General features: G+C 35.7%; 60 protein-coding genes, 12 tRNA genes, 1 rRNA gene and 1 riboswitch. Of the genes, 17 read left to right on the top strand and 56 right to left on the bottom strand.

Annotated features, from left to right (window positions below; all coding sequences use genetic code 11):
* The 14 genes from AC22L0_RS27590 to AC22L0_RS27655 form a co-directional block, all read right to left on the bottom strand.
* Positions 1–128, bottom strand: a 16S ribosomal RNA gene (locus AC22L0_RS27590); the annotation flags it as partial.
* A gap of 77 nt (positions 129–205) precedes the next feature.
* Positions 206–276 (bottom strand) — tRNA-Gly (locus AC22L0_RS27595).
* Between the two features lies 1 nt (position 277).
* Positions 278–354 (bottom strand) — tRNA-Pro (locus AC22L0_RS27600).
* 4 nt (positions 355–358) lie between these two features.
* Positions 359–435, bottom strand: a tRNA-Arg gene (locus AC22L0_RS27605).
* A 96-nt stretch (positions 436–531) separates the two neighbouring features.
* Positions 532–614 (bottom strand) — tRNA-Leu (locus tag AC22L0_RS27610).
* 16 nt (positions 615–630) lie between these two features.
* A tRNA-Lys gene (locus tag AC22L0_RS27615) sits at positions 631–703 on the bottom strand.
* Between the two features lie 5 nt (positions 704–708).
* Positions 709–783, bottom strand: a tRNA-Gln gene (locus tag AC22L0_RS27620).
* 87 nt (positions 784–870) lie between these two features.
* Positions 871–946 (bottom strand) — tRNA-Asp (locus AC22L0_RS27625).
* A 3-nt stretch (positions 947–949) separates the two neighbouring features.
* A tRNA-Met gene (locus AC22L0_RS27630) sits at positions 950–1,026 on the bottom strand.
* A 25-nt stretch (positions 1,027–1,051) separates the two neighbouring features.
* Positions 1,052–1,127 (bottom strand) — tRNA-Val (locus tag AC22L0_RS27635).
* A 5-nt stretch (positions 1,128–1,132) separates the two neighbouring features.
* A tRNA-Glu gene (locus AC22L0_RS27640) sits at positions 1,133–1,207 on the bottom strand.
* An 8-nt stretch (positions 1,208–1,215) separates the two neighbouring features.
* Positions 1,216–1,306, bottom strand: a tRNA-Ser gene (locus tag AC22L0_RS27645).
* 3 nt (positions 1,307–1,309) lie between these two features.
* Positions 1,310–1,384, bottom strand: a tRNA-Asn gene (locus AC22L0_RS27650).
* A 113-nt stretch (positions 1,385–1,497) separates the two neighbouring features.
* Positions 1,498–1,956, bottom strand: a complete 459-nt coding sequence (locus tag AC22L0_RS27655) for a SprT family protein (protein WP_000344239.1) — start codon at positions 1,954–1,956, stop codon at positions 1,498–1,500.
* A gap of 195 nt (positions 1,957–2,151) precedes the next feature.
* Here AC22L0_RS27655 and cmpA point away from each other — a divergent pair, with 195 nt between their 5' ends.
* Positions 2,152–2,268, top strand: coding sequence for a cortex morphogenetic protein CmpA (gene cmpA / locus AC22L0_RS27660; RefSeq protein ID WP_001143642.1), 117 nt, complete (start codon positions 2,152–2,154; stop codon positions 2,266–2,268).
* Between the two features lie 57 nt (positions 2,269–2,325).
* On the opposite strand, the gene AC22L0_RS27665 is transcribed toward cmpA, so the two are convergent.
* The 6 genes from AC22L0_RS27665 to acpS form a co-directional block, all read right to left on the bottom strand.
* Positions 2,326–4,494 carry a Tex family protein gene (locus AC22L0_RS27665; protein WP_000426236.1) on the bottom strand — a complete coding sequence of 723 codons (2,169 nt, stop codon included), beginning with the start codon at positions 4,492–4,494 and terminating at the stop codon, positions 2,326–2,328.
* 67 nt (positions 4,495–4,561) lie between these two features.
* Positions 4,562–4,912, bottom strand: a complete 351-nt coding sequence (gene ndoA / locus AC22L0_RS27670) for a type II toxin-antitoxin system endoribonuclease NdoA (protein WP_000635965.1) — start codon at positions 4,910–4,912, stop codon at positions 4,562–4,564.
* Between the two features lie 4 nt (positions 4,913–4,916).
* Complete coding sequence (locus AC22L0_RS27675) at positions 4,917–5,204, bottom strand: antitoxin EndoAI (RefSeq protein WP_000004570.1); 288 nt, start codon at positions 5,202–5,204, stop codon at positions 4,917–4,919.
* Positions 5,205–5,512: 308 nt separating this feature from the next.
* Positions 5,513–6,682 carry an alanine racemase gene (gene alr, locus AC22L0_RS27680; RefSeq protein ID WP_000390617.1) on the bottom strand — a complete coding sequence of 390 codons (1,170 nt, stop codon included), beginning with the start codon at positions 6,680–6,682 and terminating at the stop codon, positions 5,513–5,515.
* Positions 6,683–6,799: 117 nt separating this feature from the next.
* Positions 6,800–7,813, bottom strand: a complete 1,014-nt coding sequence (locus tag AC22L0_RS27685) for a LolA family protein (protein WP_000830123.1) — start codon at positions 7,811–7,813, stop codon at positions 6,800–6,802.
* Positions 7,814–7,906: 93 nt separating this feature from the next.
* Positions 7,907–8,266, bottom strand: coding sequence for a holo-ACP synthase (gene acpS, locus AC22L0_RS27690; RefSeq protein WP_000583417.1), 360 nt, complete (start codon positions 8,264–8,266; stop codon positions 7,907–7,909).
* A 93-nt stretch (positions 8,267–8,359) separates the two neighbouring features.
* Between acpS and AC22L0_RS27695 the strand changes: the two genes are divergently transcribed.
* Positions 8,360–8,932, top strand: a complete 573-nt coding sequence (locus tag AC22L0_RS27695) for a rhomboid family intramembrane serine protease (protein WP_000908523.1) — start codon at positions 8,360–8,362, stop codon at positions 8,930–8,932.
* On the opposite strand, the gene uvsE is transcribed toward AC22L0_RS27695, so the two are convergent.
* The 14 genes from uvsE to AC22L0_RS27765 all read right to left on the bottom strand — a co-directional run bounded on the left by uvsE (position 8,925) and on the right by AC22L0_RS27765 (position 22,031).
* Positions 8,925–9,887 (bottom strand): UV DNA damage repair endonuclease UvsE, encoded by a 963-nt coding sequence (gene uvsE, locus AC22L0_RS27700; RefSeq protein WP_087966415.1) that lies wholly within the window; start codon positions 9,885–9,887, stop codon positions 8,925–8,927. The genes AC22L0_RS27695 and uvsE overlap by 8 nt on opposite strands.
* A gap of 95 nt (positions 9,888–9,982) precedes the next feature.
* Positions 9,983–11,560: a degradosome RNA helicase CshA gene (gene cshA, locus AC22L0_RS27705; RefSeq protein ID WP_000206584.1), complete on the bottom strand. Its 1,578-nt coding sequence runs from the start codon at positions 11,558–11,560 to the stop codon at positions 9,983–9,985.
* A 305-nt stretch (positions 11,561–11,865) separates the two neighbouring features.
* On the bottom strand, positions 11,866–13,242 hold the full coding sequence (gene murF, locus AC22L0_RS27710; protein WP_000595964.1) for a UDP-N-acetylmuramoyl-tripeptide--D-alanyl-D-alanine ligase: 1,377 nt from the start codon (positions 13,240–13,242) through the stop codon (positions 11,866–11,868).
* Positions 13,243–13,304: 62 nt separating this feature from the next.
* On the bottom strand, positions 13,305–14,390 hold the full coding sequence (locus tag AC22L0_RS27715; protein ID WP_000161427.1) for a D-alanine--D-alanine ligase: 1,086 nt from the start codon (positions 14,388–14,390) through the stop codon (positions 13,305–13,307).
* Between the two features lie 228 nt (positions 14,391–14,618).
* The gene (locus tag AC22L0_RS27720) at positions 14,619–15,890 is read right to left on the bottom strand and encodes an MDR family MFS transporter (protein ID WP_087966417.1); all 1,272 of its coding nucleotides are present in this window, start codon (positions 15,888–15,890) and stop codon (positions 14,619–14,621) included.
* Between the two features lie 108 nt (positions 15,891–15,998).
* Positions 15,999–17,414 (bottom strand): branched-chain amino acid transporter BcaP, encoded by a 1,416-nt coding sequence (gene bcaP / locus AC22L0_RS27725; protein WP_000809349.1) that lies wholly within the window; start codon positions 17,412–17,414, stop codon positions 15,999–16,001.
* 231 nt (positions 17,415–17,645) lie between these two features.
* A complete protein-coding gene (locus tag AC22L0_RS27730) occupies positions 17,646–18,818 on the bottom strand; it encodes a homogentisate 1,2-dioxygenase (RefSeq protein WP_013141710.1) in 1,173 nt (390 codons plus the stop codon).
* Entirely contained in the window at positions 18,784–19,740 is a 957-nt protein-coding gene (locus tag AC22L0_RS27735; protein ID WP_000673990.1) for a fumarylacetoacetate hydrolase family protein, read from the bottom strand. The genes AC22L0_RS27730 and AC22L0_RS27735 overlap by 35 nt, the downstream gene beginning before the upstream one ends.
* Positions 19,741–19,806: 66 nt before the next feature.
* Positions 19,807–20,925 (bottom strand): 4-hydroxyphenylpyruvate dioxygenase, encoded by a 1,119-nt coding sequence (hppD, locus tag AC22L0_RS27740; protein ID WP_000810922.1) that lies wholly within the window; start codon positions 20,923–20,925, stop codon positions 19,807–19,809.
* A gap of 393 nt (positions 20,926–21,318) precedes the next feature.
* Positions 21,319–21,429 carry a DUF3948 family protein gene (locus AC22L0_RS27745; protein WP_001083690.1) on the bottom strand — a complete coding sequence of 37 codons (111 nt, stop codon included), beginning with the start codon at positions 21,427–21,429 and terminating at the stop codon, positions 21,319–21,321.
* A gap of 43 nt (positions 21,430–21,472) precedes the next feature.
* The gene (locus tag AC22L0_RS27750) at positions 21,473–21,580 is read right to left on the bottom strand and encodes a DUF3948 family protein (RefSeq protein ID WP_000664237.1); all 108 of its coding nucleotides are present in this window, start codon (positions 21,578–21,580) and stop codon (positions 21,473–21,475) included.
* Positions 21,581–21,621: 41 nt separating this feature from the next.
* Complete coding sequence (locus AC22L0_RS27755) at positions 21,622–21,738, bottom strand: DUF3948 family protein (RefSeq protein WP_000654250.1); 117 nt, start codon at positions 21,736–21,738, stop codon at positions 21,622–21,624.
* Positions 21,739–21,772: 34 nt separating this feature from the next.
* The gene (locus AC22L0_RS27760; protein WP_000654250.1) at positions 21,773–21,889 is read right to left on the bottom strand and encodes a DUF3948 family protein; all 117 of its coding nucleotides are present in this window, start codon (positions 21,887–21,889) and stop codon (positions 21,773–21,775) included.
* 34 nt (positions 21,890–21,923) lie between these two features.
* On the bottom strand, positions 21,924–22,031 hold the full coding sequence (locus AC22L0_RS27765) for a DUF3948 family protein (protein WP_000664237.1): 108 nt from the start codon (positions 22,029–22,031) through the stop codon (positions 21,924–21,926).
* A gap of 441 nt (positions 22,032–22,472) precedes the next feature.
* On the opposite strand from AC22L0_RS27765, the gene AC22L0_RS27770 reads away from it, so the two are divergent.
* Positions 22,473–23,345, top strand: a complete 873-nt coding sequence (locus AC22L0_RS27770) for a Cof-type HAD-IIB family hydrolase (RefSeq protein ID WP_000766421.1) — start codon at positions 22,473–22,475, stop codon at positions 23,343–23,345.
* Positions 23,346–23,379: 34 nt separating this feature from the next.
* Here the strand turns inward: AC22L0_RS27770 and AC22L0_RS27775 are convergent, their stop codons facing one another.
* The 5 genes from AC22L0_RS27775 to AC22L0_RS27795 all read right to left on the bottom strand — a co-directional run bounded on the left by AC22L0_RS27775 (position 23,380) and on the right by AC22L0_RS27795 (position 29,061).
* Positions 23,380–24,345: an ABC transporter ATP-binding protein gene (locus AC22L0_RS27775; protein WP_001294485.1), complete on the bottom strand. Its 966-nt coding sequence runs from the start codon at positions 24,343–24,345 to the stop codon at positions 23,380–23,382.
* Positions 24,342–25,322: an ABC transporter ATP-binding protein gene (locus AC22L0_RS27780; RefSeq protein WP_000030767.1), complete on the bottom strand. Its 981-nt coding sequence runs from the start codon at positions 25,320–25,322 to the stop codon at positions 24,342–24,344. The genes AC22L0_RS27775 and AC22L0_RS27780 overlap by 4 nt, the downstream gene beginning before the upstream one ends.
* Before the next feature lie 10 nt (positions 25,323–25,332).
* Positions 25,333–26,256, bottom strand: a complete 924-nt coding sequence (opp4C, locus tag AC22L0_RS27785; protein WP_487272554.1) for an oligopeptide ABC transporter permease — start codon at positions 26,254–26,256, stop codon at positions 25,333–25,335.
* A gap of 12 nt (positions 26,257–26,268) precedes the next feature.
* Entirely contained in the window at positions 26,269–27,225 is a 957-nt protein-coding gene (locus AC22L0_RS27790) for an ABC transporter permease (protein WP_000860687.1), read from the bottom strand.
* A 108-nt stretch (positions 27,226–27,333) separates the two neighbouring features.
* A complete protein-coding gene (locus tag AC22L0_RS27795; RefSeq protein ID WP_487272555.1) occupies positions 27,334–29,061 on the bottom strand; it encodes an ABC transporter substrate-binding protein in 1,728 nt (575 codons plus the stop codon).
* A 367-nt stretch (positions 29,062–29,428) separates the two neighbouring features.
* On the opposite strand from AC22L0_RS27795, the gene AC22L0_RS27800 reads away from it, so the two are divergent.
* A complete protein-coding gene (locus AC22L0_RS27800; RefSeq protein ID WP_000369258.1) occupies positions 29,429–29,626 on the top strand; it encodes a hypothetical protein in 198 nt (65 codons plus the stop codon).
* An 11-nt stretch (positions 29,627–29,637) separates the two neighbouring features.
* Here AC22L0_RS27800 and AC22L0_RS27805 read toward each other — a convergent pair whose 3' ends face one another.
* The 7 genes from AC22L0_RS27805 to AC22L0_RS27835 form a co-directional block, all read right to left on the bottom strand.
* Positions 29,638–30,783: an ABC transporter permease gene (locus tag AC22L0_RS27805; RefSeq protein WP_087876034.1), complete on the bottom strand. Its 1,146-nt coding sequence runs from the start codon at positions 30,781–30,783 to the stop codon at positions 29,638–29,640.
* A 12-nt stretch (positions 30,784–30,795) separates the two neighbouring features.
* Positions 30,796–31,992 (bottom strand): ABC transporter permease, encoded by a 1,197-nt coding sequence (locus tag AC22L0_RS27810; RefSeq protein WP_087966421.1) that lies wholly within the window; start codon positions 31,990–31,992, stop codon positions 30,796–30,798.
* Positions 31,993–32,007: 15 nt separating this feature from the next.
* On the bottom strand, positions 32,008–32,940 hold the full coding sequence (locus AC22L0_RS27815) for an ABC transporter ATP-binding protein (protein WP_087966423.1): 933 nt from the start codon (positions 32,938–32,940) through the stop codon (positions 32,008–32,010).
* A gap of 138 nt (positions 32,941–33,078) precedes the next feature.
* The gene (locus AC22L0_RS27820) at positions 33,079–33,735 is read right to left on the bottom strand and encodes a response regulator (protein ID WP_000619343.1); all 657 of its coding nucleotides are present in this window, start codon (positions 33,733–33,735) and stop codon (positions 33,079–33,081) included.
* On the bottom strand, positions 33,732–34,925 hold the full coding sequence (locus AC22L0_RS27825) for a sensor histidine kinase (protein ID WP_000902014.1): 1,194 nt from the start codon (positions 34,923–34,925) through the stop codon (positions 33,732–33,734). Before AC22L0_RS27825 ends, AC22L0_RS27820 begins: the two co-directional genes overlap by 4 nt.
* A gap of 149 nt (positions 34,926–35,074) precedes the next feature.
* Positions 35,075–37,006 carry a ribosomal protection-like ABC-F family protein gene (gene abc-f, locus AC22L0_RS27830; RefSeq protein WP_139894716.1) on the bottom strand — a complete coding sequence of 644 codons (1,932 nt, stop codon included), beginning with the start codon at positions 37,004–37,006 and terminating at the stop codon, positions 35,075–35,077.
* 73 nt (positions 37,007–37,079) lie between these two features.
* Positions 37,080–37,214 carry an RAxF-45 family protein gene (locus tag AC22L0_RS27835; RefSeq protein WP_000830643.1) on the bottom strand — a complete coding sequence of 45 codons (135 nt, stop codon included), beginning with the start codon at positions 37,212–37,214 and terminating at the stop codon, positions 37,080–37,082.
* 421 nt (positions 37,215–37,635) lie between these two features.
* Between AC22L0_RS27835 and AC22L0_RS27840 the strand changes: the two genes are divergently transcribed.
* Positions 37,636–37,764 (top strand): hypothetical protein, encoded by a 129-nt coding sequence (locus tag AC22L0_RS27840; RefSeq protein ID WP_001998915.1) that lies wholly within the window; start codon positions 37,636–37,638, stop codon positions 37,762–37,764.
* Positions 37,765–37,900: 136 nt separating this feature from the next.
* Entirely contained in the window at positions 37,901–38,695 is a 795-nt protein-coding gene (locus AC22L0_RS27845) for a DUF4931 domain-containing protein (protein WP_016119007.1), read from the top strand.
* 167 nt (positions 38,696–38,862) lie between these two features.
* On the opposite strand, the gene AC22L0_RS27850 is transcribed toward AC22L0_RS27845, so the two are convergent.
* A complete protein-coding gene (locus AC22L0_RS27850) occupies positions 38,863–39,393 on the bottom strand; it encodes a transglycosylase SLT domain-containing protein (RefSeq protein WP_000713248.1) in 531 nt (176 codons plus the stop codon).
* A gap of 239 nt (positions 39,394–39,632) precedes the next feature.
* Here AC22L0_RS27850 and AC22L0_RS27855 point away from each other — a divergent pair, with 239 nt between their 5' ends.
* A complete protein-coding gene (locus AC22L0_RS27855) occupies positions 39,633–41,282 on the top strand; it encodes a DUF2334 domain-containing protein (protein WP_016111295.1) in 1,650 nt (549 codons plus the stop codon).
* Positions 41,283–41,398: 116 nt separating this feature from the next.
* On the opposite strand, the gene AC22L0_RS27860 is transcribed toward AC22L0_RS27855, so the two are convergent.
* The 5 genes from AC22L0_RS27860 to AC22L0_RS27880 all read right to left on the bottom strand — a co-directional run bounded on the left by AC22L0_RS27860 (position 41,399) and on the right by AC22L0_RS27880 (position 45,819).
* Positions 41,399–42,163, bottom strand: coding sequence for a TatD family hydrolase (locus tag AC22L0_RS27860; protein WP_000871063.1), 765 nt, complete (start codon positions 42,161–42,163; stop codon positions 41,399–41,401).
* Positions 42,164–42,900: 737 nt separating this feature from the next.
* Positions 42,901–43,257 carry a YxeA family protein gene (locus AC22L0_RS27865; protein WP_000728422.1) on the bottom strand — a complete coding sequence of 119 codons (357 nt, stop codon included), beginning with the start codon at positions 43,255–43,257 and terminating at the stop codon, positions 42,901–42,903.
* A 139-nt stretch (positions 43,258–43,396) separates the two neighbouring features.
* Positions 43,397–44,233 carry a YitT family protein gene (locus AC22L0_RS27870; protein ID WP_000248040.1) on the bottom strand — a complete coding sequence of 279 codons (837 nt, stop codon included), beginning with the start codon at positions 44,231–44,233 and terminating at the stop codon, positions 43,397–43,399.
* Positions 44,234–44,351: 118 nt separating this feature from the next.
* Positions 44,352–44,681 carry a PH domain-containing protein gene (locus AC22L0_RS27875; protein WP_001004250.1) on the bottom strand — a complete coding sequence of 110 codons (330 nt, stop codon included), beginning with the start codon at positions 44,679–44,681 and terminating at the stop codon, positions 44,352–44,354.
* Positions 44,682–44,841: 160 nt separating this feature from the next.
* Complete coding sequence (locus tag AC22L0_RS27880) at positions 44,842–45,819, bottom strand: LacI family DNA-binding transcriptional regulator (RefSeq protein ID WP_001273899.1); 978 nt, start codon at positions 45,817–45,819, stop codon at positions 44,842–44,844.
* A gap of 305 nt (positions 45,820–46,124) precedes the next feature.
* On the opposite strand from AC22L0_RS27880, the gene AC22L0_RS27885 reads away from it, so the two are divergent.
* Entirely contained in the window at positions 46,125–46,220 is a 96-nt protein-coding gene (locus tag AC22L0_RS27885) for a DUF3948 family protein (RefSeq protein WP_001060007.1), read from the top strand.
* A 72-nt stretch (positions 46,221–46,292) separates the two neighbouring features.
* Here AC22L0_RS27885 and AC22L0_RS27890 read toward each other — a convergent pair whose 3' ends face one another.
* Positions 46,293–46,898: a lysophospholipid acyltransferase family protein gene (locus AC22L0_RS27890; protein ID WP_000277777.1), complete on the bottom strand. Its 606-nt coding sequence runs from the start codon at positions 46,896–46,898 to the stop codon at positions 46,293–46,295.
* Positions 46,899–47,235: 337 nt separating this feature from the next.
* Here AC22L0_RS27890 and AC22L0_RS27895 point away from each other — a divergent pair, with 337 nt between their 5' ends.
* Complete coding sequence (locus AC22L0_RS27895) at positions 47,236–47,331, top strand: DUF3948 family protein (RefSeq protein ID WP_001060007.1); 96 nt, start codon at positions 47,236–47,238, stop codon at positions 47,329–47,331.
* Positions 47,332–47,392: 61 nt separating this feature from the next.
* Here AC22L0_RS27895 and AC22L0_RS27900 read toward each other — a convergent pair whose 3' ends face one another.
* Together AC22L0_RS27900 and AC22L0_RS27905 are read right to left on the bottom strand one after the other, a co-directional pair.
* On the bottom strand, positions 47,393–47,533 hold the full coding sequence (locus tag AC22L0_RS27900; protein ID WP_087966427.1) for a YrzO family protein: 141 nt from the start codon (positions 47,531–47,533) through the stop codon (positions 47,393–47,395).
* Between the two features lie 21 nt (positions 47,534–47,554).
* On the bottom strand, positions 47,555–48,523 hold the full coding sequence (locus AC22L0_RS27905) for a DMT family transporter (protein ID WP_033667865.1): 969 nt from the start codon (positions 48,521–48,523) through the stop codon (positions 47,555–47,557).
* A 127-nt stretch (positions 48,524–48,650) separates the two neighbouring features.
* Here AC22L0_RS27905 and AC22L0_RS27910 point away from each other — a divergent pair, with 127 nt between their 5' ends.
* Positions 48,651–49,517, top strand: a complete 867-nt coding sequence (locus AC22L0_RS27910) for a LysR family transcriptional regulator (RefSeq protein WP_000423031.1) — start codon at positions 48,651–48,653, stop codon at positions 49,515–49,517.
* 254 nt (positions 49,518–49,771) lie between these two features.
* Entirely contained in the window at positions 49,772–49,873 is a 102-nt protein-coding gene (locus AC22L0_RS27915) for a DUF3948 family protein (protein WP_001060018.1), read from the top strand.
* A gap of 65 nt (positions 49,874–49,938) precedes the next feature.
* Here the strand turns inward: AC22L0_RS27915 and AC22L0_RS27920 are convergent, their stop codons facing one another.
* Positions 49,939–50,859 carry a substrate-binding domain-containing protein gene (locus AC22L0_RS27920; RefSeq protein WP_048567487.1) on the bottom strand — a complete coding sequence of 307 codons (921 nt, stop codon included), beginning with the start codon at positions 50,857–50,859 and terminating at the stop codon, positions 49,939–49,941.
* 160 nt (positions 50,860–51,019) lie between these two features.
* On the opposite strand from AC22L0_RS27920, the gene modA reads away from it, so the two are divergent.
* The 6 genes from modA (at position 51,020) to AC22L0_RS27950 (ending at position 57,612) form a co-directional block, all read left to right on the top strand.
* Entirely contained in the window at positions 51,020–51,826 is an 807-nt protein-coding gene (gene modA, locus AC22L0_RS27925) for a molybdate ABC transporter substrate-binding protein (protein ID WP_048567479.1), read from the top strand.
* 5 nt (positions 51,827–51,831) lie between these two features.
* Entirely contained in the window at positions 51,832–52,506 is a 675-nt protein-coding gene (gene modB / locus AC22L0_RS27930; RefSeq protein ID WP_000020526.1) for a molybdate ABC transporter permease subunit, read from the top strand.
* Between the two features lie 300 nt (positions 52,507–52,806).
* Positions 52,807–53,658: a GRP family sugar transporter gene (locus tag AC22L0_RS27935; protein WP_000353544.1), complete on the top strand. Its 852-nt coding sequence runs from the start codon at positions 52,807–52,809 to the stop codon at positions 53,656–53,658.
* Positions 53,659–53,943: 285 nt separating this feature from the next.
* On the top strand, positions 53,944–54,747 hold the full coding sequence (gene proC / locus AC22L0_RS27940) for a pyrroline-5-carboxylate reductase (RefSeq protein ID WP_000956278.1): 804 nt from the start codon (positions 53,944–53,946) through the stop codon (positions 54,745–54,747).
* A gap of 1 nt (position 54,748) precedes the next feature.
* Positions 54,749–55,582, top strand: coding sequence for an aldo/keto reductase (locus tag AC22L0_RS27945; RefSeq protein ID WP_000604196.1), 834 nt, complete (start codon positions 54,749–54,751; stop codon positions 55,580–55,582).
* 152 nt (positions 55,583–55,734) lie between these two features.
* Positions 55,735–55,839: riboswitch (SAM riboswitch) on the top strand.
* Positions 55,840–55,971: 132 nt separating this feature from the next.
* Positions 55,972–57,612, top strand: coding sequence for a peptide ABC transporter substrate-binding protein (locus AC22L0_RS27950; protein ID WP_000726474.1), 1,641 nt, complete (start codon positions 55,972–55,974; stop codon positions 57,610–57,612).
* The last annotated feature ends 59 nt before the right edge of the window (positions 57,613–57,671 follow it).

A 57,671-nucleotide genomic window follows, 5' to 3' on the forward strand; every position in this document is an offset into this window, starting at 1 on the left:
TACCCACGTGTTACTCACCCGTCCGCCGCTAACTTCATAAGAGCAAGCTCTTAATCCATTCGCTCGACTTGCATGTATTAGGCACGCCGCCAGCGTTCATCCTGAGCCAGGATCAAACTCTCCAAATAAAGTTAGTTTGTCTAGCATCTAAAATAAAAATTGACGTTTCACGTTGTTTGTTTCGTTCAGTTTTCAAAGAACTAAAAGCGGGTGAAGAGAATCGAACTCTCGACCAGAGCTTGGAAGGCTCTTGTTTTACCACTAAACTACACCCGCGTGGTCGGGAAGACAGGATTTGAACCTGCGACCCCCTGGTCCCAAACCAGGTGCTCTACCAAGCTGAGCCACTTCCCGTAATTGGCGCGCCCGAGAGGAGTCGAACCCCTAACCTCTTGATCCGTAGTCAAACGCTCTATCCAATTGAGCTACGGGCGCTTATTCATGATGTTTTTTCGTCGTTGTAATTTGGCGACTCAATTATCTTATCATACTACATTTTCAAATGCAAGTACTTTTTTAAGATTTTTTTGATGCGGCCGAGAGGACTTGAACCTCCACGGGGTTTCCCCCACTAGGCCCTCAACCTAGCGCGTCTGCCGTTCCGCCACGACCGCGCGGAAAAAACAAAAGTGAGCCATGAAGGACTCGAACCTTCGACCCTCTGATTAAAAGTCAGATGCTCTACCAACTGAGCTAATGGCTCGTAAATGGCTGGGCTAGCTGGATTCGAACCAGCGCATGACGGAGTCAAAGTCCGTTGCCTTACCGCTTGGCTATAGCCCATCGAAATAATTATCTTCTTTTCAAAGACAAATGTTATTGTACCATAATGTCCAATAAAAAACAACTGCTATATAGCAGAAGTTAAAATGGCGGTCCCGACCGGGGTCGAACCGGCGATCTCCTGCGTGACAGGCAGGCATGTTAACCACTACACCACGGGACCATTTGGTTGCGGGGACAGGATTTGAACCTGCGACCTTCGGGTTATGAGCCCGACGAGCTACCGTGCTGCTCCACCCCGCGACAATACTATTCATATAAAATTATATGGTGGAGGATGACGGGATCGAACCGCCGACCCCCTGCTTGTAAGGCAGGTGCTCTCCCAGCTGAGCTAATCCTCCAAAAGTGGTGACCCGTACGGGATTCGAACCCGTGTTACCGCCGTGAAAGGGCGGTGTCTTAACCACTTGACCAACGGGCCAATATGTATGGCAGAGAAGAAGGGATTCGAACCCTCGCACCGCGTTAGCGATCTACTCCCTTAGCAGGGGAGCCCCTTGAGCCACTTGGGTACTTCTCTGTATGGCTCCGCAGGTAGGACTCGAACCTACGACCGATCGGTTAACAGCCGATAGCTCTACCACTGAGCTACTGCGGAATAATGAAGACAATTTGTATCTTATAAAAATTCTCTCTGTAAGTCAAGAAGTTTTTAACAACATCTTGTTCAAACGTGACATGTTTATAATATACTGGATTGCGTTTTTACTGTCAAGATGTTTTCGATATCGGTTTGAGTTTCCCTTTACACTTTCCACAGACATATCTTTTTGTATTTATTTGACGCCTTCTTACATATTGAAGTGAACACTCCATACATTCATACTTATAAATCTTTTTTTCCTTCTCTTCATTAATCATTTGTTTACAAAAACGTGGTGCCTCAACTTTCTTTAACAACTCACGGAAATCCCTGTCCCTGTGCTTATACCCTCTTCCTGCAATATGTAAGTGATAATGACAAAGCTCATGTTTAATAATCCCGACTAACTCTTCTTCACCATACACTTCGTAATATCGATAATTCAGTTCGATATTATGACTCTTCAATAAATAACGCCCACCAGTTGTACGTAATCTATTATTAAACACTGCTTTATGTAAGAACGGCATCTCAAAGTATTGTAGTGACACTTCTTCCACTAGTCGCTGAATTTCTTGCTCATCCACTCTCATTCCTCCTAAACAAAAAAATATTTTTACACTTTTCTCCCTTCTTATACATATATTAAATAGTACATATACCCATCCTCATGTAAGAAGCGTGGTTTCTAAAAACAAAACATGAATAGAAATCCACTCACCAACCTCTCATCAATAGCATTTTAGATTTTTGAGAGCAGGATTAAACAAGGAGGGATTCCTATGCCTACGTGGCTAAAAAAACAAATGCAACGTGCATATTTCGAAAAAAACCGGTATCAAATTAAATTATTAAATGAATGCTGGTTTTATTATAGCAAAATACATCAAAGCTCATAATCCATTACACTTTTTATTCCATAAAAAAAGAGCAGTTTCATCTGCTCTCTTCTCTTACTATTCAATCGGCAACATAGATAGTGCAACGCGTCCTTTTTTTGTATCAATATCATCTACCCATACTTTTACAATTTGCCCTACTGATACAACATCTAACGGATGCTTTACAAACTGTTTGCTAAGTTTAGAAATATGTACTAAACCATCTTGCTTTACGCCAACATCAACAAAAGCACCAAAATCAACAACGTTACGAACTGTTCCTTCTAATTCCATACCACGTTTTAAATCTTCTAATTTCAAAATCCCTTTTTTCAGAAGTGGTTTAGGCAACTCATCCCTCATATCTCTTTCTGGACTAATAAGTGCATCTATAATATCAACTAACGTCGGCTCCCCAACTCCTGTTTCTTGAGATAACTTAGAAATCTCTACTTCTTCCAATCTCTTTTGTAATTGCGGTTGTCCTACGTCATCTATCGATAACCCTAGACTCTTCAATAACAATTCAACATTCTTATATTGCTCTGGATGAATACCTGTTCGATCTAATGGATTCGCTCCTTCTAGTATACGTAAGAAACCTATACATTGTTCATACGTCTTTGCACCTAAACGCGGGATTTTCTTTAATTCCGTGCGCTTCGTGAATTTCCCATCTTCTTCTCTCTTTGCCACAATATTTTTCGCAACAGTTTTCGATAAACCTGAAACATATTGTAACAATGCAACCGAAGCCGTATTTACATTAACCCCAACTTGGTTAACAGCTGTTTCTACTACAAATGTTAATGACTCATTCAGTCTCTTTTGAGATACATCATGTTGGTATTGTCCAACCCCAACTGATTTAGGATCAATTTTCACAAGTTCAGCAAGTGGATCTTGCAGACGTCTTCCAATAGAAACGGCACTTCTCTCTTCAACTTGTAAATTTGGGAATTCCTCACGAGCTAAATCAGAAGCTGAATATACACTAGCACCCGCTTCATTTACAATAATATAAAAGACATCTCGGTTCACACTTTGTAATACATCTACTATAAACTCTTCTGTTTCTCTAGATGCTGTCCCATTACCAATTGCAATCATTTCAACTTGATATTTATCTATAATAGAAAGAACTTTCGTTTTTGCATCATCATATTTACGAACAGGTGGATGCGGATAAATAACATCGATATGTAGTACTTTCCCCGTATCATCTACTACAGACAATTTACAACCAGTTCTATATGCCGGATCTACCGCTAGCACGACTTTCCCTTTCATCGGAGGTTGTAATAGTAAGTTACGTAAGTTCTCAGAGAAAATATGTATCGCTTGTTCTTCAGCTGTTTCTGTTAATTCTTTACGAATTTCTCTTTCGATTGAAGATTGAATTAATCGTTTATAACCATCTTCAATCGCTAATTGTACATAATGTGCACTTTTCGAATCGTTATCACGAATTACTTTCTTATTTAAAAAAGTTACTATCTCATCTACTGGCGGAACAACAGCAACTCTCAATATATCTTCTTTCTCGCCACGATTCATTGCTAATACACGATGTGGCACTACTTTTTGCAATGGTTCTTCATAACTGTAATACATTTCATATATATTCTTTTCATCTTTTTCTTCATCTTTCACGGACGAAGACATAACACCTTTTCTAAAAGTAACATTTCGAATCCAACTACGATACGCAGCTTCATCTGAAACCATTTCTGCAATAATGTCTTGTGCACCTTGTAAAGCTTCTTCTGCAGATTGCACTTCTTTCTCTACATTAATAAATTCCACTGCCTTTTTAGCCGGATCTTCTTTCTTATATAACAATAACCATTCAGCTAATGGTTCTAATCCTTTTTCTTTAGCAATTGTCGCTTTCGTTCTTCTTTTCTCTTTATATGGACGATATAGATCTTCTACTTCTTGCAACTTTGTAGCTTTAACAATTTGCTGTCGTAGCTCTTCTGTCAGTTTCCCCTTCTCATCAATAAGACGAAGAACTTCTTCCTTCCTATCTTCAAGTTGCATCATATATTGCCATCTCTCTAAAATCGTACGAATTTGCACCTCATCTAAAGAGCCTGTCCATTCTTTTCGGTAACGAGCAATAAATGGAACTGTGTTACCTTCTTCTGTTAATTGAATAACATGACGAACTTGCTTTTCGGTAAAGCCTAATTCTTTCACTAACATTTTCATTAACGCTTGTCGATTATCTACCATTTCCATATACAACCGTAACCTCCTCTATAATAAAAAAAGTTGCCCTTCAAAGAGAGCAACTTAAACTGCCGATTTAAAAATCTATTAGTCCTAAACTAATTTGTAACGCTTCATCTACACGACTCATCATCACTTCATCCAAATGAGTGATTTTGTCCGTTAAGCGTTGCTTATCGATTGTTCGAATCTGCTCAAGTAAAATAACAGAATCTCTCTCAAAACCATACTTTTTCGCATCAATTTCCACATGAGTGGGTAATTTCGCTTTTTGAATCTGTGCAGTAATAGCCGCTACAATCACCGTTGGACTAAAACGATTTCCGATGTCATTTTGAATGACAAGAACCGGACGAACGCCTCCTTGCTCAGAACCAACAACTGGGGAAAGGTCTGCAAAATACACGTCGCCGCGTTTTACAATCAAAATATTACCCCCCGCTAACTAAGCGTTCTACTGTATGAGCTGCTTCATACTCTGCTAAGAAAGCTTCAGATGCAATACCAAGATTAATTTTTCCCATTTCAATGTACCCACGTCGCATTGATTCATGTTGGTAGCGTTTCTTCGTCTTATGTTGACGCAATAACAATTGTGTTGCCTGGCAAATTAGTTCATGGCGATTCTTATTCTCTTGTTTTCCAATTCCGTCCAATTCCGTTACCATTTGCTTTGGCAACCGAACCACGATTTCAGTAGTTACACTTGATTCGGACACAAAAATACACCTCCACCGTCAACTACACACCCAAATATATATATGACACCTATTGTAATAATACCATTGTATGGAGCCTGTTGCAAAGACTTCCTTATTCCTTGCTTATGTTTTCCAATTCACAAACAAAACATTCATCTTCTTAAATTTTTTATCTCATAACTAACTAAAAACAATAGAACTCCTCTTCAAAACTTACGTGCAACTTATATAAAAAATGATTATAAGTAAAAAGCTTCTCATCAAAAAGAGCTTATTATCCAGCAATGAACAGTCACTCCAATGACAAGAAGCAATCATACTACCTTCTATATATTGTTCAAGTAATTAATTATCTCTACAACCTTACCATTCCGTATAAATATTCTTGGCACACGGAAACTGATCGTTGCAATAATTTCATAATTAATAGTCCCTGAGTATTCCGCAACCTCTGTAGCGCTAATATACTCATCTCCTTGCCTTCCAATAAGCGTAACTTTCGTACCAAGTGGCACTTCACAAGGAAGATGAATCATGAACTGATCCATTGTTACTCGCCCTACAATCGGTACCCTTTTACCATTTATAAGCACTTCAAATCCTTGTAACCTTCTAAGCCACCCATCTGCATAGCCAATCGCTACAGTCGCAATCCATTCTTCAGTTTTCGTTCGATAGGTGACGTTATAACTAATTCCATCACCTTTAATTACCTGTTTAATATGAGCAACTTTCGTATGAAGTGATAGCGCCGGTTCTAATTCAAATGGTAAAAAAGGACGTATTTCTACAGAAGGAGATAATCCATACATTGCAATCCCAATTCGCACTGCATTAAATGTAATCCCTTGAAAACGTAACGTCGCAGCACTATTAGCTGTATGAACAAACTTAGGATCCACTCCGAATTCTTTCAACCAACTTAACTGCTCCAAGAACGTGTTATATTGCTTATCAAAATACGAAGTCTCAACCTCATCTGCCGTTGCAAAATGCGTGTATACTCCTTCTAACTCTAAAAACGGTGCACCCTCTAAACTCTTTAAAAATTCTTTTAGCTCTTTTCTTTCACGTATTCCAATTCTCCCCATACCACTATCAAAGTTAATATGGAATTTCATTACAGATGAACCATCCCAAAGTTTAATTGCTTCTTCCACCCATTCTTTTTGAAAAACAGTTAGCGCTACATCATTTTCAGCAGCTACATTTACATCACGCGGCGGCGAGGGACCTAACACTAAAATCGGTTCAGTAATACCAGCCCTCCGAAGCACTAAAGCTTCATCTAAAAAAGCAACAGCTAACCTTGTTGCACCTGCTTCTAATGCCGTTTTAGCCACCGGTACATAATCGTGCCCATATGCGTTTGCTTTAACTACAGCAAAAATCTCTACATTACTTGGGATGAACTCTTTAATATGTGTAACGTTGTTATAAATGGCATCTAAATCCACTTCCACCCAAGTGTCACGGTAAAATGGTGCTTCTTCCATAAATACACTTCCTTATACACGATATGCGAAGCTTATTCTTTTATATGCTTCTTTTATGAAATCCACCTTCAAACTAAGAAAAGACGTGGTGCACATATATCACCACGTCTAAGAAGTTTACTTCACCTGCTTCGCTGTAACTGAACGAGCAACCATTAACAGCTCCTTCGGCTCTAAACCTTTAGACACGAGCATATATTCTACTCCGTTATGCGACCACGTTACAGAGTCTTTCGTCAATGCACCAATCGTAAACCCAAGATCAACTGGTTCTCCACTTACACTTACCGCTGATGATGCCTCTGCAACTTTTGCCTTTTCTTGTATTAAAGTAAAGGATTTCTTATTTCCAGTGTATGTGAGTATCGCACGCTTGCCACTGTCTGTCTTCAACTCTTTTTCATCTTTCAGAGTCATACCTTGTGGTGTATCAAGTGGATACAAAATAGCAAACGGTTTGTCTTCTTTCGCTGTTGTTTGAACATCTACCTGTGCTCTAGACATATTTTGTTTCGTATCAAATGCACCTTTATCAAATTTCGCATCGAATTTCACTTTAGAGAAATCTACTTTCACAAGAACATTTTGATCATTATCCATTAACTTCACTGAAACTGGAGTCAAGTCGCTCTTATTCAATGTAATCTCTTGTCTCGGCAACATATTTTGATGTTGATAGTTTGTTTTTGTTTTAAAAATATAATACTTATCTGTTTTCTCAAAAGTAAGGTTTTTCTTGTCCTGCAAAATATCTCTTACAAGTGATTCATATAAATAAGCCTGGCTACTATTTTGCGGCCAATCACTTTGAAAACGGAAGCTCTTATTAAGTGCTGGCGTTAATACAAATACACCTTCTTCATTTCTCAAAATAATTTGGCTCTGATCTTTTTTTGCATTTTTTAAATTCACACGATAAAAAGACGGTTCCTTATGCCAAATCTCTACGTTATATTCTTGAGGCTCATTGCCTGTTTTAATAGATAATTTTGCCTCAGCTTGATAACTTTTCATCCCTTTTACTTTTGATTCTAAATCTCTCACGACATCATCTTGCTTCTTTTCCATACAACCCGCCAACACAAAAACGGTCAACAAACCGACAAGAACTAAAAACAGACGCCTTTTCATCAATTCAGCCCCTTTGCCCCTATAAATGAATGGAAGATGTACCTTCCTTATCGCTACCTCAAATATATGAGACAAAGATATAAAATATGCAGACTAGCGTGACGAGCTTTCTAAAACAACTTGAGCAACAGCAAATTCCTTACTATGACTAATTGATAAATGAACAATATACTCTGTACTTGTAATCAGAATTGGCTTACCTCTTTCATCATTTTTCACTTCAATATCTAAAAAACTCACTTCTTTTCCGATACCAGTACCTACAGCTTTTGAATACGCCTCTTTCGCTGCAAACCTTCCAGCTACAAACTCTGTAAGACGACTTCCTTTCAGCTCCATAGCAACATTACGTTCATTTTCCGTTAAAATACGTTCCATAAATTTAAGCTTTCCATCTAGCATTTTTTCAATACGATTTAATTCAATAATATCGATACCAATCCCTATAATCATTTCGAAATCCCCTTCTTCTATTTAACTTTCTTCTTTCATATTGATAAGAATAACAGAGAATCTTTCTGATGCAAAAGGGGTGAAAGTAACCGTATGCTAATAAGATCCACTCATATTTCTTTACAACCGACTATTCTTACCTTACTTCTTATTCATTTAGTCATGATGATATTAGGCGACTTTTTTCTCTTACCACTGGCAGCCTCTAATGAATATATCGCTAAAGGAGAATGGTGGCGTGTCATAACTTCTCTTCTCGTACACGTAGACTTACAACATTTTCTTTCTAATAGTATTTTTTTGTTCGCTCTTGGTTCTTCTATCGAAAAGCAACTCGGACACTTTTCTTTTTTTATTCTATTTTTTCTCTCTGGAATTTCTGGAAATATTTCTTCTTATATTATTATGCCGCTTGAATATATTCACGCAGGTGCATCAGGTGGTATTTTCGGACTATTAGGTGCACAGTTATTTTTATTGTACAATCGATACCGCTCTTCAAAACCAAAAGAAATTGCCATTTTCTCAATTATGATTCTTCTATTACTACTATTTACTTTCTTTAACCCTTCTGCCAATCCGATCAGTCATTTAACAGGTTTAATAACCGGTGGCATTTTAACCCCTTTTTTAACCAAAAAAAACGATGGTGCAAAGCTTATTTAATATAAAAGCTTGCACCATCGATAATTTCTACATCTACTTGTTCACTTAAATCTCTCATTAATTGAAATAAAGACTCATCCTTCATCTTCGCCTCAATCATACAATCAATTTGCGGAACACTTCCCTTTATCCTTCTTAAAAAAGATAAAAATGCCTCTACATTAATATAATCTGCATGAGCTCTTGGATCTTTTCCCTCTCTAGGGCTAGAGATATGCATTTTAACCGGCAACAAAGACGTTTCCCACGTATGAACGACACGTGCCCAATCTTCATACCAATCTTCTTGCTCATTATTCATCATATGGTGATGCAAGTCAAATACGACGGGAATATCTAATTTTTCTCCTAAATATAATGTTTCCTCTAACGTAAAGGTTGTATCATCATTTTCTAATATAATCATTTCTTGAATACCCCTTGGGACATTAGACCAATTCTCTATAAAGCGCTCTAATGCAAGTTCTTTATCTTTATATCCTCCTCCGACATGCAGTACACATCGTTGCTTATGTTCCATCCCCATGCCTTTTAATAATTTTTTGTGCATCTGCAATGTTTTTACAGATTGTTTAAAAACACTCTCCTCAGGTGAATTTAGTACAACAAAATGATCTGGATGGAAATCAATTCTCATATTCATATGAACTGCATATTCACCTAGTTTTTTTAAATTTTCTTTTAAAGGACGAATATAGTTCCACTCTAGCAATTCCTCATGATTCGCTAAAGGAATGAGCTTTGAACTGAGCCGAAAGAAAGATATGTCATGCCCTTTATTATGCTTTAATAAACGTAAACAATTTTCTAAATTGGAATTAGCAATTCTTTCAAGTTTACGAATTGCAGCAGCACGATCATCTAATTTCTGAAACTGTGCATACGTCATCGTTTGAGATGGAGATGCATTCTTCAAATGTACACTCATCGCAACGTAACCAAGCCTTACAAGCATATAACAGCCCCTTTTCTATCATAACTATTATGTAGTATGCACAATTATAGAAATAAAAAAAGAGAATGCCCTTTGCGGGCATTCTCTTTTTTTTATTAAGCTTGTGGACGGCTATGATGTTTTCTTTCGCCGCGTCCATTTGAAGAACCAGGGCGACCTTGGCCTTCACCTCTACGACCACGACTACCACCATCACGATTGCGATCACGGTTTCCGTCACGATTACGTCCATCACGGTTACGGTCACGATTACGTCCATCGCCACCGCCGCGTGCATCACGACTACGATTACGGTTACCATCACGGTATCCGCCTCCGTTACCGCCGCGTTTTTTAGAACCGCCGCCTCTTGAAACAACAGGTGGTTCTGATGTTAAAGCGATCGGAGTTGTATCCGGCTCTTTAGTCATCATTTTTAAAGCAGCAGCTACTACTGTTACAGAGTCATTTTCTTCTAACATTTCTTCTGCAATACGCTTGTAGTATGCTAAGTTTTCATTTTCAATTGTGCTTTGAAGCTTTTCAGCGATTAAACGTTGTTGACCTTCTAATGCCTCGTCAAGTGTCGGTGCATCCATACGGTCCATTTTACGTTTTGTTGTACGCTCGATATTTTTTAATTGTCCCGATTCACGTGGTGTTACAAATAGCATTGCAATACCTTTTTTACCTGCACGACCAGTACGACCGATACGGTGAACGTATGATTCTGGATCTTGTGGAATATCGAAGTTATATACGTGCGTTACGCCTGAAATATCAAGACCACGTGCAGCAACGTCTGTTGCAACAAGAACTTCAATAGAACCTTCTTTAAATTTACGTAATACAGACATACGTTTCGCCTGAGTTAAATCACCGTGAATACCTTCTGCAGCATAACCACGTAAGTTTAATGCTTCTGATAATTCATCAACACGACGCTTTGTACGACCGAATACGATTGCAAGCTCTGGAGATTGAATATCTAATAAGCGTGTTAACACGTCAAACTTTTTCTTTTCTTGCACTTCTAAATAGAACTGCTGAATGTTTGGCATTGTTACTTCTTTTGCTTTTACTTTAATGTGTTGAGGCTCAGTCATGAAACGCTCAGCAATACGGCGGATTGGATCCGGCATTGTCGCTGAGAATAGTAATGTTTGATGTGTTTCTGGCACATCTGTTAAAATTGCTTCAATGTCTTCAATGAAGCCCATGTTTAACATTTCATCCGCTTCATCAAGAACAACTGTCTCTACGTTTTGCAGACGAAGTGTTTTACGGTTAATATGATCTAAAATACGACCCGGCGTACCAACAATAATGTGTGGGTGTTTTTTTAGAGCACGAATTTGGCGGTTAATATCTTGACCACCATAAATTGGTAAAATGCGAACACGTTTATGCTTACCAATTTTGTATAATTCTTCTCCAACTTGAATTGCTAATTCACGCGTTGGCGCGATAACAATACCTTGAACCGATTCTTTATGTGTATCCACTTTATCTAATAGTGGTAATCCGAATGCTGCTGTTTTCCCTGTACCTGTTTGCGCTTGCCCAATAATATCTTTACCTTGCAATGCATGTGGAATTGTTTCAGCTTGAATTGGTGTAGCCTCTTCAAAGCCCATACTTTCAACAGATTGCAGTAAAGAATCACTTAATCCTAATTCTCGAAATGTTGTCAATGTTACTTCTCCTTTTCTATCCTATACTTATCATTTAAAAAAAGGCGTTTTCCGAATTTGCGGAAAAGCCCTTTTCCTGAATGCTCACGTATATAAACGGGCGTATATTCTTCACGAAAATACTTCTAAACGTTATTACACTTTATCAATTATAAGTTTTGTATGTGTAAAAAGCAAACCCAACTGTTACCTTATTTTCATATTCAGAGTTTTTTTCTTCACTTTTATTTTTTTATATTTACTGTAAGCGCTTATTATAAGTTTCTTCTATTTTCGTAACTATCATCCCTATTTATATACACCAATTATTTCAACATCGTAATTACTTCTTCTAATTTCATACCGCGAGATGCTTTTATTAATACAACATCTTTCACATCGACTACTGCTTGTAAATCTTTTACTAACTCTTCTTTATTATCATACGCCTTTACACGTTCATTAGGGAAATTAATTTTCGCTCCTTCAGCAATTTGAGCCCCTAATCTACCGTATGTGAATACATGCGAGATTTTTGCTGGATCGATTAATTTTCCTACCTCATAATGGAACTGTACTTCTTGATCTCCAAGTTCTAACATATCACCGAGCACAACGATTTTTTTAGCAAAACCATCTAAACCATTCATTAAATGGAATGCTGCTTCCATAGCCGTCGGACTTGCATTATAAGCATCGTTGATAATTGTTAAACCACTATTTGTTTTCACAATTTCCATACGCATGCCCGTCATTTGAAGTGTTACTAAACCTTCTTTCATCTCTTCCCACGTTACACCAAAATGTTTCGCAATTGCCATTGAAGCAAGTGTATTATACACATTATGTTTTCCTAACACCGGTAAGTAGAATGAAATATTTTCATCTCTATTCATTTTGAAATGTGTCCCAGTTGCTTGTAATGTTACAGTCGTTGGATAATAATCGTTTGCTCTTGCATCACCAAACGTAACCGTTTCTGTTGCTAAATTCATTTCAGGAACACGATTCGTTAATAAAGGCTCATCTCCGTTATATACGAACACGCCACCTTCTTGTAACCCTGTAACAATTTCTAATTTCGCTTCAGCAATTGCCTCACGAGATCCTAAATCCATTAAATGTGCCTCACCAATATTCGTAATGATAGCTGCATTAGGACGAGCTAACTTAGATAAGAATTCAATTTCGCCTCGGCTTGACATACCCATCTCTAATACTGCTACTTCTGTAGTTTCTTCTAAGTTTAAAATGGTAAGAGGTAATCCGATATGGTTATTGAAGTTCCCTTCTGTTTTTTGCACTTTGAATTTAGTCGCAAGAAGACTTGTTACAATATCTTTCGTAGATGTTTTACCGTTACTACCCGTTACACCTACAACTTTAACATCCAATTGATCACGATAGTTTTTCGCTAACATTTGCAATGCGGATAGCGTGTCTTCCACAAAAATAACCGGAAGATTCTCAGGTGGATTCGCTACATCTTTCATCCATAATGTAGCCACAGCTCCATTTTCAACAGCTTTATCTACAAAAGCATGTCCATCAAAGCGCTCCCCTTGAATCGGAACATACAAGTTTCCTTTTTCAATTTTTCTTGTATCAATAGACACGCCTTGAATAGTAATTCCCTCATATTGCTCTGCTAATCCAGTACCATTTACCATCTGTTCCACTTGCTTTAACATTCGCTTTATCATATAGAAACGCTCCTTACATAGAGGAAGCACTATTCCTACGAATAGTGCTTCCTCCTTTTTTGTTAGATTGTATATTTAATTTTTTGTTTTTCTTCGTGACGTTCAATCGCTAAACGAATTAGCTCTTCGATTAATTCTGGATACGGTAACCCAGTATGTTGCCATAATAGAGGGAACATACTGAACGGTGTAAATCCTGGCATTGTGTTTACTTCGTTAATATACACTTCTCCATCTTTCGTTAAGAAGAAATCAGCTCGCGTTAAACCTGCACCGTCTAATGATTGGAATGCAATAATTGCATCACGCTTAATTACATTAGATTCTTCTTCTGTCATTTCAGCTGGAATAATTAGCGCCGTATCACCATCGATATATTTCGACTTATAATCATAGAAGTCCTTTTTCGGAACGATTTCACCTACAACTGAACATTTCGGCTCATCATTACCTAGTACCCCAACTTCTACTTCACGACCTACAATATTTTCTTCTACAATAATTTTGCGATCAAATTGGAATGCCTCTACAAATGCATCCTCAAGTTCTTCACGATTTTTACACTTATTAATACCAACACTTGAACCAAGGTTCGCTGGTTTTACGAAGCAAGGATATCCTAACTTATCTTCTACTTTAGAATAAGCTTCCTCACGATTTTTTTCCCATGCACTACGAATGAAGGATGCATATTTTGCTTGTTTTAAACCAGCCTCTGCAAAGATGTTTTTCATAACAACTTTATCCATACCAGCAGATGATGCTAGAACACCATTTCCTACATAAGGGATATTCATTAATTCTAATAGTCCTTGAACCGTTCCATCTTCACCGTTTGGTCCATGTAGTAATGGGAAAATAACGTCAATAGCATTCTCCTCAGAAGCTGCAGATGGGATAATTTCTGTACTTAATGATAACGGAGAAATCGCATTTTCTGCACCGCTCATTTTTAAAGCTTCAACATCTGTTACTTCGCCTTCAATACGCTCACCGCGTACCCATTGACCTTGTTCTGTAATATAAATTGGATGAATCTCGAATTTATCTTGATTTAACGCTTTAATAGCAGCAAGAGCCGTCTGTAGCGAAACTTGATGCTCAGCTGATTTTCCACCATATAATAAACCTAATTTAATTTTCGTCAATGAAATCACCCTAACCAATTGTTTTCATTTTTCTATTTTAGCACTTTTTATAAAAATAGGTAGTTCCTATTTGAAATAAAATGTAACTTCCATAAATAATTAAATAACATCACTTATTGGTTTTTCATTTCATTTTCTATATAGCTACACAAAATAAAATGGCAATCTAATCTAGTTATGTACCTAAAATATGTAGAAATCCCCTTTTTTGTGTATATCACCTATTCACTAAGAAGATTGTTTGGTTAGTGTGTCTTTTTGCCTTTGCTCCACAAGGCGATCTAAAGAAACATATACAATACCTGCAACTACACATCCTACAGCTAAAATTGTAAATAGAAAGTGACCAAGTAATCGATCTAATAAAAAACCTCCCAAAAGTGGACCAAATGCGCTTCCTATAATCCACTGCAAACTTGCAGCTCCCATATAAGTCCCTCTCAAATGCTCAGGGGCCAAATTTGCTACAAATGTCATCTGTACAGGCGACATAATCATCTCACCTAACGTATATATAGCATAAACGAACAGTAGTGTTATTAAAATAATTGTAGCATTTGTATTAAATTCTCCAAACCACTTCGGTAACCACCCTATAAAAAATAATCCAATCCCGAATAAACATGCACCATATAACATCGTCTTCCCGACTGGTTTGTCCGTAGCCCATTTTGAAATTTGAAACTGGAATAAAACAACTAATAGTCCGTTTAACGCCATTAAATATGGATATGGATTATTCGTTCCAAAAATACGCTTCATTTCATTATCAAAATGTAGTGGCAGCATGCCTTCCGTTTGAGAAAACCCCATCGAAATGATAATACCTGCTAATAAGTAAATCATTAATGCCTTATCTCGCATTAAAATTTTCCAAACTGCCCCAGATTCCTTTTCTTTATGTTCTTCCTTATCTATCCTCTTTGGCATCGTCTCTTGAATAAGAAGTAATACAAGTAACGCATAAAATAGCATTGTAGAAGAGGCAATAATAAATACAAGGTTCTTTGACAACACAACTACTGATGCTCCCATTATCGGACCAATCGCAGCACCTATATTGTGTCCCATTCGTAATAAACCATATGCCTCTGTTCTTTTTTCTGGTGCCGTTACATCTGCGACCATAGCTGATGCAGCTGGATGAAATAAAGAATTACTCAACCCTAAAAAAATAGATAAAATTGCATACGGAATAAATCCTTCTATAAATAGAAAACCGAGCATTAATAATGCATTACTTGCCATAGAAAATATCATAATAGGCTTTCTTCCATATATGTCAGCAATTCTCCCTCCTATAAGTGATCCAAAGCTTGCAGCAATTGGAGAAAGCGCCATAATAACCCCAACTTCCAACAACGAATCTACCTTATCTTTTAAATATAATGCAAAAAAAGGCATTAACATCATCATTGCAATTCCATTTAACGTCTCTCCAATAAATCGAATCCATACGTTACGGTCCATCTCCCTTAACTCACGCCACGTATTTTTCATCATTCCACCCCTTTAGTTAGCCAACAATTATCTTATAACAAGTTCAGAAAAATGTAAATTTTCAAATAAAAAAATCCATTCTAACAGAATTAGAATGGATTTTTTCGCTTATAAATTTGCAACATCTTCTTCTTTTTTACTATTATTTAAAGCACTATGTTTTCGGCTATATAAGAAGTAAACCGCTATACCAATAACCATCCATATCCCAAAACTAATCCACGCTGTCCCTGATAATTGAAGCATTAAGTATAAACAGAAAATCACTGTTAATGCTGGTAAAAATGGTACAAGCGGAGCCTTAAATGCCCTTGGTAAGTCTGGATGAGTTCTTCTCATTACGATTACCGCAACAGCTACAAGTGCAAATGCTGACAATGTCCCCATATTTACAAGATGTGCTAAAACATTTAAATCTATTAATCCTGAAATCAGTGCCGCAATAATCCCCGTTGTCCATGTATTTAAAAATGGCGTTTTAAATTTCGGATGAACTTTAGCAAGACGCTTCGGCAGTAAACCATCTCGGCTCATCGCATAAGAAACACGAACTTGCCCATACATCATAACTAGCATTACTGTTGTAATTCCTGTAATTGCTCCTACTGAAATTACCCCCGCTAAACCATCTTGTCCAATAAATTGAAGTGCAAAAGCAACTGGATCTGATATATTTAGCTGGCCGTATGGAACAATTCCTGTCAAAATAAGCGAAACAACGATATAAAGAACTGTACAAATTAATAACGATGCAATAATACCAATTGGTAAATCACGTTGCGGACGTTTCACTTCTTCTGCCGCTGTTGAAACTGCATCAAATCCTATAAATGCGAAGAATACTGTAGCCGCTCCAGCCATTACACCATCTAAACCAAATGGCATAAAGGGCGTCCAGTTTTCAGGTTTCACATAATTAAAACCAGCAAAGATAAAAATAAGAACAACTGCTATTTTAATAAATACCATAATGTTATTTACTCGTGCACTTTCACGAACACCCCTAGATAAAAGAACTGTCATCACTAAAATAATTAGAACTGCAGGTAGATCAATTATTCCACCCTTTCCTGTACCAGGAGCCGAGGAGAGAATAGTCGGAATGTGAATTCCAAACCCCTTTAATAAAGATTGAAAATATGCAGACCAACCGTTTGCTACAGCAGATGTAGCAAGTAAATATTCAAGCATTAAGTCCCAGCCAATTAAAAATGCGAACACTTCCCCCATCGTCGCGTATGTATACGTATACACACTGCCCGAGACAGGAACTGAAGAAGCAAATTCAGCATAACAAAATGCAGCAAAGGCACAAGCTAACGCGGCAATCGCAAATGATAATATAATAGCTGGCCCAGAATGTTTCGCTGCCACAACACCCGTTAGAACAAAAATACCAGTTCCAACAATTGCTCCGATTCCAAGCATAGTTAAATCTAGCGCACCCAATGTTCTTGCTAACGTTTTTTGCTTACTTTCATGCATTAACTTTGCAATTGGCTTCTTTTGAAAAATTTGCTTCATCTTTCACTCCTCCAAGTTTTAAATTTTCTGAAAATTTTTAATTCGCTTTTTTATTTTACTCATTACGCTTTTCCTAGTCAATACTTTTGTCGAAACAAGTAGAAATTCTTCTGAATATGCACGATCCTTATTATTCTTTCTATATATCTTTCCATTATTTTTTTGGTATTATTATACATGTCGATTCCGTGAAAAAGGCATGCCCCCTTATTGAGAGCATGCCTTTTTTACTTATTTCACAGTATATGAACCTTGTTCAATCCAGCTATACATATACTTTTCATCTTCTGTTTCATGTGCTTGTTTTACAATACGAAGCGGACGGAATGTGTCTATCATAACAGCTAATTCAAGCGTCTCTTTCTTCCCTATACTTGCCTCTGTTTTCCCCGGATGCGGTCCATGGGGAATCCCGCTCGGATGAAGTGTAATAGAACCTTCTTCCACACCTTTGCGACTCATAAAGTTTCCTTCTACATAGTAAAGAACTTCATCACTATTAACATTACTATGATAATATGGTGCTGGAATTGACTCTGGATGATAATCGTATAAACGTGGTACGAAAGAGCAAATAACAAAATTATGTCCTTCAAATGTTTGATGTACTGGCGGTGGCTGATGAATGCGCCCTGTAATTGGTTCAAAATCCTCTACATTAAATACCCACGGATATAAATAGCCATCCCATCCAACAACATCTAACGGGTGGTGTCCTAAAACATGTTTATGCATATAGCCTCTTGATTTTGTCATTACGACAAACTCGCCTTTTTCATCATATGTCTCTAATTTTTCTGGACCACGAAGATCTCTTTCACAAAACGGACTATGCTCTAACAATTGTCCGTATTCATTTCGATAACGACGCGGCGTTGTAATTTGGCTATTTGCCTCTACAACAAGAAACTTAGTCTCTCCTTCATCTGGAATAACACGATAAATCGTTCCAATTGGAATCGTTACATAGTCGCCTTTTCTATAGTGAATCGTTCCAAACATCGTTTCAATTTTCCCTGTTCCATAATGAACAAATAACATTTCATCGCCATCACCATTACGATAGAAATAATCCATTTTTTCTGTTGGACTCACTACTCCAATTAACAAATCTTCATTTCCAAGTATGAAATTCCGTCCACTTATTGCATCACCACTTTTTTTACTTTCTTTCGTTCGAAAGTGGCGATGAGAAAGAGCAACATCCTCTTCATACTGCAACTGACAAGAATGCGATAATGCAGAATGACCTACTTCTGTTGGCATATAATGATGATACAAAATAGACTGCGTACCAGAAAAACCTTTTGTTCCCATTACCTGTTCACGATAAAGCGACCCATCTTTTTTACGAAATTGTACATGTCGTTTATGAGGTAGTTCTCCCATGTGACGATAAAACATGCCCATCACCCGCTTCCTTTTCTTTTTTGATCGTATTACGTAGTGTACCTAAACCAGTAATCGACAGTTCTACAACATCTCCATCTTGTAGCCACTCTTCTGTACCCAGTTCTAAAATACATCCTGTTCCTACTGTCCCAGAACCAATCACATCTCCTGGATATAACGTAACGTCCTCTGAAGCACGTTCAATCATTTCAGCAAATGTATAGTAAATATCTTGGAAGTTTCCTTTTGATAATAGTTTTCCATTTACATGAGCAGTCATTTCTAAATTATATCGATCACCATTACGATAAACGTCTAATTCCTCTTTCGTAACGAGATGTGCTCCTAATGAAGTTGCAAAGTCTTTTCCTTTCGCTGGACCGAGACCTACTTTCATTTCTGTTGCTTGTAAGTCTCTCGCACTCCAGTCGTTCATAATACAATAACCAAAAATATATTCCTCTGCTTGCTCTCGAGAAATATTTCGCCCTTCTCTTCCTATTACGCAAGCAATCTCCAACTCATAATCAAGCTGTTTAGACTTTTTCGGACCAATTACAAAATCACCGGAACCAATTACAGCACGATGATTAGTAAAATAAAAAACCGGAATATCATACCATTCAGGCACAACATCTAATCCTCTTCGTCCACGAGCTGTTTTTACATGTTGTTCAAATGCGTAAAAATCTCGAATACTACTCGGATTAGGAAGAGCAGCTGTCAATTGTACTTCTTCTAAAGCATATATACCCTTATTTGGATTCTTAATATTCCGCACTACTTCTACATACTCATCCGCTTTCTCTAAAAAATCCATCATAGAAGAAGGGATTTTCCCTTCACTAGCAAGATTCATATCTATTACTTTGTCACCTTCAAGCCATCCAGCCCGTAGTTCTTTTGAAGGAAGACAAAATGTAACAAATTTCATCCTGATTCCTCCTTATAAAAATGAAATTTCCACCAGCAAAGGGACTTTTGCTGGTGGATACAAATCTTATAAGTTTCCGCGACGCTCTTGTTCTCTTTCAATTGATTCGAATAACGCTTTAAAGTTTCCTTCACCAAATCCACGAGAACCTTTACGTTGAATGATTTCAATAAATAAAGTCGGACGATCTACAATTGGTTTCGTAAAGATTTGTAGTAAGTAACCTTCATCATCACGATCTACTAAGATCTTTAATTCTTTTAACTTATCAATTTCTTCATCGATTTTTCCAACTCGTGCAGTTAGCTCATCGTAATAAGTATCAGGTGTATCTAAAAACTCCACCCCATTTGCACGAAGCGCTTCAACTGTTTTAACAATATCACTTGTTAATAAAGCAAGATGTTGTACACCAGCTCCATTATAGAATTCTAGATACTCTTGAATTTGTGACTTTCTCTTTCCGTCTGCTGGTTCGTTAATAGGAAACTTAATACGACTTCCATTCGTCATAACTTTTGACATTAACGCCGAATACTCTGTACTAATATCGTCATCATCAAAATGAATCATTTGTTTAAAGCCCATAACATTCTCGTAATAACTAACCCACTCTTCCATTTTTTCAACATTACCAACTACATGATCAACAGCAATTAAACCAGACTCCTCAAATGGAATATTAAATTCTACCTTTTGGAATCCTGGCATAAATGCCCCTTTATAATTTTTACGCTCTACAAGCGTATGAATTGTATCACCATACGTACCAATAACTGCTTTTTTCAATGTACCGTCCTCATCTGTTAATTCCTGCGGTGGAGCAATTGCGACGGCACCACGTTTCACTGCTTCTGAGTATGCTTTATCAACATCATCAACAAGTAGTGCCACATCCTTCACGCCATCACCATGAGTCTTTACAAACTCTGCAATACGATTTTCACTACTTAAAGCTCCAGACACAACGAAACGCATATTTTTTTGCACAAGAACATAAGATACCTTTTCACGGTTTCCAGTTTCTAATCCAGAGTAAGCTACAATTTTGAATCCGAACGCTCTCGCAAGATAATAACTCGATTGCTTTGCATTCCCTACGTAAAATTCCAAATGATCTACATCACGTACTGGAAAAAAGTCCTCCATTTGTGCAGCTAGCGTATCCATAGATTTTTGTTTCATAATATCTTCATCCCCCTGTAAATAGATTAAATGGTCCATACTTAAAACCAACCGAAAACGCTTCCAACATTAATTAATAGAAATTAGTTAGCAAGCTAACAAATTCTGACCTTTAAAATTTTCTATCTTTTCTGTCAAATTCCTCTTTTTTTCTTACATATAAAATTCGACTTTTTTCTCTTTGAAATAAAGCGGGATTTTATTCAGTGGATTTTTGATTATTCGTTGAATCAAGTTTCAACCGCAGCGTTTAATTAGCCATGAATGCTGGATAATGAGGTAACTTTAATACTTGAGGGTATATAAGAAGAATATAAAAAAGACTCCAACATATTAACTACTTACTAATACGTTAGAGTCTTTATTTTTTTTGAATGATTGTATTTATATATCTCATACTAATACATTTGCAAGGAATAGAATAAATGATGTTAATATTACCGCTCCACCTAAGGATCCTAATAAATCTGTTTTTGTTACTTGAAACACTTGTTCACTGTTCATATCCCTCATTCTCCTTCCTTTTTTGTTTAATTTAAAACTTCTATTATACTAATACACTTGATAAAAATACGATTAATGCTGTTAATACTACCGCTCCACTTGCTGATCCTACGAAATCACCTTTTGTTACTTGTAATACTTGCTCTTTCATATCATTTATCCTCCTTTTTTTCTTTTGTTACAAAGCTTCTATTATACTAATACGCTTGATAGAAATACGATTAACGCTGTTAATACTACCGCTCCACTTGCTGATCCTACGAAGTCACCTTTTGTTACTTGTAATACTTGCTCTTTCATATCTTTCATTCTCCTCTCTTTTTCTTTTATTACAAAACTTCTATTATACTAATACGCTTGATAAAAATACGATTAATGCTGTTAATACTACCGCTCCACTTGCTGATCCTACGAAGTCACCTTTTGTTACTTGTAATACCTGCTCTTTCATATCTTTCATTCTCCCTTCTTTTTCTTTTGTTACAAAGCTTCTATTATACTAATACGCTTGATAGAAATACGATTAACGCTGTTAATACTACTGCTCCACTTGCTGATCCTACAAAGTCACCTTTTGTTACTTGTAATACTTGCTCTTTCATATCATTTATCCTCCCTTTTTATAAGTTATCTATATGTAATTTCTAAGAAATGTTTATTTCATAGTTTTTATGTTAACGTTACATTAAATTTGATAACGTAACGTTTGTAACATTAATGTAACATAACTATTATTACGTTGCAATATAATTACGTAAAATTTATTACACTTTTTTTACGTTTTTTTATAATAACCCTCAAAAACCTTTATTTAATGCGTTTTTCACTAAGTTCACGTTTGTAACATTCGTGTAACATTACAGTCATAAAGTGAAATGTAGTCATATTCCTCTCTATTTTTGTTACAAATTGTTTATTTAGTGCCACTAAACCTATCTAATCTTTACTTACTTTTAATATGAGATAAAATACCGTCTTTCCAAGATAAGTTTATATGTTTCCTCTATATAACTATGTATAATAAAAACAAAGAGGTGGTCATTTTGAAATTAATCGCATTAGATATGGATGGTACACTACTATCATCTAATCTTGAAATCTCCAAAGAAAACCTACAAGCAATCCAAACTGCACAAGAAGCCGGTCATATTGTAATGATCTGTTCTGGTCGTGCGAAAGAGGATGCTTTAAAGCTATTGGAAGAATATAAATTATCTCTTCCAGTCGGAGCAAGCAATGGGGCTATTGTTTATGTGGATGGAAAAGTAATTAACTCGCGTTGTATACAAAACGACAAAGTGTACAAACTTGCAAAATTACTAGAATCTGAAGGTTTCCCATATAAGCTATATACAAATAAAGGAGTTTATTCTCCATATACATGGCAAGATCAAGTGATGCAAGCATTCGAAGAAAATAAGCATGCGCTTGATGTTACATTAGAGGAACTTGAACGAATTACAGAAAAGCAAAAGAAATCGAACCTAATTACTGATTTCAAAAAAATAGAAGATGTTGTAAATAACCAAGAACTAGAAATATCTAAATTCTTCATTTTAACGTTTAATGCAGCGCATCGCGCACAGCTATTAAGTATATTACAAGAGGATGCTGATATTATGGTTACAGCATCGGCTCCTACCAACTTAGAAATTATGGATAAGAATGGACATAAAGGAAACGGGATACAGCAGATGGCAGCTCATTTTAATATCCCTATTGAAGATACAGTTGCTATTGGTGATAATTTTAATGATGTACCGATGTTAGAAGTAGCGGGTTTATCTGTTGCAATGGGCAACGCTGAAGAAGATGTAAAAAAGCTATGTGATGTTGTAACACTAACAAACAATGAACATGGTGTTGCTCATGCAATCGAGCAATTTGTATTGAAACAAACTTCATCTAGTAAATAAAAAAAGGACTCTTTCAATTTGAAAGAGTCCTTTTTTATACGTGATGACAAGCAACAAAATGCTCTACACCAACATTACGGAATTCTGGTACTGTTTTTTTACAAACATCCGTTGCAAATGGGCAACGTGTATGAAAACGACAGCCCGAAGGTGGATTTGCTGGACTTGGAATATCCCCTTCTAGTATAATTCGTTCTCGCTTCACTGTTGGATCTGGTATTGGAACAGCTGATAACAATGCTTTCGTATAAGGATGTAGCGGATTGGTAAATAACTCATCACGCGGTGCTGTCTCCACAATCGTACCTAAATACATAATTCCGATTTTCGTACATAAATGTTCTACTACACTTAAATCATGCGAAATGAATAAATAAGATAATCCCTTTTTCTCCTGTAACTCACTAAATAAATTAATAATTTGTGCTTGGATAGATACATCTAGTGCCGCTACAGGTTCATCAGCTACAATGAATTCTGGATTTAATACCATAGCTCTTGCGATTACGATACGCTGACGTTGTCCACCAGAAAACTCATGGGGATACCGGTCAATATGATAAGGAGCTAATCCACATAACTCCAATACTTCAATTACCTTTTCACGCACATTTTCTTTCGTTGCTAATCCGTGGGCCAACATTGGCTCTCCAAGCGCTTCTCCAATTCTCATTCTCGGATTTAATGAGCTAAATGGATCTTGGAAAACGAGCTGCATATTAGGGCGATGTTTTCTTAATTCATCCTTGGATAAAGAATGAACATCTTTTCCTTTAAACTTCACTTCTCCCTCCGTTTTTTGAACGAGGCGTAAAATTGTTTTTCCTATTGTTGTTTTCCCGCTCCCTGATTCACCAACGAGACCAAACACTTCACCTTTATTAATAGTAAAACTTACTCCATCAACTGCTTTTACATGCCCAATTGTTCTACTAAATACGCCACCCTTAATTGGAAAATATGCCTTTAGGTTTTTCACCTCTAATAATGGTTCACTCATTGTTCCGCACGCTCCTCATATAACCAGCAAGCTACTTTATGATTTTCATCATTTACATTTAGATTTGGGGCTTCTTTTTCACATATTTCCATACAATGCTCACAACGCCCACTAAAGTAACAAAACTCACCTAAACCAACTAAATTCGGAACTTGCCCTGGAATAGAATATAGTTTATCTATTCGTTTTCCCATTACTGGTTTTGATTTCAATAATCCTTTCGTATAAGGATGTTTTGGATTTTGGAATATCTCTAGTACTGGGGCTTCTTCAATAACTTTCCCGCCATACATAACGACAACATAATCAGCCATTTCCGCTACGACACCTAAGTCATGTGTAATTAATAAAATCGACGTTTTAAATTCTTCTTTCACTTGTCTTAGTAGATCCAATATTTGAGCCTGAATGGTAACATCAAGAGCTGTTGTTGGTTCATCTGCAATTAATAACTTAGGATTACAACTAAGCGCAACAGCAATCATAATACGTTGTAACATCCCACCGCTCAGTTCATGCGGATAAGAATGGACGATTTCATCAGCGCGGGCTATGCCAACTTTACGAATTAACTCAATTGCCTTCTTATATGCTTCATTTTTACTAAGTAATTCATGCTCTCTTAACGTTTCTACAATTTGCTCCCCTACAGTGAAGACGGGGTTTAGCGATGTCATCGGTTCTTGGAAAATCATTGCAATATCATTGCCTCGTAAACTACGAAGTTCTTTCTCTTTCATTCCTAAAAGACTTTTTCCTTCATATAAAATGTCTCCACCCACTACACTACCAGATTCAGCAATAAGCCCCATAATAGATAAAGCTGTTACACTCTTTCCGCAACCTGATTCTCCTACTACACAAACTGTTTCCCCTTCTCGAACCGCAAAGCTAACATGGTTCACAGCCTTTACCGTCCCCTCGTCAGTTTGAAAATGTGTTTGTAAGTCTTTCAGCTCTACTACCGCTTTACTCATATTCCTTCACCTACCGTCTCATCTTTGGATCTAACGCATCACGAAGTGCATCACCAAGTAAATTAATGGATACAACTGTTATAAAAATTGCGAAACCAGGCGGGATCCATAACCACGGACGCTTTTGAAAATCAATTAATGAGTTCGCTGCGCTAATCATATTCCCCCATGACGGTGTAGGTGGAACTACGCCGAGACCTAAGTAACTTAGTGCGGACTCACTTAAAATAGATCCAGCTACGCCCAAAGTTGCTACAACAATAAGCAGCGTAAAGACATTAGGAATTAAATGATGAATAATTTTTCGAGAATCCTTTAATCCTAATACATCTGCTGCTTGCATAAAGGCTTGCTCCCGCAATGTTAAAATTTGTCCTCTCACAAGACGAGCAAGTCCTGGCCATCCTACTAAACTCAAAATAATCATTACAACATATAAACGGTATTCTGATGGTAATTTCCATTCTGATAAAATTGCTCCCATTATAATAAGTAGCGGTAATCCCGGAATGGACATTAACACATCCGCAACACGCATAATTAAATGATCCACAACCCCTCGATAAAAACCAGCAATTGCTCCTAATAAAGCTCCTAGTATAACGGATAGTAGCATCGACGCTAAACCAATTGTTAATGAAATACGCCCTGCTTGCATAAGTCTAGTTAAAATATCCCGTCCCAACTGGTCTGTTCCAAGCCAATGTGACAGGCTGGGCGGTTTATTAATGTGTGTTACTTGTACTTTCCCATCAGCATACGGTGAAAAGATTGGACCGATAAAACTAAATAAAAACATAAATATTAAAACGTATAAGCCACACAGTGCCATCTTATTTTTCTTGATTTTTTTATATGCTTGGCGCCATGGTGATGATTCATTTCTTTTTTTCCGTTCTTTCTTTTTCTCTATTATGGGTGTAATAGTCTCCATATCTTTCCCCCCTTACTTCAATCGAATTCTTGGATCAACAAACGCATATACAATATCAGCTAAGAAATTAGCCATAATTGTTAAACAAGAAAGAAACATTGTAAAGGCCATTAATACCGTATAATCACGGAAGTTTAATGCTTCTAATTGAATACTCCCAATCCCTGGCCAATTAAAAATCTGTTCAATAATAATAGCTCCTGAAAATAAACCCGGTAATTCAAAAGCGAGTAATGTAATTGCTGGCAAAATTGCATTTTTCAATGCATGTTTATAAATAACGGTCCTTTCTTTTAAACCTTTTGCACGAGCAGTACGAATATAATCTTGCCTAATAACATCCAACATGCCAGTTCTAAAATAGCGTGTTAACGATCCTACACCAAGAAGCGTTAAAATAAATACAGGTAGAATCATATGACGTAATACTTCTAATATGTATGCTATCCCTGTTGAGTTACTCCCAATATCAATCATGCCACCAATAGGTAATAACTTTAAATCAACTGCTAATAATTTAATTAAAAATAGTCCGATAAAAAATGATGGAAATGACATTGCTGCAAAGACACCGATTGTTACCAATCTATCAAACCAAGAGTGCTGCTTTGTTGCAGAAATAACCCCAATAATAAGAGCAATAATCCAAGTGAAAAATAAAGCTGCAGCAGCAACAATAAATGTATTCCAAATGAATTTATTAAGTAATGAAGTTACCGGTTCTTGATACTGTAAAGAAAATCCAAAATCACCATGCAAAGCATTCACTAACCAATGAAAATACCTTTCAATAATCGGTTTATTTAAACCGTACAACTCTCTTAATTCTTGAGCTCTCTCTGGTGTTAATTTTGGATTTGAATCGATATAATCACCCGGTAAGAGTGCAAATAAGAAAAAGATAATAATAGACGTACCAAACAATGTAGGAATCATTTGTAGAAACCTACGAATGATATATGTTTTCACCTTTTGTCTCCCCAATCCTATTTACTTAAAAATAGAAGAACATTTTTTCAAAACAGCTACCATTCCATTGCTGTGTGAAAAAACGTCTTCTATTATTTAGGTCAACCCTTATTGTTCAATAGATAACACTGGTAAGTTGGAACTGATGCTATCGTACTTTTCTGGATCAATTCCTTTTATACGTGCATTATGAGCATAAAGTAGTTTACGATAGTTTAATAAAATAACTGGTGGATCATCACTTAACTCTTTATACAGCTCTTTATAAATCGCTTTACGTTTTTCAATATCTGTCGTTCCTATACCTTTTACAATCAAATCATCTACTTTCGGATTATTATAACCCGTATCACTTTTTGGATTAGTTGATAAGTACTCACTTACAACTTCACTTGGATCACTAATTCCTGGTGTTGAAACTGCCGCTAAATCGTAGTCACCTTTTCCTACTTTTGAAAGCATCGTATTAAAGTCCATCAACTCTGGATTTAATTCAACACCAATTTCTTTGTAACTTTCTTTTGCAATCGGAATAAAGATATCATTTGTTTTACCTGTATTTGATGCGTAGTATGTTAATTTTAATTTTTGACCATCTTTTTCACGAACCCCGTCAGAACCTACTTTCCAACCAGCCTCATCCAATAATTTTTTAGCCTTTTCTACGTCATGCGGATATTTATTAATACCTTCTTCTGTATATGCCCATGAAACTGGAGCAATTGGTGCGTTAGCGACAGAGCCATAGCCTTGTAAAGCTGTATCCACATACTTCTTACGGTCTAATCCATAAGTAAGTGCTTGGCGTACCTTTTTATCTTTCAAATACGACTTCTTATTATTTACATAGATATAAGCAATATCACTTGATGATTCAAGATTAATATTTGCAAACTCTAATCCTTTTAATTGGTCTATATTTTCAGGGTTCGCTCTAAACCCACTATAGTCCAGTTCACCTGTTTGGAATAATTGGAATCCAGTATCACCTGATGTGATTTTGTAAATAAAGTTTTTAATTTTTGGTTTACCTGCATAATAATTTTCGTTAGCAACAAAGCGGACTTCTTGACCTGGAACATATTTTTCAAATTTATATGGACCCGCTGCAATTGGTTGCCCATATAATGCTTTTAAATAGTCTAAACTTGTATTTTGTTTATAATCTTTTCCATAATAAGCTTTTGATAGCACTGGGCCACCTAAATTCGTTAGCGCCTGTGAATTAACTTTTTCAGTTGTAATTTTAATTGTCTGTGGATCAACAACTTGGATTCCTTCAATAGAAGTTGCTTTTCCTTCTTTATATTCTTTCCCACCTTTAACAGCATACTGAGCAATATCCAATCCACCTTCATACGCTTTATCATGAAGTAGTGTTAATGTAAATGCTACGTCATCCGCTGTTAGAGGCGACCCATCACTAAATTTTAAATTTTTACGTAAATGGAATGTATATGTTAACTGGTCAGCAGAAATATCCCATTTTTCCGCAAGATCCGGAATAGGTTTACTTTGTTTGTCTGTTGTTACTAATGAAGCAAAAATAACCGACGTTACATTTCCATCCCAACCATTATCTTGGAAATACGGAAGGAAAACTCCCCCTGGCTTAGAAATGGCTGTAATGAAAGTATCTTTTCGTTGATTTGCTTTCTCTGGACTTTTCTTTTTATCTGTAGCTGGAATTGATTCAATCTTAGAGTCTTTTAAATCCTGCTTTTTTACTGGTTCTGTAGAAGCCGTATCCTCCTGTCCCCCACAAGCAGATAACACAAGCGAACTACTCAGTAATACTGAAAATACACCAGCCCATTTTTTTGTCTTTTTCTTCATTGTCCCCACCCTAACTGTTTAATAGTTATACCCTTTGAACTTATTAGCTTATGTATGCCTCCCACAGCACATTTATAGCCAATCGGAAAAGTCGGTTTTAATCAGAAAAAAATAGATGTTTTTGAGGGGTAACAATCTTATTCCGACCTTTCCGGTAGACTTTATGGTTATTAGCTTATATCGTTCATTATGTTTTGTCAATTCTTTCTAAATAAATATTTTTAGAATTTTTCCAAAATTATCACTCTACATTTATACTTTAAGAAAACTCAGCTATAATTCGTATTAAAACTTAAAAATCTACTTCTATTCCTTCAGCATGAAACATAGAATACTAATAACCAATTACCAAAAAGGGGGCGAAAATATGGACAACCTATTCCAATACGTCCTGCACTACGTATTATTAACAATTATGATAGTTGGGGCGCTATTACTATTCCCATTCTTCCCAAAGTTCGTCCTCTTTTTAGCTTTTTTTATTATGCTCGGGATCGCTATTATCATTTCAACAAGAGAAGATACGACACAAAAAGAAAACAGAGTTCAGCGTGTAAAGCTGTAACTCTGTTTTTTTCATTCGTAACGTATTCTTGTTAAACTAATTATGAAAAAGACTCCTGCAAATAAAATGAGTATACCAATATATCCCCCTATATCTGCCAATGTACCTCCCCTTACAATTAACTCCGTAAAGCCACGCATCGCCCAAGTTTGCGGAACAAAATTTGCTGCCGTCTGCATCCATGCTGGTTCAATTTCAATCGGCCAATAAAGACCGCCAATCATGCATGTTGAAATCACAACGATATTACCTAATGCAGACTGTTGTTCTGTTGTTTTCACGATACTTGCTAATAATAAGGCTAGACCAATGACAGCTAATAATAACACGGAAACGAGTATAATAACCCCTAATAAATTTCCCCACTGCACATTAAATAAGGAATGCGTTAATATCATTAGAACACCAAATTGAATCCACCCTATTAAAAAGAATGAAAGGATATATCCCGTTAGTATTTGAGCTTTTGAAACTGGTGCTTCTAATAAACGAGACCAAACCCCAAGTTGTCTAGCTTTCAAAATAGTCCCCGTCGCACTTAACATAACAATCATAACGAATAGAATTGAAAATCCTGCCGCTCTCCCTGTAACGTTATTTAACTTTTGATCATCATGTGAAATTGATTCTTTTTGAATCGAAGCAGGTTCTATTTTTGTATAGATTTCTTTATACATAGGTTCCCACGAGGCGTTGCTTTTCTTCTCAAAATCGCTCGCTGCACTAACTTCTATCTCCATTTTTTTTAATGCACTTGCCAATACTTGCTCTACAGAAGTTCCACCAGTAAAATCAGCACTGGCTTGAAACTGAATACTTTCTTTACTTCCATCTAGCATACTCTTTTGAAAGTCTTTCGGAATAATAACTATGCCGGATGATTTTTTGTTTTCAATCTTCTGTTTTCCTTCCTTATACGTTACCTTCTCTATAGAAATTAAGTCACTTTTCTTTATGTCCTCGTAATACTTGCTAGATAATACAGAACCATCTTCATCTACTAAGCTAACATTTACTTTCGTATTCCCACTTCCACCCAAAAGTCCGCCGAAAATGAGTGTAAAAATAATAGGCATTCCAAACATAAGTATATAACTTTGTGGTTTTATTAAAATTTGTTTTAACTCTAGCCAACAAAGTGCCCAAACCTTCTTCATCATTTCTCCCTCCTATCTCGTACGTAAACGTAATGTTCCTATCATAACGGAGACAATTCCTGCACTACATAAACTAAAAATAACAGGGAGTAGCACATCCCAAGATGTTCCCGACATAATATTTAAAAAGCTTGTAAGTGCCCATTTATTCGGAGCAATATTCGCAATGGTTTGAAGTGTATCAGGGAATACATAAATCGGTAACATTGATCCTCCTAATATAGCGAGTATTTGAATACCGATTCCTCCCATTACATCTGCCGTTTTTTCCTCACGAATAAAAGCGGCAATTAACATAGATAAACCAGAAACACAAATTGCATAAGAAATTCCTATCGCTACTATTTGAGACAAGTCTCCGCCCCATTCCACATGAAACATAAAGTGTGTAGCAACTATAAATATTCCAAATTGTATACATGCAAATAATAACGTACCTAAAAACTTCCCAAATAAAATTGAAAATGAGCTCGTTGGTGTACTAAACAAACGCGCCAACGTTTCAGTTCGTTGCTCTGTGACAACTGACTTTGCACCTACTGTTATGTTATATAGTAAAAACATGACTAACATCGCTGCTGCATAATACTGCATCGCTGCAACTGTTTTTTTACCTATCGTTCCTTTTTCAATGTTATTTGCATCCGAAGTTGCTACTGTTTGTAAATCTCCACTTACTTCTTTTGCAACTTGTTCCACATTACTATGCTGAGACTTTGCTAATTCCGTCACAACACTTTTAGTAGATACCGCAACTGTTTGAACACGCTCTGAAAAAGAGCGGATCATTGATTCAGCGATTTTTGCTTGTATATCTTTTGATGGGTCTATAAGCACCTTTGGCTCTTTTAATTTTCCATCTTGTACTTGTTCGCTCCATTTATTTGGGATGATGATTCCCACATCGATTTTCTTTTCCTTTAACATATCTTCAAGCTCTTCCTGAGAATTAACTATCTTTACTTTCACATCATCTTTTAATTCTTTAGATTGCAATACTTCTTTTTGAAAGACATCTGCAAACTCATCAGTTCCTACTTGATAATAGCCAATCACTGTTTTTAGTAGTCCACCATTATCAAATATATTACTTAACGCTGAACCTAAAATCGCTGTTAATAAAAGCGGCATAATTAACATCATCATAAATCCGCGTCGATCAATTAAACGTATTTTTAAATCTTTCCATGCAATAATAAAACTTTTCATCTCGCACTAACCTCCTTAATCACGAAGTGAACGTCCTGTTAATTGTAAAAAGAGTGCCTCCAAATTCGGTTCTTGCACTTCAAGCTTTAAAATTTGAGCGTTGTTCTCCACCACTACTGACACAACTGTACCAATGGACTCACCACCATTTAGCCCAATATCAATCGTACTATTATCTTCATCAAAAATAATTCGTTCAACAACAGATAGTGCTTTCAACTTTTGTAGCAGTTCCGTACTATAACGATTTAATTGCAATCTCACTATAAACCCATCTGCCAGGCGATTACATAGCTCCCTTTTCGTTCCTAATGCAATTACCTTTCCATGATCAACAATTGCAATTCTTTCACATAAATACTCTACTTCTTCCATGTAATGACTCGTATAAATAACTGTCATCCCTTTTTCATTTAATTTTTTAACAGTCTCTAAAATATGGTTTCTCGATTGCGGATCAATCCCAACTGTCGGTTCATCCATAATTAACAACTCTGGCTCATGCATAAGTGCGGCACCAATATTAATACGTCTTTTCATTCCACCTGAAAATGTTTCAATTTTATCTTTTCCACGGTCCTGTAAACCGACGTAAGCCAATACTTCCTCCGCTCGCTCTTTTGCAACTTTTCCATTTAAACCGTACATCTTTCCCCAAAAAACCAAATTTTCCTTCGCTGAAAGTGTTGGATAGAGCGCAATGTCTTGTGGAACAATACCAATTTTCTTTTTCGCCTCTAATAGATATTCTTTTACAGATTTCCCACCAACTTTTATATCGCCACTGTCGTATGAAATTAACCCGCAAATCATTGATATCGTCGTTGATTTTCCCGCTCCATTTGGACCAAGCAATCCGAATGTTTCCCCTTTCTTCACCTCAAAAGAAACATTCTTTATGATTTTCTTCTTACCAAATGATTTCGTAATATGATCTATGACTAACATACTGATTCAGCCCCTTTGCATTCATCTACACTTTCATTGTAGAAAAATTTCTTCTTCTCCCCATCATCCTTGAGATAGAAATACAAAATAAAAAAGCAGCAAATTCTGCTGCTTTTTCACACTTATATATGCCAAAAGTCATGTGTACATCGTGATGCCATACCTTACTGCGTATATGGCTGCTTGCGTTCGATCTCTCAGTTCTAGCTTACTAATTAAATTAGAAACATGATTCTTAACAGTTCCCTCTGTAATAAATAACTTTTCCGCAATCTCTTTATTATTTAACCCAAGTCCAATTTCCCTTAAAACATCTACTTCTCGCTCAGTTAATTGCGCTAATTGTTCTGGTGTGGTGCACTCTACTGCTACTTTTGTCTTTTTTAATTCTTTTATGATTTGCGCTGTTATATCCTGAGGAAGCACAGCCCCTCCACTATGCACCGTTAAAATTGCTTGAGCGATTGCATCTGTCTCCATATCCTTCAATAAATAACCACTTGCTCCTTGCTCCAATGCTTCAAAGATAAGCTCACTATCACTAAAAGTCGTCAACATAAGTACCTTTATATGAGGGAACTGTTCTCTAACTAAACGTGTTCCTTCAACACCATTCATACGAGGCATCCGAATATCCATCAAAATAATTTCAGGATGTAGCTCTTTCACCTTTTGTATCACTTCGTCTCCATCTGTAGCAGTTCCCACTACTTCAAGTTCTTGACGTAAGTTTAATAACATCGCTAAACCATCACGAATGAGTGATTGATCATCAACAATCATAATCCGAATCATACAGTTCCCCCTATTAACCACGTTTTCTCCTGAAGTGGAAATTCAATCTGTAACCGAAAGCCTTTTTCTATCTCACTCTCAAATTGAATAGTTCCACCATGTTCCTCTACTCGTTCTCTCATATTAAGTAAACCAAAACCAGGGCTTACCTCGTTAACTCCCAAGCCATTATCCAAAATACATAGTTTAACTTGTTTCGCCGAACAAGTTAAACTCACTTCACATAAACTCGCTTTGCCATGCCGCTTTGCATTTGTTAAAGACTCTTGCATAACCCGGAGGAGTGTAGGTTGTAGTGACAACGGAATCAAAACCGGATCCCCTTGTAATTGAAAAGATACTTGTACTTTCGTCGCTTTAGAATATCCATGTAACATTTCACGCATATTTTCTATTATGTTCCCTAGTTTACCTTCTTCTTTTAAGGCATGTACAGACGCTCTCACCTCTTGAAGTGATTTCCTGGCTAGCCCATGACATGTATGTAAAACCTCTTCTGTAGCGTCCGACTTTTGTTTCCACAAAGCCTCTGCAAGTTGTAATTGGACAAGTAAGGCTGTCATATTATGACCGACAGTATCATGAATTTCTCGGGCAATATCATTTCGCTCTTGAACAGCTGTCAATTCTTCTACCTCTTTGGCATATAGACGTAATTGTTCATGCGCTTCTTTTAGAGCTGTATGAGACAATGTCAATTCCTCATATTGCTCATCTACCATTTTCCGAGCAGCTGTAAGTTTTTTTATTAAGCTTCCAGCTAAAGCACTAAAAACGATAAACATAAAATTAATAGCATTACTCTCCAATTCTAAACTACCTGTATGTTCATAAGCATGTATTATATTTATAAACCAGCAAAGAAAGAAAAAAGTAATAAAAAAGTACGTCATGCTTCTACGAAATTCATGAATAAATAGCCCTACTGCATCAATTCCAAATATAATTAAATATAAACATGTCTCGGGAAATAAAAAACCTAATAAAGCTGTGACTATCCCATTTGCTAATAGTGTATAAAAAACAAGTTTTTTACCTCCATTCACTTTTACTAGCAAAATATGATTCACAATATAAATAAAAAGTGCTGTACCCACAAAAAATTGCAAATGTGCTGTTTCACGTGAAACATGGTTTGCATAAACAAAACAGATCATGACGATTGTAACAATTCGCGCGTATCCTAACATAACATTCTCCTCACGTTTTAATAACCTAAAGTTCTTTTCTTGATTTTAATAACAAGAAAATTATACCAATTTTCGTCTTTCCGTACACAAAAAGAGCAAGCCCTCCCTCAAAACATGAGAAAACAACTTGCTCTTTCATTCTAATCTCTTTACTCCACCATATTCTCTAACTCATTATATAGTTCTGCTCGTAACAACTCTTTCTTCGTTTTTTCCTCATATAATTTTTCAAGTTTTTCAACATCAGCTACATGTTCCATTCCACATTCTATTGCATATATATCTTCTTCTACATGCATTAACTCATTTTCAATCTCTTCAAGATTCCTAGCTTCTTTCTCTTTTACAGGAACCGTTTCAACACTTTTTCTCCCTTGGCGTTTCTGCTTTATTACTTGCTTCTCAAGCTTTTCCTCCCACTTTTGACGAGCCCATGCATAATTTCCTGCAAACTCAAATAATTTGCATCTATCAATCCAGTACGTCTTTTCAAATAACTTATTTAAAAAATATCGATCGTGTGAAACAGCTAAAATCGTCCCATTATATTGCTCAAGGGCTTCCTCTAAAACTTCCCTTGATTCAATATCAAGGTGGTTTGTCGGCTCATCTAAAATTAGAAAATTGATGTCTTGATACATAAGTTGCGCAAGTCTTAACCTCATTTTTTCTCCACCGCTCAGTTGTGTTACTTTCTTAAACACCGCTGGACCATAAAATAAAAACTTAGCTAATATATGTCTTGCTTCTCCTTCTGTTACAGCCACATACTCTCTAAAAGCTTCCAATACATTACTCTTCACATTTCCATACGTATGCTGTGATAAATAACCAATTTTGACACTACTGCCAATGCGAATTTCACCAACGTCTGGATTTATTTCTTCTAATAGTAGTTTTAATAATGTAGTCTTTCCTGTACCATTACGACCAACGATAGCAGTACGCTCTTGAAAACGAACATGTAAATTCGCTTGTTCAAATAAAGGTCGGCCAGCAAAACCTTTACTCACTTCTTTCATTACAACAACATCTTTTCCGCTTCTCTCTTGCCCTTCAAACTGAAGACCCATCTGTTTTCTTTCTAAAATTGGCCTCTTTAATTTCTCTATACGCTCTAACGCACGTTCCATATTCCTCGCTCTTTTATGCAATCCTTCATTCGGAGGATTCGCTTGATTTGCCCATTCACGTAGGCGCTTAATTGCTTCTTTCATTTTCTTTATTTTCTTTTGCTGCTCTTGATAAGCTTGAAACTCTTGAAGTAATCTTTCTTCCTTCTCCTCAACGAACTGAGAATAATTCGTATGGTACACGTGAATCTCTCCATCTTCCAGATCAAAAATTTTCGTTACAACTTCATCAAGGAAATAGCGATCGTGTGAAATAACCATAACTGTTCCATTATATTCTTTTAAAAATTTCTCTAACCATTCAACTGCAAACAAATCTAAATGATTTGTTGGTTCATCTAATAGAAGTAAATCTGGTTTCTGCAATAGCATATATGCAAGGCTTACTTTCGTCTGTTCTCCTCCACTTAATTCCGTAAATACTCTTGGAAATAAGTCTGTTACTTGTAAGCCATTTGCTACCTTCATTATATTTGCCTCTATTTCATAACCACCGAGAAATGCAAATTTTTCTTGAATTATTCCGTACCTCTCCATTAGCTTTTTCAAAGAAGATTGTTCCTGCTCCTCCGCCATATTTTTTTCTAGAGCATGCATTTCTTTTTCTAATTCCTTTTCTACTTTAAAAGCGGAACTCAATACATCATATACAGTCATGGCCTCATCAAACTTCGGAATTTGTGCGACATGACCAATACGTGTACCTTTCTTCATATGAATGGCTCCTGCATCCAAACTCTCCATTCCCGTTAGAAGCCCAAAGATTGTTGTCTTCCCACTACCGTTACGACCAACTAACCCAACACGTTCACCATTCTTTATTTCAAGCGATATATTTTCAAATATGATGTTTCCACCAAAAGATTTCGTTACATTATTTACACTACAAATAGTCATTTTCCGTACTCCTTTCAATATAAAAAACCATGAGAAAGAAACATTCCCCATGGTTTTCGGCATAGAAAAAGGAAGCCAAATAGCTCCCTTTTCACACGTTTATTAAAAATGGGTGAAGAGATTTCTATCGTTCAATAGTCACTATGCAATTGTTAAAAAAGGGCATACGTATCCCGTTAACAACTACATCATGAAAAATCGCACGACAAAAATAGATAAAATCTAAAAATTTGGCACGCGCAGCTAAAGAACGTTTCATCTCATTCACCCCTTTCGTACGGAATTTAATACTTACTTCTTTATTATACTTTCCAATTTCATGTTTGAATAGTCATTTTTCTGAAAATAATGAAGATAGACTAAACATTTCAATAAGTGACATCAAATCTTACAAAACTGTTATGTTCACGTAATGGAAAGCGATAGTACGAAAAGATGCCTCCCTATACAATAAAGATGTAAAACAAGAGTGACAAACACAAGGAGGAAACAAACATGATGAAAGAAATCGTAAAAGCAATCTTTGAGGTATTAGTGAACGGACAAGCAGTTGTAAAAGAACTAAATGAACTATAAAAAGGAGTGAAGAAATATGATGAACATGGTGAAAATGATTTTACACGCTTTAGTCGATGCAAAAGCAGTTAGCCAAGAATTAAACCAACAATAAAAAGGGGTATATGAATATGAAGAAAGCCATTATTATAATTGCAAGCACAGCAATTACTTTATACACAATAAAAAATAGAAAAAAGAAAAATAATGAAAATGTTCTATATTATCCATACACACTATTAGAGAAAAAATAAAAGACAAGGTACCCTATCGTAATGAGGATATCTTGTCTTTTATTTTTTCCATATTGTCTTTAGAGGATTTCCTTCTCCTTTTCCCGAATGTATTAAGCGGGATTTTTACACATATTTTAAAGGGGCATATATACAAATGGATACACAACAACTATATTTTTTAAACGATATCGGTAAACAAAAACCAGAAAGTATTCGGAATAGAAGCGCTGCATGTCCATTTTGCGATAAAGAACATTTAACGGATATTTTAGCAACTGATGGTTCTATTATTTGGTTAAAAAATAAATTTCCTACATTACAAGATACATTTCAAACGGTGCTGATTGAAACGGATAATTGCGAAGATCATATCGCAACATATACAGAAGAACATATGCGAAAATTAATGCAATTTTCTATTCAACATTGGTTACACTTACAGAAGAACGAAGAATTTGCATCTGTAATTTTATACAAAAATCACGGTCCATTTTCAGGTGGAAGTTTGCATCATGCACACATGCAAATTATCGGAATGAAATATGTAAATTATCTTGAAAATATTGAAGAAGAAAATTTCCAAGGAGTAATTGTTCAAAAAAATGAACGCATTGAGCTTAATATTTCAGAGCATCCCATTATTGGCTTCACTGAATTCAATATAATCATTGATAATATTTCATATATAGATGAAATGGCAAATTACATTCAGCAAACTGTACGTTACATACTGATAGATTTCCATAAAGGATGCAGTAGTTATAACTTATTCTTCTATTACTTAAATGGAAAAATCATTTGTAAAGTTGTACCTAGATTTGTCGTTTCACCATTGTATGTAGGATATAAAATACCGCAAGTTTCTACAAAACTAGAAGAGGTGAAAATACAACTCACGCAGTATTTCACGAAAGAAAAGGATGAAATTATTCATAAAAAAACAGAGTAGGTATAGAAAACCTACTCTTTTACCCCGCATTAACGAGCAGTAAAACTTCCACCTCAAAATCCGGAAAACGCTAGAATTTAGGCGGAAGATTAACTGCTCGTAAAAGCCCGATTGGTGAAGACTAATAATCAGCGGGGGATGAACAGACTCCCCCACTGATTAAAGTTTCACTTTATTACACCTTTATTTCGATAGTACACATCTTCTAATCCGATGTTATACTTCATGTTATTATCCGTCCACTCTGGCCCTAAATTCCCTGGCCATCCAGATGTATTCGCTATATATTTCAGTAATGCAAAATCAGTCAAACCTTTTTGCACCCCACGCTTATATCCTTTCATTAAATGCGGCATTGCAATTTGCGCATTTGTACGTGGATCTTTCAGCTCATCATCAGTTAAATGTTCTGGTGCAAGCCCGCCGCCGCGGTGTAGTTGAAACAATCCAAATGAAGTTCCATTATCTCCAACACTTCTTGGATTTAATCGACTTTCATGCTCGGCAATTGCAAGTGGTATCCATTCCGGAAGATTTACTTTCTTCGCTTCCTCTATAATGATTTGTTTCATCTGTTTTGCTTCTTCTGAATCAACATAGCTTGTTCCATTCACTAGCTTATCCATTCCTTCAGACTTTCCTTGGAAATATAAATATACTCCAAGAACAACTAAAAATCCTACAAAGAATTTCTTCACTACCTCTACCTCTTTCTCCGCTGAAATTTGTCCCCTTTCAGCCTTCCCTTTACAATTACCTACATTCTATTACTCTTTTATCATAGCAAATAACTATACGTATTATCATCATGCTTTAGACCGATTTTGTGAAAAAACAGCTGGTAAATACGTGCAAAAATGTAACTTTCATAGACTATAACGCATTTTTTGTATATAATTGTAAACTGAACTCTATATATAGAATAGGAGCGTACAAAATGAAAAAATGCCTAACACTCTTGTTCAGCATTTTACTACTCATCCCTACCTACACCTCTGCACAAACATCATCAAAACCAAAAGTACTTGTTTTGTATAGTACACAAGACGATAAAGTTTCAAATAATGTCCAAATCCTTAATACTCAATTAGGACATTTTACAAATGATATAACCGTAAAAAACTTAAAAGAAGCAACTTCAATTAATAACGTATCCTCCTATACACATATTGTTTATATCGGTGAAACAAAAGAAGCGTTTTCTGATGAAACGAAACAATTTCTAGAAAACTTCTCCGGCCCTTTATTAGTATTAGGACAAAATGTTGAACAATTATCTAAGCGTTTTTCTTTCATTACATTGAAGAGTGACGATATACGAGTTAATAAAATTGAATATCCAGAAAAGAAGCTAAAAAATACCTTAGAAGAGGAACGATTAATTCAATCATTTGATACGAATGGAACTGTGCTTGCTAACGCTTTAAGCTCAAATAACACTAACCCACTAATCGTTCAGCATGAAATATCTTATTATGTCGCAACACCTAACCTCTTTGACTGGATGTCTCATTACGTCGGTGAAATGTTATTTTCTTATTTCAGCCAAAAACCAACGAAAAATAAAGTTGAAGCTTATTTACGTCTTGAGGATGTTCACCCAGCAGCAGATATAAATCAATTGAAAGAAATTGCTAAATTACTAAAAGAGAAAAAGATGCCTTACATGATTACTGTTATTCCGGTATATAAAGATCCAGATACAGGAAAGATAATACATTTAAAAGATAAACCAGAACTAGTTGATCTTTTACGCTCTATGCAAGATGATGGTGCAGCAATTATTATGCATGGTTATACTCACCAATTTTATGACAGTGAAACAGGTGAGGGCTTTGAATTTTGGGATGTCAAAAAAGATCAACCAATTCGCCAACCGAAGCATGAAAAACCGAAGACAAAAGATGACTTTCCAAATATAGAGGCATATAACCAATATGTAAAAAAAGGGGAAGAATTCGAGGAAAAATATACGAAAAATCATATTGAAAAAGGAATTCAAGAACTTGTAGATGCTAAACTATATCCTGTTGCCTTTGAAGCACCTCATTACACGATGTCTCAAAAAGGATATGAAATATTATCAAGGTACTTTTCAACTTATGTAGGACAACTACAGTTAAATGATACAACTTGGAAATCCATGCACTCACCATATTATACAAGTACTCCGTCATTTTTACATGGAATGAAACTATTGCCTGAAACAGTCGGATTTATTGAAGAAGATACGCCACAAACTATTGCTAAAATGAAAGAACGTGCTCTATCTGTTTCTAAATTATCCGATGGGATTATTGGGGCATTTTATCATCCTTACTTAGGTGTGAAACCATTAAAAGAAGTGTTAAAAGATCTAGAAAGTATTCCAAATATAGAATGGATTGATTTACAAAAGGAAAAGAATGAAGTAAAAATGAAAGATATTCATATTACGACGAATAAAGACGGCATTCACGTTGAAAAACCAACCAGTGCGAATGACATAATTGATTATATAAAGCAATATGGCTTCTTCCTTATACTGGGGTTCGTTATCATTGTCTTTCTTTTATTATTAAAACGTGCGAGAAAATTAGAATCCTAATACAAAACCACCGAGCGGAACGCTTGGTGGTTTTTTGTCATATATCAAACCGTGGCATTTTATTAAATACATTCAATTTTCACTTTTTCCGTTACATGATTAAAACTATAATTCTCCTATCCTTTCAAATAAAATCGACTTGTATTTTCATATATTGTTTTTGCGACCTTATCAATGGATATGTTTTGTATAGAACTAATTTCCTTTAATACATCTCGAATCATTCTCGGGTGCGTCATAACATCGTCTTGAAATTCCCACGGTCCATCTGTTTCTACCATCATATATTCAAGCGGATAATACGAAACAATTTTTCTAATCTTCTCCTTATGTAAAACATCCGGTGTAATCGAAATATAATAACCATTCTTCATCATCCGTTTCATTGTTTCATCACTTCCTTTAAACCAATGGAAATGTGCACGTGAAACTTTATATTTCTCTAGCAAATCACATACAGTGTCAGCATCTTCATAAACTGCGTGTAATATAATCGGCAAATTATACTTACTAGCTAGTTCTATAAATTTTTTCAATACAGCTATGTATGGATCTACAGCAATGCTTTCATCTTCTTTCCTCAAATAATAGGGCAAACCTACTTCACCAATCGCAACAATTTCCTCTGCGTTCTGTTCAATAAGTTTATAAATCTGTTCACACTCTTCTTTATGAATCTGTTGCTCTGGATGAAACCCTATCGCTGGATATATAAAGGGATACTTCTTCGCTAAAGATAACGTTTCCTTACAAGATTGATAATTCATAGATACAGCAATAAGCCCCTTTATTTCATTACTATTTTCCACCTCTTTCAGTAATCTGTTCTTCTCTTCATCCTTATATTGATCAACATGTATATGACTATCAATCCATTTCATCTTTATGCCCCCATAAAAAAAACAAGAAAGGACTTCCTTTCTTGTTTTAGCATCTATATTATTTAACAATTAAGTTTGTTATGATATCAAATAATCCAATACACACTATGGCAACAGTAAAGTAGCTACAGAAATCTTTAATTGGTAACTTCACTACTTCTTCTTTACGCATCCCATTTTTCTCCCTTCTTACTAGATCCCTAATTATTTTTCTATCTGTATCTATTATGCAAAAAATATGACAAATTTACTATCGAATTAACTTACGTAAACCTTACAATGTTGTAAGGTTTAAAAAAGGATCCTCATCTTTATTCAGATGAGGATTATTAAAAATTAGTTGGTTTTTCATTCTTCATTACAAACAGAAAGTAATACATTAAGACTTTCTAGTTACACTATATGAAAATTACTATCTTTTAACTATCGAATTACATTACAGAAGACTTACATGTTTGTAAGTTATGTGTAATGTAATTCGATAGTTTCCCTTACTTATATTTCGTACAATAAAGTTAGAAAGTAAGCCAAATAAGAAGAACAATCACATAACCAAATTGCATTGCTAGTAGCTACTCTTCTTATACCTTTCACCCATGCTACTACAATGTACCCCCTTCCCCTTTATATAATAAAAAAGCCTTAGTCTATATGGACTAAGGCTTTTTTGCTAACCCCTAAAATACCCTTACCTAGTATTTTTATTTTCGACAAAAAATAGCTGGGGGTATATTTCACTATCTCATCGTTAAAAGTTTACTCTTCGCATTTATAGGAATATTTGCAACCTCAATCTCTTCAATCGATTCACCGTAACGTCCTTTTGCAAAAACCTTTAATGCTTCATCTCTCTTTAACATATGCTTAACCGTTTTCTTTATTTTCTGCTCTCTACCACGTTCATCGAATGCAATAAATTCATATTCATACCACTCATCACCAATATGCTGACCAATTGTATTCACAACCGTATAGTATTCTTTCGTCTTATAAAATGGATTATATTTATCGATAACCGGTCCAAGTTTCGTAGGCAGTAACATTACTACTATCACTATCATCGCTATTATGGTAGTGATCATTTTTTTCTTCATAATAAACATTCCTCCTCTGCAGGATATATATACATCCATTTTAAAAAGGGGGAATAAAATCTACTATTGAATCTCATTACATTACACTTACATTTTTGTAAGAATTAAAAAAAGGTGAACGAATTTACTCGTTCACCTTTTAGCTTGCTTTAAAGCCACCGCCAAGTACATCACGTACATCATGTATAACAACGAAAGCATCTTCATCTACCCGGCTAATAACTTGTTTTAACTTAACAAGCTCTTGTTTATTAATAACAACATATAAAACTTCTTTATTTTTACCAGTATATCCGCCGCGCCCTTCTAATACAGTAACACCGCGTGTCATATTTTTCGTAATAGCTTCACGAATTAAATCTGGTTGATTCGAAATAATCGTAACAGCCGTTTTTGTATCCATTCCTTCTACAATGAAATCAATCACCTTCGCTCCGATGAACACAGCTACAAGTGTATACATTGCCTTTTCTTGCCCTATTATAAATACAGAACCAGCAATTACAACAATATCAATAATTAGTACGCCTTTACCTACGCTCCAACCTAAATATTGATTTGCTAACCGAGCTAAGATTGCTGACCCTCCCGATGTACCTCCAGCTTTGAACATACAGCCTAATCCAATACCCACAAATAAACCAGCAAATAAAGCTGCTAATAATGTATCACTATTTACATGATACTCAATATGTTCTGTAACGTATAAAAACAAAGATGTTTCTACAATCCCTAAAATTGTATAAATCATTGTTTTCTTATCAAAAAATTTATAACCAATAGCTAGTAAAATTGCATTTATAGCAAAATTCACAATCCCTGGTGACCAATCAAATAAGTAGTACGTAACAACCGTTAAACCAATAATTCCACCTTCCGATAAACGGTTTGGAATTGCAAAGTAATTAATACCAATTGCGAATAATAATGAACCAATTGTAATTAGTGTTATTTCCTTTATACGTTGATTAACCATAGTTCATACCCTCCCCCCATTTGACATTGTATCACTATCTCCTAGAGGTTTAGAAGTGGTTTTTATTCCGCATTTTCCCTCTTAAAAATTGAAATATTATGTTTAAACAGAGGGTTGATTAATTATTCATATTTGCTCTAACTGCACGGACAAATTGCTCCACATTCCCTTTCTGAATATACTTAGCGCGAATGGTTTCATGATTACAAGTAAACTCAAAGTACGGATGAAAATCTATGCTATCTATATGCAAATATGAGTACTCTTTAAATGTTGAAGGATAGTAAGGAAATTTCCCGTAAAACAGGAGGCGTCTAGTAGTGGCAACAAAAATTCCATGTTGATAACATAACATGAAATTATCCTTCTCAAAGATCCCTACCACAAAAACCAAAATCTTTTCATCATCATCTACATACTTTTTCATACTCGATAAAAGTTCATTCATGCATATTCCTCCAAATTCTATTCACTGCTTTAACACTTGAAAAGAATCCATGGATATTACAGACCGGTTTAACTCCTTTATAAAGTATGAAACGCGTTTCCTGTCAAAGATATTTCAAAAAAATAATCCGTTATGCGATTATACACATAACGGATTAAGATTAAACTGTAGAGCGTTCCACAAGTTCGTATGGAATTTCCAGCTTTTCTTGTTTAGAACTCTCGTCATTCACTTTTCTATGCAACATTTCAAAAGCAGTTTTCCCTATCTCCTTTAAATTTTGATCAATAGTTGTCAATTGTAACACTTGCGAGATAGGTTGATTATCAAAGCCAATAATCGCTAAATCCTCAGGAACTTGAATCCCTAATTTTTCAACCTCTGTCATAACCCCAATCGCAACTTCATCACCTGCTACTATTAATGCTCCAGGAAGATCCTGCATCTCTTTTAACTTATGAGCCACTTTTACACCATCTTCTAGTGTAAAACATTCTGTAAAAATCCATTCTTCGTTAACCTCTTCATCTATAGATTGCAATTGCTGTTTATAAACATCAAAACGCTTTTGACTACTCGGCCCTAATTTTCTTCCCGTACAATAGCCAATTTTTTTATAACCTTTCTCAATCAAATAATCCATTCCTAATTGAAAGGCCGCTGAATGATTCGTATATACACTTGAGATGTTTGAAATATCATTATCTTCACAAGCAATTATTGTGCCGTAAGAAGCATACGGTTCTATCGTTTCCCAATCATTTGCACGTGAACAAATAATAAGACCATCCAATTGTTTTGTTTTTAACATATGTAAACTTTTCATTTCTTCTTTTTTATTATAATTCGTTTGGCAAAGTAACACTCTGTAATTATGAGTTAACGCAATCTCCATCATTCCGCTCACCATCGCATCAAAACACGGATGATTAATATACGGTAAAATCACACCAACAATATTCGTCTTTCCTTTTGATAAATGAACAGCATTTGCGTTTTGCGAGTAATTCAATTTCTCAACTATCTCTATAACCGCTTTCCTTTTTTCTTCACTTACATATGGGTGATCATTCAACACTCTCGAAACAGTCGTAACTGAAACTCCCGCCATCTTTGCGATATCTTTAATATTAGCCATGCACTCACCTCTATCTTTAACTTAATGAATCTCATAAACATATGTCAAATCTTCTTATCATTACACCTTCATTTGTTTCTCTTACAAAAGTGTAATTTTTCTGTAAGCTAATTCGATAGTGACTTTCCGCAACATTTCATACAATTAAGTCAGAAACAAGGTAACAACTATTCGAAAAGGAGCGGATTAATATGATGAACAAAATGAAAACGAACAATTTCTTACATACAATGGGCATGGTATTTTCCGCTCTTATCGACGCAAAAGCTGTTGCTTCTACATTAAACAAGTAAGGAGAATATATTATGAATAACATCACTTTTAACAAATTAGATTTTTTAGGACTAGCTAGTGGCTCTCTTCTTCTTACTGCTTTTATTTACGCCGCTACGCTTGTATAACTTTGTGTCCCCTTTCCCCTTTATTATAAATAGTAATAGAAAAGACGACCGTCTATGCCCGGTCGTCTTTTCTTATTTTTGATTTGATTGCAAAGCTTCTTTTAACTCCTCAAACTTCTCATTTAATTGATCTGTCATCATTTTCATAGCGGTTTTTCGATCTATTTGTTCTCCAGCCTCAATTTGAATCGGATCTCCAAAAATCAATTTTGCCTTTTTCCCCTTTATTAATTCTTTTACACTTGATGGACCAACATAAGCTGCCGGCACTAAAGGTACATTAGAACGCATCGCAATTGTCACAGCACCCGCTTTTAATGAAACATCTTCCGCTGATCTCGTTCCACTCGGAAAAATCCCTACTACCTTTCCTTCTTTTAATAAACGTGATGGAATTTTAAGTGTACTCGGTCCCGGATTCGCGCGATCTACAGGGAATGCATTTACATTTTTAAAGAACCAATTTTTGAATTTCCCTTCAAATAATTCTTTTTTTGCCATGTAATGAATTTGAGTTGGGTACATCCCTGTAGCTAACATTAATACATCCATAAAACTTGTATGTGTACACGCAACAACATACGGACCACCTTCTGGTAGCTTTTCTCTTCCTTGCACTTCTACTTTCCCAGCTGTTTTAAATATATATTTCAACAAAAATGTAATTGGTTTATACATTTATTTCGTTCCTTTCTAAACATCCGAAGTATAATCATATTCTTACAACAATTATAACACTAAGTTTTAGGAGTTGGTAATAAAAATAAGTATGAATTGTTAAATTTCAATTCTTATAAAAGTGTAATTTTCTTGTAAGCTAATTCGATAGTTACTTCTTACTATATTTCATACAATTAAGTCAGAAACAGGGCAACAATTATTCGAAAAGGAGTCGATTAATATGATGAACAAAATGAAAACGAACAATTTCTTACATACAATGGGCATGGTATTATCGGCTCTTTTCGATGCAAAAGCTGTTGCTTCTACATTAAACAAGTAAGGAGAATGTATTATGAATAACATCACTTTTAACAAATTAGACTTTTTAGGATTAGCTAGCGGCTCTCTTCTTCTTACTGCTTTTATTTACGCTGCTACGCTTGTATAAACTTTGTGTCCCCTTTCCCCTTTATATAGAAAAAGACGACCGTCTATGCCCGGTCGTCTTTTTAATTTTTTCTTTCTTTCAACTCTTTTAAAAGCTGTATCAGCTCAGCTTGTTGTTCTATCTTTTTACGACCATTTCGATTAATTGCTGCAAGCTCACAGGCAACTCCGACCGCGAAGAAAAACAATAAACTTTCTAACATGTGAAATCCTCCATTTGCCTATTAAACAGCTTGACGTAATTGTTCTTCTTGTAAAACTCTATTATTTATATTTTCTTCTTTTCTCTGGCAAACGTTATTGCGAATAAGTGCTGCAATAACAAGTACAGTCCCTATAATATCAAACATTGTGATTTGATACCCTTGCATCATCATAATAGCTAAAGTCGTAATTGGTACAAAATTAATAAATAAAATCCCATTAATGGATGATAAAATTTTCACACCGTAGTTCCAAGCAAGTAGCGCTACAATACCTGGCAATGTCATCATAAATAACAAATCATATTTTACAATAGAAATCGTTCCCATACTAGGAACTGAAACATATCCAAGCCACGTAATAATTACCGTTATAATTCCTGTAACAGTCGTACCGAATACACACGTCAACGTAGAATAACGTAATGTTGACCAATCACTACACGTTTGACCACCCATCGTATAAATAACCCAGCCTATAACACCAATAAATATAAATGCTAATGGGAACATATTATCTTTCAATGTTACAAAGAAACTCATGTCACCTTTTGTAATAACAAACACAGCTCCTACAAAAGCAATAACCATACTCGTTATCGTATACTTCTTCGGTTTTATATGCTTATATCCCCATAAAATACAAATAGAAATCATCGGCATAAGTGCTTCCATAATGGAAGCTACCATTACACCCGACTTACCCATCAACATTTGCCCTAAAAATATGAGGACATTATATACTGTAAATGCCATCGTTCCAAAAAAGACGAGTAACTTTCCTCTTCCCTCTAAACGAAATGCCTGTTTTCCTTCTTTCACTAACAACAATACAATCAGCATTATCGCCACTGCTCCATAGCGAATAAGCGAAAAATAAAATGGATCTATGTATTCTAGCGCATGATCAGCAACTGGAAACATCGCTCCCCATGACATACTCGCAATTAAACACGCTACAGCCCCTATTATCATTTGACCTCTTCTCACCGCAATCCCCCGTTTCTTTCTATTTGCACAAAGAGAATTGTAAAAGAAAAAATATATCACGTAAAATGATTCAAAATGATGTTAACTATCATTTATAATGATAGTTAACATCAAGGGGGATTACAAAATGGAATTACGAGACTTACAAATCTTTAAAAGCGTTGCCGATCAGGGTAGTGTAAGTAGCGCAGCAAAGGAATTAAATTATGTACAATCAAATGTAACTGCACGTATTAAACAACTAGAAAACGAATTAAAAACCCCACTCTTTTACCGCCATAAACGAGGAATGACTTTAACAGCTGAAGGAAGAAAAATGCTCGTTTATGTTAGTAAAATTTTGCAAGATGTCGACGAACTAAAACAAGTATTTTTAGATAGCGAAACACCCTCCGGTATATTGAAAATCGGTACAGTCGAAACAGTAAGTACACTGCCTACCATTTTATCTTCTTACTATAAAAGCTATCCAAATGTCGATTTATCATTACAAGCGGGTCTAACAGAAGAATTAATTAGAGAAGTACTTGATCATCAATTGGATGGCGCCTTTATATCAGGTCCTATTAAACATCCACTAATCGAACAATACGATGTTAGTACAGAGAAATTAATGCTTATAACACAAAATAAAGCCTTTCATATAGAAGAATTTACAACAACTCCTCTACTCGTTTTTAACCAAGGATGTGGATACCGCTCCAAACTAGAACGTTGGCTTAAAGATGAAGGTTTGCTACCAAAAAGAATTATGGAATTCAATATATTAGAGACAATATTAAACAGCGTTGCACTCGGCCTCGGAATTACACTCGTACCACAGTCTGCTGTCCATCATCTTTCTAAAGCAGGTAAGGTACATTGTCATGCAATCCCTGAAAAATACGGCAGTATTTCAACGGTTTTCATACGCCGTAAAGATAGCTATATGACGAATTCAATGCGTAGTTTTTTAAAAACAATTGAAGACCATCATCATATCAATATGCTGTGAAAGACATTCTTACATGAATGTCTTTTTTTCTTACAAAAGTGTAAGTCTTTCGTAAGCTAATTCGATAGTTGCAAGTAGCCATATTTCCTATAATTAAGACATAAGCAGGGCAACAACAATTCGAAAAGGAGCGGATACGCATGATGAACAATATGAAATCAAATAAATTTTTAAATACAATGGGCATGGTGCTATCCGCACTTGTCGATGCAAAAGCTGTTGCAACTACATTAAACAAATAAGGAGAGTTTATAATGAACAACATTACTTTCAACAAATCAGACTTTATCGGACTTGCAAGTGGAGCCACTCTTCTTACGGCTTTCATTTATACACTTGCTCAAGGTCTTGTTTAACACTTTGTTTCCCCAACCCCCTTTATATATAGAAAAAGCTGCTCGTCTTATAGACAAGCAGCTTTTTAGTTTGTTTCATATACAATTTGACCTGTTTTCGTAATATCATATCCGCCAATCGCATTTAATTCATTATGAAATTCTTCCGATTGCAGAATGTCTTTCACAACTTCAATCAACTCTTCATTTTCTTTATTCTTCAAAATTACTAAATCATACTGTTCTTTCATGATTGGAATAAAGTCCACATTTACAATTTGCGAAAACTTTTCTGAACCTACTCCTACATCAGCTTTTCCATTTGCAACTTGCGTGGCAACACCAAGATGATTCGATTCTTCCCATTCATATCCACTAATATCAGCTTTATTTAATTTTTGGATTCGTAATTGTTCATCGACTAACACTCTAATACCAGAACCCTTTTCTCGATTCACAAACTTTATAGTGGACCCGGATATGTCAGCCCATGTCTTTATTTTCTTCGGATTTCCTTTTCGGACATAAAATCCTACATTTCTGGACAATAAATTAATCATAATGCATGGCTGTCCTACTAAAATGCGTTTTACGTAAGGAACATTATATGTACCAGTTTCACCATCAAACAAATGCAAACTAACGATACTTCCTTCTCCTTGATACATTTTCACTAAACTCGTTAAGCTACCTTGATACGCCCTTAAAACATTAGAACTTGGCAAACGATTTTCTATACGTTTAGCTAACATATCTAACGTTAGTTCTTGACCACTAATAATACACGTGTTCAAGATACTACTACCATCGTTTTTTACAGGAGTAACTTGTACCTTTCCTGTTTTCATTTGTTTTATATATTGATCTAAATCTGCTGCATCAATGCGCATCTGTCTACCAACTCTATAAGAAGGAAGTTCTCCTTTTTTAATTAAGTCGTATACAGTTAATTTTGATACTTTTAATCGCTTTGCTACTTCTTCCGTTGTGTAGGAATGATGATCCATAGACGATTCCTCACTTTCTCCTTTCATTGTAACAAAGAAAAGAATATTTCTCCTATTTTTTAAAAATAGATATATGTTCAAATTACATTCAATTATAACTATTTATATTTAGATATAATTAGTTATAATTAGATGTATCAAAACGAAAGGGGATTTTTTTATGAATAAATTTACATTACGTTCCATCGGGGCACTTATACTTTCTTTCCTTCTTATATTTAGTGCTGCTTGTACAAGTGGGGAAAAGCATACAAAGTCAGCTGCTAAAGAGGATAAAACAGTTGAACTGACTATCTCAGCTGCTGCAAGCTTACAAGATGCATTAAAAGAAATCGAAAAACAATATAAAGAAAAAGAGCCAAATATCAAACTTTCTTTTAACTTCGGTGCTTCTGGAGCACTTCAACAACAAATTGAACAAGGTGCACCTGCTGATTTATTCTTCTCTGCAGCAGAAGATAAATTCCAAACCCTTGTAAAAAAAGGATTCATTAGTGAAAAAGAAGGGAAAAATCTTCTTGGAAATGAACTAGTTCTAGTCATCCCTAAAGATAGTTCACTTACAAAATTTCAAGATTTAAAAGATGAGAAAATCAAAAAAATTGCACTTGGTACACCTGAATCTGTACCTGCTGGCAAATATGCAAAGGCTTCTCTAACACACGAAAACCTTTGGAATGATGTTCAAAATAAAGTCGTATTTACAAAAGATGTTCGCCAAGTGTTAACATATGTAGAAACAGGGAATGTCGATGCTGGCATCGTATACAAAACAGATGCTCTCATTTCGGATAAAGTAAAGATTGGTGAGACAGCAGCAGCTACTTCTCATGAGCCAATCCACTATCCTTTAGGTGTTATAAAGGAATCTAAACATAAGAAAGAGGCGACTTCATTTTATGAGTATTTGCAGTCAAAAGAGGCACAATCTATCTTTAAGAAATATGGATTTACAGTTCTGTCGTAATTACTATGAGCATTGATGCTATTTTATCGCCTGTCTTTCTATCTTTAAGAGTAGCTGCGTGCGCCACTATTCTCGTTACAATTTTAGGGACAATTGTCGGACGAGCACTAGCTCGCTCCTCATGGCGATATAAAGTACTATTAGAAACCATATTTTTATTACCAATGGTACTTCCACCAACTGTTATCGGCTTCTTTCTCATCATCATCTTTGGAAACAACAGCCCGATCGGAAAGTGGGTTGAATCATTATTTCAGCAGTCTATTATGTTCACATCTACTGCTGCGATCATTGCTTCTACAGTTGTTGCATTTCCACTTATGTACCAATCAGCGAAAACGGGATTTTCTATCGCAAATGTACAAATTGAAGAAAGTGCTCGTGACCTTGGCGCAAGTGAATATCAAGTTTTTCTGCACGTTACACTTCCACTCGCATTTCCTGCCTTACTAAGCGGGATGATTTTGAGCTTTGTCCGCGCGCTCGGTGAGTTTGGTGCTACACTCATGTTTGCCGGGAACATTCCTGGTAAAACACAGACAATCCCAACTGCAATTTACATGGCTATTGATGCAAGTAATATGCAACTCGCCTGGACACTTGTAGTTATTACTATCGGTATGTCACTCGTATTTCTACTATGTATTCAACTTATTAATAAAAGAATCACTAACTCTTAAAGCAGCTTTTGTCGAAGCTGCTTCTTTATTTCTTAGGAAATAAAATATACCAATGGGAAATAACTGAATTTTACCTCTTATTTAAATATACATTTTATTCGAATTCACTTTCTAAAATAGGCAATTTCCTGTTATTATATGGAGGTGTTTCAAAAAATGAAGAAATGAAAACGCATTTATATCGTGAATTCTTCATCCTGTTTTAGCGATCGGTAATCTTCTACTCTATTAGTGGGGCATTACCGATCGTTAGAACGATATGTAACTATATTGGTATAGCAAACCGAAGGGAGTCTTGTAATGGACATTTTATTAGCGCTTCTTCCTGCAATTGCATGGGGAAACATCTTATTAGTAAGCGTAAAAATGGGCGGTGGTGCATATAGCCAAACGGTAGGTATGACAATCGGTGCTCTATTCTTCGCAACAATTATGTATGTATTTACTCAACCAGCTTTAACAATGACAATCTTAATTGTTGGTTTTATTTCAGGTTTATTCTGGGCTTTAGGACAAGTAAACCAATTAAAAACAGTTGAAAAACTAGGTGTTTCAACTACTGTAACGATTTCTACTGGTATGCAACTTGTTGCAACTTCTATCTTTGGGGTTATCGCTTTCCGTGAGTGGACTACTACTACAACGATCATTCTGGGAACGATTGCAATCCTATTAATTGTAGTTGGTGTTGTATTCACATCATTAGATGATAAAGAAAATGCTCAGCCACCTGGACAATTGAAAAAAGGACTTCTTACTTTAATTGTTTCTACTTTCGGCTATCTTGTATATGTAATTATTATTCGTTGGTATAATATTGATGGTTGGTCTGCTATTTTACCACAAGCAGTTGGTATGTTTGTTGGTGCGGTTGTACTGACGTCTAAACATAAACCGTTTAACAAATATGCAATCCGTAATGCTTTGTCTGGTTTACTATGGGGAACTGGAAACTTATTCTTACTTCTTTCATTACCACGTGTTGGAGTAGCAACAAGCTTCCCATTATCTCAAACTGGAATCGTTATCTCAACATTCGGTGCGATTGTATTCTTAGGTGAAAAGAAAACAAAACGTCAATTGATCTTTATTGCACTAGGTAGTGTTTTAATTATCGGCGGCGCTGTATTACTTGGTATGACAAAAGCATAATCTTATATTCTATTAGTAAACCCCTGAAGCATATATGCTTCAGGGGTTTTTCAATTCTAATTATTTTCTAGATATAATTATTTGTATGTTCTTGCCCCTTATAATTGCTCTTCCACTCTAGCAAACCAGCTACACATATAAAGAGATTAATAACAGTTAATATTAGCATGAATTTCCGCCTTCTCATTATCCATTCCATCTACGATAAGTCTTTTCTTTTTACAACATTCTCTTAAAGATGATATCGTTTTTATAACATATCTCTACTAGAAAGGAATAAAGAATATGCTAACTAAACATCGAATTTTATTTATTGGTGCCGGTCGTATGGCAGAAGCTATATTTTCCGGATTACTTAAAACAAGCAAAGAGTACATCGAAGAAATTATCGTCTCTAACCGAAGCAACGTAGAAAAGCTAAAACAGTTACAACATCGATATAATGTGTCTACTGCAACAGATTGGAAACAGCATGTTACATCTGTTGATACGGTTGTTTTAGCAATGCCACCTTCTGCTCATGAAGAGTTATTAGCTGAGCTATCTCCGTTAATATCAAATCAACTAGTCGTAACAGTCGCAGCCGGCATTGGACCATCTTATTTAGAAGCTAGACTCCCAAAGGGCACGCCTGTTGCTTGGATTATGCCTAATACAGCTGCTGAAATTGGAAAATCTATCTCCTTATATACAATGGGACAATCAGTAAACGAGATGCATCAAGAAACCCTGCAACTGCTTTTAAAAGGTATTGGTACTTCGCAACTTTGTACTGAGGAAGAAGTTCATCAGCTTACTGCAGTTACTGGAAGTGCACCAGCCTTCCTTTATTACTTTGCTGAAAGCCTAATTGAAACAACAAAAAGTTATGGAGTCGATGAAGAAACCGCAAAACATCTTGTCATTCAAATGATTTCTGGCTCTGCTTCTATGCTCGAACAAACGCAAAATCCAGCTAACCTCCGCGAACAAGTAACAACGCCAGGTGGTTCCACAGCTGAGGGTCTCAAAACTTTATACGAATATAATTTTTCAGAGGCAATTCAAAAAGCAGTAGAAGCAACAAACAAAAAAGCTAGGGGGAAATAATATGATTTTAACAAGTTTAAAAGACTATACAACATTACATAACGGTGTAAAAATGCCTTGGTTTGGTTTAGGTGTTTTTAAAGTAGAAGATGGTTCAGAAGTAATTGATTCTGTAAAAGCAGCAATTAAAAATGGCTACCGCAGCATCGATACTGCAGCAATCTATCAAAATGAAGAAGGCGTTGGACAAGCGATTCGTGAATCCGGTGTTTCACGCGAAGAATTATTTATTACCTCAAAAGTATGGAATAGCGATCAAGGATATGAAACAACACTTCAAGCATTTGAAACTACATTAGAGAAATTAGGTCTAGAATATTTAGATTTATATTTAGTACATTGGCCTGTAAAAGGGAAATATACCGAATCATGGAAAGCATTAGAAAAACTTTATAAAGATGGCCGTGTTCGCGCTATCGGTGTGAGTAATTTCCACATTCACCACTTACAAGACGTATTTGAAATTGCTGAAATTAAGCCAATGGTCAACCAAGTGGAATACCACCCACGTTTAGCACAAGAAGAGTTACATGCATTCTGTAAAGAACATAATATTCAGCTTGAAGCTTGGTCACCATTAATGCAAGGACAACTACTAGATAATCCAACGTTACAAGAAATTGCAACAAAATATAATAAATCAACTGCGCAAATTATTTTACGCTGGGATTTACAAAACGAAGTTGTAACAATTCCCAAATCAATTAAAGAACATCGCATTATTGAAAATGCAAACATCTTCGACTTTGAATTAAGTGCTGATGATATGAAAGCAATTCAAGCTTTAAATGAAGATCGTCGCGTTGGTCCAGATCCAGATAACTTTAACTTCTAGTAGAAAAACCACTGCCCTATGCAGTGATTTTTCCGTTTGATAAAACTGAAAATTTAAACTATTTTTCATTTAGTTGACACTTCATTATTCAAGGTGTAAGATTTTGAATTATCAAAGAAACACAAAAATTAATAAAATTTATTCGTTTACTCATTGTATCAAGAGAGGTGGAGGGACTGGCCCTTTGAAACCTCGGCAACAGGTTCATTTTGAATACTGTGCCACTTCCTGCAAGCTTTATGCTTGAAAGATAGAATGAGGGACTTCGTTTATATACGGGTGCATAACTTGTACGTAAAAATCCCTCTTTCTCAATATGAAAAGAGGGATTTTTTATTTTTCATTTCCCTCATCATCATCCAAACTTAATTATTTAGGAGGAAAATCAAATGAAAAAGAAGTTTGTACCCGGTATTGCATCAGTTGTAGGAGTAAGTATTTTATTAACTGGTTGCGGTAGTTATAAAAACGAAGCAAGCGGAGCAAATGCAAAAGACGAGGCACCTAGTAAACAGGTTTTAAACTTATCTTCACCTACTGAAATACGAACAATGGATACGGCTCGTGCTACAGATACTGATTCTGGTCAAGTAATGAGAAACGTATTTGAAGGTTTGTATAATCTTGGTGAAGGTAACAAACCTGTTCCTGGTGTTGCAAAATCTCATGAAGTAAGTGGCGATAAAACGAAATACACATTCCATTTGCGAGATTCAAAATGGTCAAACGGCACTCCTGTTACAGCTAAAGATTTTGTGTTCGCTTGGCAAAGAGCCGTAGATCCAGCAACAGCCTCTGAATATGCATTTCTATTCTTTGATATTAAAAACGCAACAAAAATTAACAACAAAGAACTTCCAGCCGACCAACTTGGTGTAAAAGCAGTTGATGACCATACGTTTGAGGTAGAATTGGAGCGTCCTGTTCCGTATTTTATTAGCTTAACAGCGTTCCCAACATTTCTACCAATTAACGAGGAATTCTTTAAAGCACAAGGTGATAAGTACGCTTTAGAAGATAATACAATCTTGTACAACGGAGCTTTTACACTAAGCGATTGGAAGCACGAACAAAGCTTTAAATTCAAGAAAAACCCTACCTATTGGGATAAAGATACTGTCAAACTAGAAGAAATCAATTTTAACGTCGTAAAAGAAAAATCAACAGAAGTAAATTTATTCGAGTCAAAACAATTAGATCGTATAAAACTAACATCTGACTTCGTCGATAAATATAAAAAGGATGCTAACTTTAAAGAACGTCCAAACGTAGGCGTACAATTTTTACGTATGAATCAACAAAACAAAGTGCTTCAAAACGTTTCTGCACGCCAAGCAATTGATCAAACAATTGATAGAAAATCCTTTGTAAATACGTTATTAAATGATGGATCTACACCAACATTTGGTCTCGTTCCAAAAAACTTTGCAAAAGGACCTGAAGGAAAAGACTTCCGTACTGCAAATGGCGATTTAACAAAAGTTGATACAAAATCTGCACAAGAGTTATGGAAAAAAGCTAAACAAGAGCTTGGTTCTGAAAAGATAACATTAGAATTATTAACGAGTGATGCTGACCTTGATAAGAAAACTGGTGAATTCTTAAAAGGACAACTAGAAAAGAATCTAGATGGATTAACAGTAAATATAAAACCGCAACCGCGTAAGCAACAAGTTTCGCTTTTATTAAAAGGTGACTACGAAATCGGAATTGATGGCTGGAGCCCTGACTTTGCGGATCCAATTACATTCCTTGAGCTATTTACAACGAATAACCCTTATAACTTAGATCATTACTCTAATAAGGAATTCGATGAAACAATAGCAAAAGTGAAAACAACTTTAGCTGGTGATGAAAAAGCTCGCTGGGAAGCATTACTAGCATCCGAGAAAATATTATTTAAAGACTCTGTTATCGCTCCTCTTTACCAAAAAGGCGAATCTTATTTAGAACGTTCTTATGTGAAAGGAATTGTGCAAGTAGACTTTGCAGGGCAATTAAACTTCAAGTGGGCAAAAATTGAAAAATAAAGTGAAACTTTAATAAGTGGGGGTTTCTTCATCCCCACTTATTATTAGCCCACACCAAT

The organism is Bacillus sp. LQ01, assembly GCF_057624735.1.

Excerpts from the sequence above, each read along its gene's own strand:
- cmpA (WP_001143642.1), top strand. The coding sequence starts at position 2,152 with ATGCCTACGTGGCTAAAAAAACAAATGCAACGTGCATATTTCGAAAAA.
- AC22L0_RS27665 (WP_000426236.1), bottom strand. The coding sequence starts at position 4,494 with ATGGAAATGGTAGATAATCGACAAGCGTTAATGAAAATGTTAGTGAAA.
- alr (WP_000390617.1), bottom strand. The coding sequence starts at position 6,682 with ATGGAAGAAGCACCATTTTACCGTGACACTTGGGTGGAAGTGGATTTA.
- AC22L0_RS27685 (WP_000830123.1), bottom strand. The coding sequence starts at position 7,813 with ATGAAAAGGCGTCTGTTTTTAGTTCTTGTCGGTTTGTTGACCGTTTTT.
- acpS (WP_000583417.1), bottom strand. The coding sequence starts at position 8,266 with ATGATTATAGGGATTGGTATCGATATTATTGAATTAAATCGTATTGAA.
- AC22L0_RS27695 (WP_000908523.1), top strand. The coding sequence starts at position 8,360 with ATGCTAATAAGATCCACTCATATTTCTTTACAACCGACTATTCTTACC.
- uvsE (WP_087966415.1), bottom strand. The coding sequence starts at position 9,887 with ATGCTTGTAAGGCTTGGTTACGTTGCGATGAGTGTACATTTGAAGAAT.
- murF (WP_000595964.1), bottom strand. The coding sequence starts at position 13,242 with ATGATAAAGCGAATGTTAAAGCAAGTGGAACAGATGGTAAATGGTACT.
- AC22L0_RS27720 (WP_087966417.1), bottom strand. The coding sequence starts at position 15,890 with ATGAAAAATACGTGGCGTGAGTTAAGGGAGATGGACCGTAACGTATGG.
- bcaP (WP_000809349.1), bottom strand. The coding sequence starts at position 17,414 with ATGAAGCAAATTTTTCAAAAGAAGCCAATTGCAAAGTTAATGCATGAA.
- AC22L0_RS27730 (WP_013141710.1), bottom strand. The coding sequence starts at position 18,818 with ATGTTTTATCGTCACATGGGAGAACTACCTCATAAACGACATGTACAA.
- AC22L0_RS27735 (WP_000673990.1), bottom strand. The coding sequence starts at position 19,740 with ATGAAATTTGTTACATTTTGTCTTCCTTCAAAAGAACTACGGGCTGGA.
- hppD (WP_000810922.1), bottom strand. The coding sequence starts at position 20,925 with ATGAAACAAAAATCTATGGATACGCTAGCTGCACAAATGGAGGACTTT.
- AC22L0_RS27745 (WP_001083690.1), bottom strand. The coding sequence starts at position 21,429 with ATGAACAGTGAACAAGTGTTTCAAGTAACAAAAACAGATTTATTAGGA.
- AC22L0_RS27750 (WP_000664237.1), bottom strand. The coding sequence starts at position 21,580 with ATGAAAGAGCAAGTATTACAAGTAACAAAAGGTGATTTCGTAGGATCA.
- AC22L0_RS27755 (WP_000654250.1), bottom strand. The coding sequence starts at position 21,738 with ATGAAAGATATGAAAGAGCAAGTATTACAAGTAACAAAAGGTGACTTC.
- AC22L0_RS27760 (WP_000654250.1), bottom strand. The coding sequence starts at position 21,889 with ATGAAAGATATGAAAGAGCAGGTATTACAAGTAACAAAAGGTGACTTC.
- AC22L0_RS27765 (WP_000664237.1), bottom strand. The coding sequence starts at position 22,031 with ATGAAAGAGCAAGTATTACAAGTAACAAAAGGTGACTTTGTAGGATCA.
- AC22L0_RS27775 (WP_001294485.1), bottom strand. The coding sequence starts at position 24,345 with ATGAGTGAACCATTATTAGAGGTGAAAAACCTAAAGGCATATTTTCCA.
- AC22L0_RS27780 (WP_000030767.1), bottom strand. The coding sequence starts at position 25,322 with ATGAGTAAAGCGGTAGTAGAGCTGAAAGACTTACAAACACATTTTCAA.
- opp4C (WP_487272554.1), bottom strand. The coding sequence starts at position 26,256 with ATGGAGACTATTACACCCATAATAGAGAAAAAGAAAGAACGGAAAAAA.
- AC22L0_RS27795 (WP_487272555.1), bottom strand. The coding sequence starts at position 29,061 with ATGAAGAAAAAGACAAAAAAATGGGCTGGTGTATTTTCAGTATTACTG.
- AC22L0_RS27800 (WP_000369258.1), top strand. The coding sequence starts at position 29,429 with ATGGACAACCTATTCCAATACGTCCTGCACTACGTATTATTAACAATT.
- AC22L0_RS27805 (WP_087876034.1), bottom strand. The coding sequence starts at position 30,783 with ATGAAGAAGGTTTGGGCACTTTGTTGGCTAGAGTTAAAACAAATTTTA.
- AC22L0_RS27810 (WP_087966421.1), bottom strand. The coding sequence starts at position 31,992 with ATGAAAAGTTTTATTATTGCATGGAAAGATTTAAAAATACGTTTAATT.
- AC22L0_RS27815 (WP_087966423.1), bottom strand. The coding sequence starts at position 32,940 with ATGTTAGTCATAGATCATATTACGAAATCATTTGGTAAGAAGAAAATC.
- AC22L0_RS27820 (WP_000619343.1), bottom strand. The coding sequence starts at position 33,735 with ATGATTCGGATTATGATTGTTGATGATCAATCACTCATTCGTGATGGT.
- AC22L0_RS27825 (WP_000902014.1), bottom strand. The coding sequence starts at position 34,925 with ATGTTAGGATACGCGCGAATTGTTACAATCGTCATGATCTGTTTTGTT.
- abc-f (WP_139894716.1), bottom strand. The coding sequence starts at position 37,006 with ATGGGGAATGTTTCTTTCTCATGGTTTTTTATATTGAAAGGAGTACGG.
- AC22L0_RS27835 (WP_000830643.1), bottom strand. The coding sequence starts at position 37,214 with ATGAAACGTTCTTTAGCTGCGCGTGCCAAATTTTTAGATTTTATCTAT.
- AC22L0_RS27840 (WP_001998915.1), top strand. The coding sequence starts at position 37,636 with ATGAATATGAAGAAAGCCATTATTATAATTGCAAGCACAGCAATTACT.
- AC22L0_RS27845 (WP_016119007.1), top strand. The coding sequence starts at position 37,901 with ATGGATACACAACAACTATATTTTTTAAACGATATCGGTAAACAAAAA.
- AC22L0_RS27855 (WP_016111295.1), top strand. The coding sequence starts at position 39,633 with ATGAAAAAATGCCTAACACTCTTGTTCAGCATTTTACTACTCATCCCT.
- AC22L0_RS27860 (WP_000871063.1), bottom strand. The coding sequence starts at position 42,163 with ATGAAATGGATTGATAGTCATATACATGTTGATCAATATAAGGATGAA.
- AC22L0_RS27865 (WP_000728422.1), bottom strand. The coding sequence starts at position 43,257 with ATGAAGAAAAAAATGATCACTACCATAATAGCGATGATAGTGATAGTA.
- AC22L0_RS27870 (WP_000248040.1), bottom strand. The coding sequence starts at position 44,233 with ATGGTTAATCAACGTATAAAGGAAATAACACTAATTACAATTGGTTCA.
- AC22L0_RS27875 (WP_001004250.1), bottom strand. The coding sequence starts at position 44,681 with ATGAATGAACTTTTATCGAGTATGAAAAAGTATGTAGATGATGATGAA.
- AC22L0_RS27880 (WP_001273899.1), bottom strand. The coding sequence starts at position 45,819 with ATGGCTAATATTAAAGATATCGCAAAGATGGCGGGAGTTTCAGTTACG.
- AC22L0_RS27885 (WP_001060007.1), top strand. The coding sequence starts at position 46,125 with ATGAATAACATCACTTTTAACAAATTAGATTTTTTAGGACTAGCTAGT.
- AC22L0_RS27890 (WP_000277777.1), bottom strand. The coding sequence starts at position 46,898 with ATGTATAAACCAATTACATTTTTGTTGAAATATATATTTAAAACAGCT.
- AC22L0_RS27895 (WP_001060007.1), top strand. The coding sequence starts at position 47,236 with ATGAATAACATCACTTTTAACAAATTAGACTTTTTAGGATTAGCTAGC.
- AC22L0_RS27900 (WP_087966427.1), bottom strand. The coding sequence starts at position 47,533 with ATGTTAGAAAGTTTATTGTTTTTCTTCGCGGTCGGAGTTGCCTGTGAG.
- AC22L0_RS27910 (WP_000423031.1), top strand. The coding sequence starts at position 48,651 with ATGGAATTACGAGACTTACAAATCTTTAAAAGCGTTGCCGATCAGGGT.
- AC22L0_RS27915 (WP_001060018.1), top strand. The coding sequence starts at position 49,772 with ATGAACAACATTACTTTCAACAAATCAGACTTTATCGGACTTGCAAGT.
- AC22L0_RS27920 (WP_048567487.1), bottom strand. The coding sequence starts at position 50,859 with ATGGATCATCATTCCTACACAACGGAAGAAGTAGCAAAGCGATTAAAA.
- modA (WP_048567479.1), top strand. The coding sequence starts at position 51,020 with ATGAATAAATTTACATTACGTTCCATCGGGGCACTTATACTTTCTTTC.
- modB (WP_000020526.1), top strand. The coding sequence starts at position 51,832 with ATGAGCATTGATGCTATTTTATCGCCTGTCTTTCTATCTTTAAGAGTA.
- AC22L0_RS27935 (WP_000353544.1), top strand. The coding sequence starts at position 52,807 with ATGGACATTTTATTAGCGCTTCTTCCTGCAATTGCATGGGGAAACATC.
- proC (WP_000956278.1), top strand. The coding sequence starts at position 53,944 with ATGCTAACTAAACATCGAATTTTATTTATTGGTGCCGGTCGTATGGCA.
- AC22L0_RS27945 (WP_000604196.1), top strand. The coding sequence starts at position 54,749 with ATGATTTTAACAAGTTTAAAAGACTATACAACATTACATAACGGTGTA.
- AC22L0_RS27950 (WP_000726474.1), top strand. The coding sequence starts at position 55,972 with ATGAAAAAGAAGTTTGTACCCGGTATTGCATCAGTTGTAGGAGTAAGT.